At 73.9% G+C, this 55,690-nt stretch carries 52 protein-coding genes and 2 pseudogenes (1 of these 54 running past the window's edge); 23 read left to right on the top strand and 31 right to left on the bottom strand.

The genetic code is table 11. The features are described 5' to 3' along the window. On the top strand, positions 1-1,146 hold the 3' portion of the coding sequence (locus B042_RS0118045; RefSeq protein ID WP_028649495.1) for a sodium:proton antiporter. The gene continues 132 nt to the left of window position 1, outside the view; the window shows 1,146 of its 1,278 coding nt (coding positions 133-1,278); its start codon lies off the left edge, out of view; it ends in the stop codon at positions 1,144-1,146. Positions 1,147-1,165: 19 nt separating this feature from the next. Here B042_RS0118045 and B042_RS0118040 read toward each other — a convergent pair whose 3' ends face one another. Then, positions 1,166-1,912, bottom strand: a complete 747-nt coding sequence (locus tag B042_RS0118040; RefSeq protein WP_028649494.1) for a bifunctional 2-polyprenyl-6-hydroxyphenol methylase/3-demethylubiquinol 3-O-methyltransferase UbiG — start codon at positions 1,910-1,912, stop codon at positions 1,166-1,168. A gap of 162 nt (positions 1,913-2,074) precedes the next feature. Here B042_RS0118040 and B042_RS23810 point away from each other — a divergent pair, with 162 nt between their 5' ends. Continuing rightward, positions 2,075-2,509: a hypothetical protein gene (locus B042_RS23810; protein ID WP_197024357.1), complete on the top strand. Its 435-nt coding sequence runs from the start codon at positions 2,075-2,077 to the stop codon at positions 2,507-2,509. A gap of 22 nt (positions 2,510-2,531) precedes the next feature. Here B042_RS23810 and B042_RS0118030 read toward each other — a convergent pair whose 3' ends face one another. From B042_RS0118030 to menB, 10 genes are all read right to left on the bottom strand, one after another. Beyond that, positions 2,532-2,888, bottom strand: a complete 357-nt coding sequence (locus tag B042_RS0118030) for a VOC family protein (protein WP_155989198.1) — start codon at positions 2,886-2,888, stop codon at positions 2,532-2,534. A gap of 46 nt (positions 2,889-2,934) precedes the next feature. Continuing rightward, positions 2,935-3,219 (bottom strand): class I SAM-dependent methyltransferase, encoded by a 285-nt coding sequence (locus B042_RS24535; RefSeq protein WP_028649492.1) that lies wholly within the window; start codon positions 3,217-3,219, stop codon positions 2,935-2,937. A gap of 318 nt (positions 3,220-3,537) precedes the next feature. Next, complete coding sequence (locus B042_RS0118015; RefSeq protein WP_028649490.1) at positions 3,538-4,899, bottom strand: GntP family permease; 1,362 nt, start codon at positions 4,897-4,899, stop codon at positions 3,538-3,540. A 27-nt stretch (positions 4,900-4,926) separates the two neighbouring features. After that, positions 4,927-6,111 (bottom strand): glycerate kinase, encoded by a 1,185-nt coding sequence (locus B042_RS0118010; RefSeq protein WP_028649489.1) that lies wholly within the window; start codon positions 6,109-6,111, stop codon positions 4,927-4,929. An 82-nt stretch (positions 6,112-6,193) separates the two neighbouring features. After that, entirely contained in the window at positions 6,194-7,273 is a 1,080-nt protein-coding gene (locus tag B042_RS0118005; RefSeq protein WP_051415775.1) for a sugar diacid recognition domain-containing protein, read from the bottom strand. Then, positions 7,243-7,494, bottom strand: coding sequence for a DUF397 domain-containing protein (locus tag B042_RS23800; protein WP_036555543.1), 252 nt, complete (start codon positions 7,492-7,494; stop codon positions 7,243-7,245). Before B042_RS23800 ends, B042_RS0118005 begins: the two co-directional genes overlap by 31 nt. 457 nt (positions 7,495-7,951) lie before the next feature. Next, positions 7,952-8,869 (bottom strand): cupin domain-containing protein, encoded by a 918-nt coding sequence (locus tag B042_RS23795; protein ID WP_369797726.1) that lies wholly within the window; start codon positions 8,867-8,869, stop codon positions 7,952-7,954. Positions 8,870-8,935: 66 nt separating this feature from the next. Continuing rightward, a complete protein-coding gene (gene menD / locus B042_RS0117990) occupies positions 8,936-10,651 on the bottom strand; it encodes a 2-succinyl-5-enolpyruvyl-6-hydroxy-3-cyclohexene-1-carboxylic-acid synthase (RefSeq protein ID WP_028649487.1) in 1,716 nt (571 codons plus the stop codon). 162 nt (positions 10,652-10,813) lie between these two features. After that, a complete protein-coding gene (locus tag B042_RS0117985; RefSeq protein ID WP_028649486.1) occupies positions 10,814-11,794 on the bottom strand; it encodes an o-succinylbenzoate synthase in 981 nt (326 codons plus the stop codon). Next, entirely contained in the window at positions 11,791-12,630 is an 840-nt protein-coding gene (menB, locus tag B042_RS0117980) for a 1,4-dihydroxy-2-naphthoyl-CoA synthase (protein WP_028649485.1), read from the bottom strand. Before menB ends, B042_RS0117985 begins: the two co-directional genes overlap by 4 nt. 247 nt (positions 12,631-12,877) lie before the next feature. Between menB and B042_RS0117975 the strand changes: the two genes are divergently transcribed. Then, positions 12,878-14,068: an AMP-binding protein gene (locus B042_RS0117975; RefSeq protein WP_036555590.1), complete on the top strand. Its 1,191-nt coding sequence runs from the start codon at positions 12,878-12,880 to the stop codon at positions 14,066-14,068. Positions 14,069-14,158: 90 nt separating this feature from the next. Here B042_RS0117975 and B042_RS23790 read toward each other — a convergent pair whose 3' ends face one another. Beyond that, a complete protein-coding gene (locus B042_RS23790) occupies positions 14,159-14,788 on the bottom strand; it encodes a TetR/AcrR family transcriptional regulator (protein WP_197024356.1) in 630 nt (209 codons plus the stop codon). 121 nt (positions 14,789-14,909) lie between these two features. On the opposite strand from B042_RS23790, the gene B042_RS0117965 reads away from it, so the two are divergent. The 3 genes from B042_RS0117965 to B042_RS0117955 all read left to right on the top strand — a co-directional run bounded on the left by B042_RS0117965 (position 14,910) and on the right by B042_RS0117955 (position 17,918). After that, complete coding sequence (locus tag B042_RS0117965; RefSeq protein WP_028649483.1) at positions 14,910-15,524, top strand: DUF2867 domain-containing protein; 615 nt, start codon at positions 14,910-14,912, stop codon at positions 15,522-15,524. Between the two features lie 511 nt (positions 15,525-16,035). Further along, positions 16,036-17,442: a sigma-70 family RNA polymerase sigma factor gene (locus B042_RS0117960; RefSeq protein ID WP_028649482.1), complete on the top strand. Its 1,407-nt coding sequence runs from the start codon at positions 16,036-16,038 to the stop codon at positions 17,440-17,442. Positions 17,443-17,561: 119 nt separating this feature from the next. Next, positions 17,562-17,918 (top strand): hypothetical protein, encoded by a 357-nt coding sequence (locus tag B042_RS0117955; RefSeq protein ID WP_036555586.1) that lies wholly within the window; start codon positions 17,562-17,564, stop codon positions 17,916-17,918. 10 nt (positions 17,919-17,928) lie between these two features. On the opposite strand, the gene B042_RS25900 is transcribed toward B042_RS0117955, so the two are convergent. The 3 genes from B042_RS25900 to B042_RS0117940 form a co-directional block, all read right to left on the bottom strand. Continuing rightward, a complete protein-coding gene (locus B042_RS25900; RefSeq protein WP_028649480.1) occupies positions 17,929-18,345 on the bottom strand; it encodes a hypothetical protein in 417 nt (138 codons plus the stop codon). Between the two features lie 111 nt (positions 18,346-18,456). Then, complete coding sequence (locus B042_RS0117945) at positions 18,457-18,819, bottom strand: GntR family transcriptional regulator (protein WP_028649479.1); 363 nt, start codon at positions 18,817-18,819, stop codon at positions 18,457-18,459. A gap of 109 nt (positions 18,820-18,928) precedes the next feature. Next, on the bottom strand, positions 18,929-19,324 hold the full coding sequence (locus B042_RS0117940; protein ID WP_028649478.1) for a hypothetical protein: 396 nt from the start codon (positions 19,322-19,324) through the stop codon (positions 18,929-18,931). Between the two features lie 147 nt (positions 19,325-19,471). Between B042_RS0117940 and B042_RS0117935 the strand changes: the two genes are divergently transcribed. From B042_RS0117935 to B042_RS0117925, 3 genes are all read left to right on the top strand, one after another. Continuing rightward, complete coding sequence (locus tag B042_RS0117935) at positions 19,472-20,077, top strand: TetR/AcrR family transcriptional regulator (RefSeq protein WP_028649477.1); 606 nt, start codon at positions 19,472-19,474, stop codon at positions 20,075-20,077. A 120-nt stretch (positions 20,078-20,197) separates the two neighbouring features. After that, positions 20,198-20,983 carry a sporulation protein gene (locus B042_RS0117930; RefSeq protein ID WP_028649476.1) on the top strand — a complete coding sequence of 262 codons (786 nt, stop codon included), beginning with the start codon at positions 20,198-20,200 and terminating at the stop codon, positions 20,981-20,983. A gap of 155 nt (positions 20,984-21,138) precedes the next feature. Continuing rightward, complete coding sequence (locus B042_RS0117925; protein WP_081748854.1) at positions 21,139-23,157, top strand: WD40 repeat domain-containing serine/threonine protein kinase; 2,019 nt, start codon at positions 21,139-21,141, stop codon at positions 23,155-23,157. 72 nt (positions 23,158-23,229) lie between these two features. Here B042_RS0117925 and B042_RS0117920 read toward each other — a convergent pair whose 3' ends face one another. Both B042_RS0117920 and pgi read right to left on the bottom strand, forming a co-directional pair. Further along, on the bottom strand, positions 23,230-24,891 hold the full coding sequence (locus B042_RS0117920; RefSeq protein ID WP_028649474.1) for an ABC-F family ATP-binding cassette domain-containing protein: 1,662 nt from the start codon (positions 24,889-24,891) through the stop codon (positions 23,230-23,232). 700 nt (positions 24,892-25,591) lie between these two features. Further along, positions 25,592-27,265, bottom strand: a complete 1,674-nt coding sequence (gene pgi, locus B042_RS0117915) for a glucose-6-phosphate isomerase (protein ID WP_028649473.1) — start codon at positions 27,263-27,265, stop codon at positions 25,592-25,594. A gap of 261 nt (positions 27,266-27,526) precedes the next feature. On the opposite strand from pgi, the gene B042_RS0117910 reads away from it, so the two are divergent. After that, a complete protein-coding gene (locus B042_RS0117910) occupies positions 27,527-27,844 on the top strand; it encodes a hypothetical protein (RefSeq protein ID WP_028649472.1) in 318 nt (105 codons plus the stop codon). 8 nt (positions 27,845-27,852) lie between these two features. Here the strand turns inward: B042_RS0117910 and B042_RS0117905 are convergent, their stop codons facing one another. Continuing rightward, positions 27,853-28,623, bottom strand: coding sequence for a FadR/GntR family transcriptional regulator (locus B042_RS0117905; RefSeq protein ID WP_255342359.1), 771 nt, complete (start codon positions 28,621-28,623; stop codon positions 27,853-27,855). A gap of 125 nt (positions 28,624-28,748) precedes the next feature. Here B042_RS0117905 and B042_RS0117900 point away from each other — a divergent pair, with 125 nt between their 5' ends. The 3 genes from B042_RS0117900 to B042_RS0117890 are packed head-to-tail and all read left to right on the top strand — an operon-like array spanning position 28,749 to position 31,557. Beyond that, entirely contained in the window at positions 28,749-29,489 is a 741-nt protein-coding gene (locus B042_RS0117900) for a (Fe-S)-binding protein (RefSeq protein ID WP_028649470.1), read from the top strand. Continuing rightward, entirely contained in the window at positions 29,486-30,913 is a 1,428-nt protein-coding gene (locus B042_RS0117895; protein WP_028649469.1) for a lactate utilization protein B, read from the top strand. The genes B042_RS0117900 and B042_RS0117895 overlap by 4 nt, the downstream gene beginning before the upstream one ends. Then, positions 30,910-31,557, top strand: coding sequence for a lactate utilization protein C (locus B042_RS0117890; protein WP_028649468.1), 648 nt, complete (start codon positions 30,910-30,912; stop codon positions 31,555-31,557). Before B042_RS0117895 ends, B042_RS0117890 begins: the two co-directional genes overlap by 4 nt. A gap of 8 nt (positions 31,558-31,565) precedes the next feature. On the opposite strand, the gene B042_RS0117885 is transcribed toward B042_RS0117890, so the two are convergent. Then, positions 31,566-33,053, bottom strand: coding sequence for a cytochrome P450 (locus tag B042_RS0117885; protein WP_028649467.1), 1,488 nt, complete (start codon positions 33,051-33,053; stop codon positions 31,566-31,568). Between the two features lie 276 nt (positions 33,054-33,329). On the opposite strand from B042_RS0117885, the gene B042_RS0117880 reads away from it, so the two are divergent. From B042_RS0117880 to B042_RS0117870, 3 genes are all read left to right on the top strand, one after another. Further along, positions 33,330-34,622, top strand: coding sequence for a DUF2786 domain-containing protein (locus B042_RS0117880; RefSeq protein WP_028649466.1), 1,293 nt, complete (start codon positions 33,330-33,332; stop codon positions 34,620-34,622). Between the two features lie 432 nt (positions 34,623-35,054). Then, the gene (locus B042_RS0117875) at positions 35,055-35,840 is read left to right on the top strand and encodes an SDR family NAD(P)-dependent oxidoreductase (RefSeq protein ID WP_028649465.1); all 786 of its coding nucleotides are present in this window, start codon (positions 35,055-35,057) and stop codon (positions 35,838-35,840) included. A gap of 127 nt (positions 35,841-35,967) precedes the next feature. After that, positions 35,968-36,789, top strand: coding sequence for a metallophosphoesterase (locus B042_RS0117870; protein WP_028649464.1), 822 nt, complete (start codon positions 35,968-35,970; stop codon positions 36,787-36,789). 10 nt (positions 36,790-36,799) lie between these two features. Here B042_RS0117870 and B042_RS23785 read toward each other — a convergent pair whose 3' ends face one another. Together B042_RS23785 and B042_RS24525 are read right to left on the bottom strand one after the other, a co-directional pair. Beyond that, a complete protein-coding gene (locus B042_RS23785; protein ID WP_036555539.1) occupies positions 36,800-37,003 on the bottom strand; it encodes a hypothetical protein in 204 nt (67 codons plus the stop codon). 383 nt (positions 37,004-37,386) lie between these two features. Continuing rightward, on the bottom strand, positions 37,387-38,661 hold the full coding sequence (locus B042_RS24525) for a pentapeptide repeat-containing protein (protein ID WP_051415773.1): 1,275 nt from the start codon (positions 38,659-38,661) through the stop codon (positions 37,387-37,389). A 280-nt stretch (positions 38,662-38,941) separates the two neighbouring features. On the opposite strand from B042_RS24525, the gene B042_RS26955 reads away from it, so the two are divergent. Together B042_RS26955 and B042_RS0117850 are read left to right on the top strand one after the other, a co-directional pair. Then, complete coding sequence (locus B042_RS26955; RefSeq protein ID WP_028649463.1) at positions 38,942-40,867, top strand: ABC transporter ATP-binding protein; 1,926 nt, start codon at positions 38,942-38,944, stop codon at positions 40,865-40,867. Positions 40,868-41,255: 388 nt separating this feature from the next. Next, positions 41,256-41,741, top strand: coding sequence for a DoxX family protein (locus B042_RS0117850; RefSeq protein ID WP_028649462.1), 486 nt, complete (start codon positions 41,256-41,258; stop codon positions 41,739-41,741). On the opposite strand, the gene B042_RS0117845 is transcribed toward B042_RS0117850, so the two are convergent. Then, positions 41,710-42,309 carry a histidine phosphatase family protein gene (locus B042_RS0117845; protein WP_028649461.1) on the bottom strand — a complete coding sequence of 200 codons (600 nt, stop codon included), beginning with the start codon at positions 42,307-42,309 and terminating at the stop codon, positions 41,710-41,712. The two genes, B042_RS0117850 and B042_RS0117845, sit on opposite strands and share 32 nt — an antisense overlap. 144 nt (positions 42,310-42,453) lie before the next feature. Here B042_RS0117845 and B042_RS0117840 point away from each other — a divergent pair, with 144 nt between their 5' ends. After that, positions 42,454-43,635, top strand: a complete 1,182-nt coding sequence (locus B042_RS0117840) for a hypothetical protein (RefSeq protein ID WP_028649460.1) — start codon at positions 42,454-42,456, stop codon at positions 43,633-43,635. A gap of 57 nt (positions 43,636-43,692) precedes the next feature. On the opposite strand, the gene B042_RS0117835 is transcribed toward B042_RS0117840, so the two are convergent. From B042_RS0117835 to B042_RS0117825, 3 genes and pseudogenes are all read right to left on the bottom strand, one after another. Further along, positions 43,693-44,079 carry a hypothetical protein gene (locus B042_RS0117835; RefSeq protein ID WP_028649459.1) on the bottom strand — a complete coding sequence of 129 codons (387 nt, stop codon included), beginning with the start codon at positions 44,077-44,079 and terminating at the stop codon, positions 43,693-43,695. Between the two features lie 202 nt (positions 44,080-44,281). Further along, positions 44,282-44,639 (bottom strand): annotated as a pseudogene (locus B042_RS26715) (DUF1330 domain-containing protein); the annotation flags it as partial. Between the two features lie 180 nt (positions 44,640-44,819). Then, entirely contained in the window at positions 44,820-45,698 is an 879-nt protein-coding gene (locus B042_RS0117825) for a formate/nitrite transporter family protein (RefSeq protein WP_028649457.1), read from the bottom strand. Between the two features lie 334 nt (positions 45,699-46,032). Here B042_RS0117825 and B042_RS0117815 point away from each other — a divergent pair, with 334 nt between their 5' ends. Further along, the gene (locus tag B042_RS0117815; RefSeq protein ID WP_155989194.1) at positions 46,033-47,394 is read left to right on the top strand and encodes a DUF2786 domain-containing protein; all 1,362 of its coding nucleotides are present in this window, start codon (positions 46,033-46,035) and stop codon (positions 47,392-47,394) included. 61 nt (positions 47,395-47,455) lie between these two features. On the opposite strand, the gene B042_RS0117810 is transcribed toward B042_RS0117815, so the two are convergent. After that, positions 47,456-47,797 carry a hypothetical protein gene (locus B042_RS0117810; protein ID WP_155989193.1) on the bottom strand — a complete coding sequence of 114 codons (342 nt, stop codon included), beginning with the start codon at positions 47,795-47,797 and terminating at the stop codon, positions 47,456-47,458. A 211-nt stretch (positions 47,798-48,008) separates the two neighbouring features. Between B042_RS0117810 and B042_RS0117805 the strand changes: the two genes are divergently transcribed. Then, a complete protein-coding gene (locus B042_RS0117805; RefSeq protein ID WP_028649455.1) occupies positions 48,009-49,391 on the top strand; it encodes an AMP-binding protein in 1,383 nt (460 codons plus the stop codon). A gap of 2 nt (positions 49,392-49,393) precedes the next feature. Here B042_RS0117805 and B042_RS24520 read toward each other — a convergent pair whose 3' ends face one another. The 3 genes from B042_RS24520 to B042_RS0117790 form a co-directional block, all read right to left on the bottom strand. After that, on the bottom strand, positions 49,394-50,113 hold the full coding sequence (locus B042_RS24520; protein WP_155989191.1) for a hypothetical protein: 720 nt from the start codon (positions 50,111-50,113) through the stop codon (positions 49,394-49,396). Between the two features lie 85 nt (positions 50,114-50,198). Next, the gene (locus B042_RS0117795; RefSeq protein ID WP_028649454.1) at positions 50,199-50,621 is read right to left on the bottom strand and encodes a YchJ family protein; all 423 of its coding nucleotides are present in this window, start codon (positions 50,619-50,621) and stop codon (positions 50,199-50,201) included. A gap of 52 nt (positions 50,622-50,673) precedes the next feature. Beyond that, on the bottom strand, positions 50,674-50,991 hold the full coding sequence (locus B042_RS0117790) for a nucleotide pyrophosphohydrolase (RefSeq protein WP_036555536.1): 318 nt from the start codon (positions 50,989-50,991) through the stop codon (positions 50,674-50,676). A gap of 83 nt (positions 50,992-51,074) precedes the next feature. Between B042_RS0117790 and B042_RS0117785 the strand changes: the two genes are divergently transcribed. Further along, positions 51,075-51,365 carry a SelT/SelW/SelH family protein gene (locus B042_RS0117785; protein WP_028649452.1) on the top strand — a complete coding sequence of 97 codons (291 nt, stop codon included), beginning with the start codon at positions 51,075-51,077 and terminating at the stop codon, positions 51,363-51,365. Between the two features lie 208 nt (positions 51,366-51,573). Beyond that, positions 51,574-54,948, top strand: a complete 3,375-nt coding sequence (locus tag B042_RS0117780; RefSeq protein ID WP_028649451.1) for a pyruvate carboxylase — start codon at positions 51,574-51,576, stop codon at positions 54,946-54,948. Between the two features lie 51 nt (positions 54,949-54,999). Here the strand turns inward: B042_RS0117780 and B042_RS0117775 are convergent, their stop codons facing one another. Together B042_RS0117775 and B042_RS26245 are read right to left on the bottom strand one after the other, a co-directional pair. Beyond that, a complete protein-coding gene (locus B042_RS0117775) occupies positions 55,000-55,359 on the bottom strand; it encodes an MmcQ/YjbR family DNA-binding protein (RefSeq protein ID WP_028649450.1) in 360 nt (119 codons plus the stop codon). 80 nt (positions 55,360-55,439) lie between these two features. Then, positions 55,440-55,690, bottom strand: a pseudogene (locus B042_RS26245) (hypothetical protein); the annotation flags it as partial.

Genomic DNA, 55,690 nt, shown 5'->3' with positions numbered 1-55,690 from the left:
GGAGACCTGGAGGGCGGTGTCGCGGGAGCGGCGGTGCGCGCCCTGGCCGAGGCGTCGCTGGCCCTGGTGCTGTTCACCGACGCCGTACGCATCGACCTGAGGGTACTGCGCCGCGAGTACCACCTGCCACTTCGGCTGCTGGCGATCGGCATGCCGGCGGGGATCGTCCTGGGCACGGCGACCGGGTACGGCCTCCTGTCCGGTCTCGCCCTGGCGGAGGCTGCGCTGCTGGCGGCGGTCCTGGCCCCCACCGACGCGGCGCTGGGCGCGTCGGTGGTCTCCGACCGGCGCGTTCCCGTCCGGATCCGCCAGAGCCTCAACGTGGAGAGCGGCCTCAACGACGGCATCGCCGTGCCCGCCGTGATGGTGTTGGTCGCCCTGGCCGCCGCCGATGAGGGTCTGGCCGGGTCGACGTGGTCGTGGGTGGGCTTCACCGCGAGGCAGATCGGGATCGGTGTGGCGGCCGGGGCCGTGCTGGGCTGGTCCTGCGGATGGGCGCTCGCCCGGGCCGACGCCAGGGGGTGGGTCAACGCCACCTACCGGCGCCTGTTCACCGTGGGGGTCGCCGTGCTGGCCTACCTGGGGTCGGAGGCGCTGACGGGCAACGGCTTCCTGTCGGTGTTCGTCGCGGGCCTGGCCTTCGGTGCGGCGGCGCGGGGGCAGCGCCGCCTGGTGCACCAGTTCGCCGAACGCGAGGGGGAGATGCTCACCCTGCTCACCTTCACCGTGTTCGGGGCCGCGATCATCGGCCCCAGGCTCGGGGATGCCGACGGGTGGACGGTGCTGTACGCCGCGCTGTCCCTGGCCGTGGTGCGGCCCGTGGCCGTGGCCGTGGCCACCGTCGGGGCGCGGCTGCGTCTGGAGACGGTGTGCTTCCTAGGCTGGTTCGGGCCGCGCGGGCTGGCCTCGATCGTGTTCGCGCTGCTCGTGGTGGAGGAGAGCGGCATCGCCGCCGCCGACCGGATCATGCTGGTCGGCGGTGTGACGGTGCTGCTCAGCGTGTTCGCCCACGGTGCCACCGCCGCGCCGTGGTCACGCGGGTTCGGGCGCCGCGCGGCCCGCTACGATCGGGCGGCGCCCGAACACCAGGACGTGACGGTGCACCACTACCGGTGGCACGGACCCAGGGGGCAGGACGGCGCGTGAGGCTGGGCGGGCGCGGGGGTCAGTGGCCGAGGGAGAGGACGGCGACGTGGTCGCGCCCCTCCCGTTCGATCTCCCGTACCCGCCAGGGGGTGTCGGCCGCCAGCGCGCGCAGTCCGTCCGGGTCCACCAGGAGGTAGTCGAACCACGGCCCCGCCAGTGCGCCGTCGCGGACACGGATGCGCAGCTGGCCGGGCAGTCGGCCACGCCGCCGGTTCCACGCGTGGTAGTCGCGGTGCTCGGGTTCGTCGGTGGCCGGGTCCATACCGGTGCCGACCAGCCGTGCGCCGGGGCGGGCGAGCGAGGCGAGCCCCCAGAGGACCTCTCCGGCTCGGTCGGCGCCGCCCAGCAGCCCCAGGTTGTTGCCCAGGAGCAGGAGGGTGTCGAACCGGCCCAGCCCCGGGGGAGGTTCGGCGATCGATCCGAGTTCCACCCGCAGGCCCCGGTCGGCCGCGACGCCGACGGCGCCCGGTGACGGGTCCAGCCCGGTCACGTCGGAACCCGTGCGTGCCAGGGCCAGCGCGTGGCGCCCCGCGCCGCACCCGATGTCGAGGATCCGGCCGCGCGCACGCCCCAGCGCCCACCGGTCCAGAGCGGAGAGGTCGTCGGGAGGGGTGAAGTAGCGGGCGGCGTCGCCGACGCCGATGTGGCCGTCGTCGCGTTCGACGACCTCGAAGGCGGACCCGGGGCGGGCGCCCGCCTCCCAGCAGCGCCGCAGGACGCGGCCGAAGGCGTCACCGGTTCGGGGAGGGCGTGCCTGCTCGTCCATACCGGCAGATCCTGCCAGAGGCGGGGGCGCGCCGCCGGCCTGCGCCGCGCGGTACTGCTCAGCTCGTCGGCGATCCCCTCCGGCGGCCCGGCGGCAGGACGGGTCCACCAGGCCCTGCCCGACCTGGTCGAGGAATGGGCGGTCCTGCGGCCCTCCTGGTTCATGCAGAACTTTACCGGCGACCACCCGCACGCACAGAGCATCCGGCCGTCGGGCGTCGTTCTCACGGCCACCGGCAAGGGACGCGTCGGGTTCGTGGACGCCGACGGCATCGCCGCGGTCGCCGTGCGCGCGCTGACCGACGCCCAGGCCCCCGACACCGACCTGGTCATCACCGGGCCGGAGGCACTGGGCTACGGCGACGTGGCCGCCACACTCACCCGCGTCACGGGGCACAGCGCCACCCGCGCGGAGATACGCGACCGGTTGGCCGTCGGCCTGCCTCGGGAGCATGCCGCGATGCTCGCGGACATGGACCACGCGATCTCCCAGGGCGCCGAGGACCGCACCACCGACACCGTCCAGCGGATCACCGGCCGTCCGGCGGGCACCTTCCGTGCTTTCGCCGAGCGTGAACTGGGCCGGAAGGGTGACTGATCGGGAGCGCCCCGCGTCCGCGTCAGCGCGACGACCACACGCCCAGTTCGTTGCCGGCGGGGTCGGTGAAGTGGAACCGCCGCCCGCCGGGGAACTCGTAGGGGCCCCGCACCACCGCGCCGCCCGCCTCGCGGACCGCCTCGGCGGAGGCGTCCAGGTCCTCGGAGTAGAGCAGGACGAACGGGCCGCCCGGCCGGGGGCGCTCCCCCAGGGCAAGGCCGCCGATCTCGGTGCCCTCTCCTCCGGGGCCGCGCAGCCCCGAGTAGCCGGGGCCGTAGCGGGTGACGTGCCAGCCGAAGGCCTCGGTGTAGAAGCGTTCGGCCGCGTGGAGGTCGGTGACGGTCAGTTCGACGTAGTCGATGCCGTGGTGGTGTGTCATGGCCCCCATCCTCTCTCCCGGAGACGACGGTTTCGGGTGCGCGGGTTCAGGTGTGCAGGGTCTGCCCGCTGACGTGGAAGGACTGGAGCAGGCGGGTCTCGGGGAAGAGGAACCGTTCGGGCCCACGACGGTGAACCCGGCCGCGGCGATCTCCGGGAGGGTGTCCCGGCCGCAGTGGCAGCCAGAGCCGCCCGCCCGGCCGCAGGACCCGGTGGATCTCGCGCAGCTGCGCGCGCTGGTCGTCCACCGGGCACAGCACGAGTGCGGCGACGGAGAAGGGCAGTCGCTCGGCCGCGCCGCCGACCACCTCCACGGGTGCGGGCGCCCGCACGGCCGGGCGGCGGCGCGCAGGCGCGGTTCGGGTTCGACCGCGCTGCCCCGCCCCCGGAGACCGGTCGGCAGTTTGGCGCGGCTCTCACCGATGCCGCCGCGTTCCATGGCCCGGGCGGCACGGAGGTAGTACCGGGCGAAGACCGGGTGGCGCACGTGTGGCTCGTCCGCACTCTTCAGCCTGGCACGGACGCGGTGCGGGCGGAGCGGTGATCGCGGTGGTTCCGGGCGTGTACGGCGGTTACGGGCACCCCGGTGCACACCGCCGCGCGCCCCACGGCCTCGCCGGGGAGGCCGTGGGGCGCGCGGCGGGACGGGGTCAGAGCAGGAACAGGCCCAGCGCCTGGATGGCGGCGAACGCCGCCACACCCTCCACCGCCGTGGCCACGGTGAGCGTGCGGTAGGCGGTCGGCACGGGGATACGGCTGATCTGGGAGACCACCCAGAAGTAGGAGTCGTTGGCGTGCGAGACCACCATCGCGCCCGCGCCGATGGCCAGGACGGTCAGGACCATGCCCTCCGGCGAGGACAGGCCCAGCGAGGACAGCAGCGGCGCGACCAGCGCCGAGGTACTCACGATCGACACCGTCGAGGAGCCCTGTGCGCTCTTGAGCGCGGCGGCGATCAGGAACGGCGCGGCCAGTCCGATGCCCAGCCCGGTCAGGTGCTCGGAGAGGAACCCGGTCAGCGGCGAGGCCGCCAGCACCGCGCCGAAGGAGGCGCCCGCACCGGTGATGAGCAGGATCGGCGCCGCGACGCGGATCGATTCGTGGACCCGCTCGTGGAACAGGGCCAGCTTGTCGTCGCCGCGCAGCAGCGTCACCGCCACCAGCAGGCCGAGGATGAGCGCGATGAGCGGGGTGCCCAGGAAGGTGAGGACGTCGAAGGCCAGCCCCTCGCCGATCGGGCGGGCCGGGAGCTTGACGACCGAGGAGACGCAGATGAGCACCAGCGGCAGCAGGATCGGCGAGAACGCGTGGAAGGCGTTCGGCAGGCGGCCGTAGCTCTCGCGCAGCTCCTCGTAGGTCTGCGTGGACAGTTCCGCGTCGCTCTCGGCGGGCAGCGGGGTGAACTCCTTGCGGGCGAACAGGCGCGCGTAGGCCACTCCGGCCAGCGCGGCCACCAGGGAGACCGGCACACCCAGGGCGATGATCATGCCCAGGTTGTCGGAGATTCCGATGTTGTCGGCCGCGGCCAGTGGTCCGGGCGTCGGCGGGACCAGGGTGTGCGTGGCGTACAGGCCGGTCATCAGCGCAATCGAGGTCGCCAGCGCCGACACCCCGGTGCGCAGTGTCACGGCCTTGCGCAGCGAGTTGAGGATGACGTACCCGGAGTCGCAGAACACCGGGATGGAGACGATCCAGCCGATGAGCGACATCGTCAGGTTCGGGAATCGGGTGCCGAGCACCTTGATCAGGGCCTCGGCCATCGCGATCGCGGCACCGGAGCGCTCCAGGATCATGCCGATCATGGTGCCGAAGAGGATGACCAGGCCGATGCTGCCCAGTGTGCCGCCGAAGGCGGTCGTCACGGTGGTGACGACCTCCTCCAACGGCAGCCGGAAGGCGAAGGCGCCGACGAGGGCGGCGCCCATCAGGGCGAGGAAGGGGCTGATCTTCCAGCGCGCGGTGACGAACACGATGCCCGCCACCAGGGCGAGGAGAATGAGAAGCGAGGACACGATCGGATTCCTTCGGTGCGTACGGGGTCAGGCGTAGCGGTGGGCGAAGAGGCGGCAGCAGTGGAGCGCCGTCTCGGTGATGGCGGGCAGGACCTCCTCCCTCATGCGTTCCAGGGACGCGGGGCCCCGGGCGATGGAGAACGCCGCGGTGATCCCCGCGTCCCGGAGCCGTTCGGGCGGTACGGAGACGCTCCCGGCGATGACCACCACCGGGGTGTTCCCGGGGGTGAGGCGGCGGACGGAGTCGACGACCTTGCCCGACAGGGACTGGCCGTCGAAGGAGCCCTCGCCGGTGAGGACCAGGTCGGCGCGGGCGAGCAGCCGTTCGGCGCCCAGGACCTCGGCGACCAGCCGGGACCCGGGGACGGTCTCGGCGTCCAGGAGGGCGACCAGGGGTGCCGGGAGCCCCCCGGCGGCGCCCATGCCCGCTCTCTCGCGCACGTCGGTGCCGGTGTCCCGGGCCAGGACGTCGGCCAGGCGGTTCAGCCCGGTGTCCAGGGTGCGGACGTCGGCGGCGGTCGCGCCCTTCTGCGGTCCGAAGACCATCGCCGCACCCGCCGGGCCGACCAGGGGGTTGGTGACGTCGCAGGCGATACGCCAGCGCACGGTGCGGGCACGCGGGTCGAGCCCGGACAGGTCCAGGCGTTCGAGCGCGGTGAGGGCGCCGCCGCCGTCGGGCAGCTGTGCGCCGTCGGCGTCCAGCGGCTGCGCGCCCAGCGCCGTGAGCAGGCCGACGCCGCCGTCGGTGGTGGCCGAGCCTCCGATGCACAGCAGGATCTCCTCGACCCCGGCGTCCAGCAGTGCGGCCGCCAGGGGGCCGATGCCGCGGGTGGTGGCCTCCAGCGGCCGCAGGGGGATGTCGGCGAGCAGGGGGAGCCCGTTGGCCTCCGCGGCCTCGATCACCCCGGTCCGGCCGTCGGGTGAGAGGCCGTAGCGGGCGCGGACGGGGCGGCCGAGCGCGTCGGTGGTGTCCGCGGTGCGGGCGGTGGTGCCCCACGCGCCGAGCAGGGCGTCGAGGGTGCCCTCGCCGCCGTCGGCGAAGGGCAGGGTGTCCACCTCCACCGGGGTGTCCGAGCCGACGAAGGCCTCACGCACCCCCCGGGCCATGGCCCCGGCGACGTCCACGGCCCGGGCACTGCCCTTGAACGAGTCCGGGACGACGGCGACACGGACGGGCGCGCCTGTGTGAGGGGTGTGACATACGTGGGACATGAACGAGAGCTTAGACACACAGCCGGTGCGTTTCGACGGTCGTTTGCCCATTCTTCCCGGGCCTCGGTCCAGGATATATGTGCTATCCGCCTAGAGCCGTGTGGGCGTACAGCGCCATGCGCAGGGTGGCCAGGTGGTCGGCGCGGCGCAGGTCCAGGCCGGTCGCCGAGCGGATGCGCCCCATCCGCTGGAGGAGGGTGTTGCGGTGGACGTAGAGCGCGTCGGCCGCCGCCTGCACGGAGGCGGTGGTGGCCACCGCGTCCGCGCTCTCCCTCTGCGCGGCGGTGAGAGGCGCGGCGGTCCGGGCCAGGCGGGCGAGGGTGCGCGGCGGCAGGTGGGCGACGGCCACCGCGAGTTCGCGCGACCACGGCCGCCCGCCGGGGACGGGGATCAGTCCGGCGTAGCGGCACAGCGCCCGGGACTCCTCGGCGTGGGCGAGCAGGACAGCAGCGTCGTGGGTGGTTTCGGTGGCGGTGCGGCGCGTCCCCGGCGGCAGGCCCTGCTGCTCCTCCGCAGCCGCTCCGGAGCCGACCAGCCAGAGCGCGCCGTACAGGACGGCGGCCCGACCGCCGTCGAGGGCGTTGACGCGGGCGGCGACCGCCTCGGACAGGTATGGGGGCGCGGCGGAGGCGTCCGGCCGGGGCTCGGGGTCGGCCCACAGCGTCAGTGACCAGGGCGGGGCGAGCCCCGCCGCGCGCAGCCGGGCCTCGGCTTCGGCGGGTTCGGTGGTGCCCGCGGCGAGGGCGGCGACGAGGTCGCGGGCCTCGGTGTGGCGGCGGGTGGCGGTGTCCTGTTCGTGTTCCTGGGCGATGAGGAGCTGCACGGTGAGCGCGACGATCCGGGCCAGCGGCGCGACCTCCTTCGGGTCGCCGGTGACGCCGACGACACCGCGCAGGCTGCCGTCGACCATGAGGGGCTCGTTGGCGCCGGGACGGTCGGCGGTGCCCGGCCGGGGTTGGGTCACGAGTACGCCACGGCCCTCGGCGATCACGCGCTGGGCGCCCCGGTGGAGGGTGCCGAGGCGGTCGGGGTCCAGGCAGGCGATGATGGTGCCGTGCTCGTCCATCACGTTGATGTTGTGGCTGATCGTCGGCGCGATCAGGTCGACCACGCGCTGGGCGAGTTCACCGCTCAGCGGGGCCCGGCGCGGGTGTGGGGCCATGGCCCCAGCTTAGGCAAGCGGGCGGCGGGGCCGGGGGCTTTGAGGGTGCCTGTCAGGCGGCCCCAGGCGTCGGCGGCGAAGGGGAGGTAGCCGAGCCCGCGCCGGGTGGAGTCGCGCACGGCGGCGGCCCGTCGGTCCCACCCCGCCTCGACGCAGTCAGCGTCGGTCCCGCCGTACGAACTCGTGCGCCGGCCTTCGAAGCCATGGTCCGGCGCACTCATCGCGGCTGACTCACTCCTGCTCAAGCTCCTTTGCGAGGGCCGCAACGCATTCCGGCGACTCGTCCGCGCTGTTCGCGGCGCGGACGAGCGGCTGCTCGGGGAGGAGGACACGGCCGGCCTTCCCGGCCGGACCGCTCGGCCGCCGTGCGGTGCGGAGGGCACCCACTTCGACGGTTTGACCGGACTTTCGCTCAGGTGGGACGAGCTCGAATCATCAGGGGCTCCCGTGCGGCCGTGGGGGGAGGCTGTCGCTGCGGGGCGGGAGACATGACGCACGGGGGTCGGGGGCGGCGCGTCGCCGTTCTCACGGAGGGTTCCGGTGTGCGCGCACGTCACAGGGTTCGGGGAGGGATACCGCGGAGACGGACCGCGTCCGGCCACGGTCGGCGGTGTGAGGAGCCCCGCTGGTGCCGAGGGTCGTCTCAGGGCGAGACTCAGCCCGAGCCCGGCCCCGGCCTCACCGGCGCCGCAGGGTCTCCGCCCGCTGGCGGGGAACGCCGGGGGCGTCCGCGACACCCGGCCTGTGCCTCTCCTGGACGACCTCCAGGTCCTCGAACGCGAAGGCGGGCGAGGCCACGGCGGTGGCCAGGGTCTCCTCGGCGGTCATCGGGCGCAGCGTCTGCCACACGCCCGGTGGGACGGGCACCTGGAGGGACTGCCCCGCTTCGACGTGCGGTCCCAGGACGTGCCTGCGCTCCGCCTCCGGCCGGGGCCCGTCCCCGCCGAGTTCGATGATGGCGGGGCCGCCCCGGGCGAAGGACCAGAGCACCCCTGAGCGCAGCCGGTGCCAGCGGCACCGGTCGCCGGCGCACAGCAGGTACTGCATGGCCGACGCCGTCTCGCGTTCGGCGCCGTAGCCGCGCGGCCGTGCGGCTACGCCGCTGGACCAGGTGTGCCGGAACCAGCCGCCCTCGGGGTGCGGGAACAGGTCGAGGGCCTCGGCGGTGGGTCCGCGCTGGTCCACGGAGGTGAACACCCCCGGGGGCTCGCGGCGCAGGTAGCGCACGCCCACCACCGACTCGCGGGGGATGGGGCCGTAGATGTGGGGGAAGGGCGTGTCGTCGTCGGGCACCGTGCCGCCGGGCGGGTCCACCAGGGTGATGCGGCGGGCGGGCACCTGCCAGTGCACCTCGCACGAGAGCCGCAGGGTGTCGATCACCAAGACGCAGAAGGGCTCCCGCGCATGGCGGTGGAGGGTGTTGGCCACGGCCAGCATGGTGTGCTCGTTGGGTGAGGCGTAGACGAACCCGTCGGTGCGCAGGGTCTCCGGTTCCAGGTCCCCCGTGCCCTCCCGCCAGCGGGACAGCTCGGTCATGTGCAGCACGTAGTTCATCGCCATCAGCCCCGCCACGCCCCAGGAGGAAACAGGCGCCACACCCGCCCCTTTTGTGCCCTCTTTCCCGAATTTACCGAGGTGCAACCCTGCCGGAGCGGCGGCGGTTCACCCCAGGCGCTCCACCGCTCCGTCCACGGCCAGTTGCAGCCGACGGCGCAGCGCGGCACCGCCCTGCCGGTCGGTGCGCACCTCCACGATCCGCAGCCCCTCCCCCATCAGCGCCTTGGGAAGGTCCGCCGCCCACTCCACGCGCGCGTAGGGCACACCGGACACGGCCGCCACCTGCTCCATCGACACCCCGTGCGGGGTGCCGAAGACCCGCTCGAAATCAGGGTGCCCGGCCTGCTCCAGACCGGAGAAGATCCCGCCGCCGTCGTTGTTGACGACCACCACCGCCAGTTTCGGCCTCGGCTCGCCCGGCCCGATGATCAGACCGTTCTGGTCGTGCAGCATCGCCAGGTCTCCCAGCAATGCGAAGGCCTGGCCGCCCCCGTCCCGTTGGTGGGCCAGCGCCGCACCGACCGCGGTGGAGACCGTCCCGTCGATCCCGCTCACCCCGCGGTTGCCCACCAGGCGCACGCCGCACCGGGACCGCATGGTGGCGTCCAGGTCGCGGATGGGCATGCTCGACCCCGCGAAGAGCAGCGAACCCGCGGGGGCCTGCGAGGCCAGGTCGCGTGCCAGCCGCGGCTCGCTCACCCACTCCTCGCCGTCCAGCACCCCGTCCAGGGCGCCCCGGGCCGCCTCCTCGGCCCGCCGCCAGGAGCGGGACCAGTCGGTACGCCGCGGTGCGTCCCACGAGACCCCCTCCGGGGGCGCCACCGCCGCCACCACGTCGGTGGCGGTGCGCACCGGGTCGGCGAAGGCGTTGCCCAGGGCGGCCCGCGGGTCGCCCGCCGCTCCGGCCGTCACCACCACGTGCCGCTCCGCGCGGCGCAGGAACGCCGACACCTGTCTGGACAGGTTGGGACGGCCCACGCTCACCACGAATTCGGGGACATGGCCGGCGGCGAAGGCGGGACAGGCCAGCAGTTGGCGGTAGGTGGAGACCGAGCCGTCGCGGCGCGCGTTGGAGGTGGGCTCGGCCAGCAGCGGCCATCCCGTCAGCTCGGCCAGCGCCAGGAACGGCACCGGATCGTAGTCGCCGTCACCGCACACGATCACGCCCCGCTCGCACCAGGGCAAAGCGAAGGGGACCGGCTCGGAGCGCGGGCCGGGACGGGCGATCCACGGACGGCCGCCCTCCCGCCCCTCCAGGGGCTCCGTCCAGTCCACCGGCCCCGGCTCGTCGGGGGTGAGCGGGTCGCGGAAGGCCACGTTGACGTGGACCGGGCCGGGGCGGCCCCCGGAGGCGGCCCCCCACACGCGGCAGGCGAGCGAACGCCAGTAGGCCACCATCCCCGGCACCGCGTCGGCCGTGCCGACCTCGGTGAACATGCGCACCGCGCCGCCGTACAGGCCGATCTGGTCCACTGTCTGGTTCGCACCGGTCCCCCGCAACTCGGGCGGGCGGTCAGCGGTCAGCACGAGCAGGGGCACACCGCTCTCGTCCGCCTCCAGGACCGCCGGGTGGAAGTTGGCCGCCGCCGTCCCCGACGTGCACACCACCGCCACCGGGCACCGCGAGGCCCGAGCCAGGCCGAGCGCCAGGAAGGAGGCCGAGCGCTCGTCGATCCGTACGTGCACGCGCACGTCAGGGTGGGCGACCAGTGCCAGCGCGAGCGGGGTCGAGCGCGACCCCGGTGCGATCACGGCCTCGGCCAGCCCGCAGCGGACCAGTTCGTCGACGAGGACCCGGGCCAGGGCGGTAGAGGGATTCATCAGCTGTGCGGGACCTCCCCCGGGCCTTCGGTCCGGGGGCACGGGCGCCCCTGCCTCCTTGCGGGTCGTGTACTCGTAACTGCTTCGTGGGACACGGGGTCCGGCCTCCAGTGAACCGCCTCCACATCGGCCCCGTGACCGGACGTCCCACCTTGGGCCCTGTCAGGACGGTACGGGACCACCCGCCGCTCGGGCGGCCTCCGCCCTCCTGCGCCAGGCGGACGCGTCGGTCTCCACCGCGCGCAGCCGCCGCTCGTCCACCGACACCGCGCGCACCGGGAGGAACCCGCCCTCGGGCAGCAGCGGATCGGCGGTGACGTCGGCTGTGAGCATCTGCGCAGTGGCCAGGCCACAGGCGTAGGGCAGTTCGGGAAGCGCCGCCGCCAGCGCCACGCCGGCGGCCAGCCCCACGGACGTCTCCACCGCGCTGGAGACCACGACCGGCAGACCGCACGCCTGCGCCACCCGCAGGGCCGCACGCACCCCGCCCAGCGGCTGCACCTTGAGCACCACGAGGTCGGCCGCCCCCGCGGCGCGCACCCGCAGCGGGTCCTCGGCCCGGCGCACCGACTCGTCGGCGGCCACCGGGACGCCGATCCGCCGCCGTACCCGGGCCAGTTCCTCCAGCGTGGCACACGGCTGCTCGACGTACTCCAGACCGAACCGTTCCAGCCTCCCGACCATGCGCACGGCCGTGTCCACGTCCCAGGCGCCGTTGGCGTCCACCCGGATCCGCCCGGCGGGCCCCAGGGCGTCGCGCACGGCCGCCACCCGCTCCAGGTCCTCGCGGGGCTCCTGGCCGCGCTCGGCGACCTTGACCTTGGCGGTGGCGCAGCCCCCGGCCCGGACGATCTCCGCCGCCCGCTCCGGTCCCACCGCGGGCACGGTCACGTTCACCGGCACCCGGTCGCGCACCGGCGCGGGAAAGCCCCGGTGGGCGGCCTCGTAGCAGGCCGCCCACCAGCGCGAGCACTCGCGCGGGCCGTACTCGGCGAAGGGCGAGAACTCCCCCCACCCCGCCGGGCCGCGCACGAGCAGGCCCTCGCGCACGGTGATGCCGCGGAACCGGTTGCGCAGACCGATCGCGAAGGAGCGCCCCGCGGCGGGCTCCCCCTCCGTCCCGGTTCCGGGGCCGGCCGTCACGGGCGGCGCGGGAACTTGTCGAAGTTCGGGCGGCGCTTCTCCTTGAACGCGTCGCGGCCCTCCTGGGCCTCCTCGCTCATGTAGTAGAGCATCGTGGCGTCACCGGCGAACTGCTGCATGCCCGCCGCGCCGTCGCTGACGGCGTTGATGGCGCCCTTGACCATGCGCAGCGCCAGCGGGGACTTCTCCAGCATCTCGCGCGCCCAACGAACGGTCTCGGCCTCCAGTTCGGCCAGCGGGACGACGGTGTTGACCATGCCCATCTCCAGCGCCTCCTGGGCGCTGTACTGGCGGCACAGGTACCAGATCTCGCGGGCCTTCTTCAGGCCCACGGTCTGCGCCAGCAGCCAGGAGCCGTAGCCGCCGTCGAAGGAGCCGACCTGGGGGCCGGTCTGCCCGAACTTGGCGTTGTCCGCGGCGATGGTCAGGTCGCAGCACACCTGGAGGACGTTGCCGCCGCCGATCGACCAGCCCGCCACCATGCAGATCACCGGCTTGGGCAGGCGGCGGATCTGCACCTGGAGATCGAGCACGTTCAGGCGGCCGATCCCCTGTTGGGCGACAGCGTCGTCACCCATGTAGCCGTCCTCGCCGCGGATCTTCTGGTCACCGCCGGAGCAGAACGCCCGGTCGCCGGCACCGGTGAAGATGATCACGCCGACCCTGGAGTCGTCGCGGGCGGCGTTGAAGGCGTCCTGCAGCTCGAAGAGGGTCTGGGGCCGGAAGGCGTTGTGCACCTCCGGCCGGTTGATCGTGATCTTGGCGATACCCTCCGCGGTCTCGTAGATGATGTCGGAATACTCGCCCGACCGCTGCCACTCGATCACGCTGCTCACGACTGCTGTTCTCCTCAACCAGGCACTGTGGACGGCCGCGGACGCGGCGGGCCCACCGCGGGTGGGGCCGCGTCCACGCGCCAACCCTACGCATTGTGCCAGGCGGCCCCGCTCACGTGGGCGCGCCCCCTTGTCAGGGTGCCTTACGCCCCGAGGCGGGCATACGCTGGCCGGCGTGGCAGATTCGAACACCGTCGGCGCCCCCGCACCCGGCACCGGCTCCCCAGGGGGGCGTCCCCTGCGCGCCGTGCGCGGACTGGCGCCCGCACAGATCAACGGCCTGCTCGCGCGTGCGCTCAACGCCGACGGGCCCGCCCTCCTCCCCGTGCCCGACGGCACCCCCGACGCACGGGTCGCGGACCTGCTCGCCTCGATGCGCCCGTCCTCGCTGCTGACGCCCGCCGGGCTGAGCGACCTCTCCGGCGGCGCGCCCGTGCGCGAGGACACCGCGCTGGTCATCGCCACCTCCGGTTCCACCGGGGCACCCAAGGGCGTGGAACTGTCCTCCTCGGCGCTGCGGTCCTCAGCCCGAGCCTCGGTGGCCCGTATCGGGGCCGGGCCGGGCGACACGTGGCTGTGCGTGCTGCCCGCGGCGCACGTCTCCGGCCTCCAGGTCATGGTGCGCGCCCTGGCCACCGGCGGCGAGACCGTGCACACGCCCTTCGACCCCGTCGCCGTGGCCGCCCTGGCCCACCGCCTGCGCCCGCACGTGTCCCTGGTCCCCACCCAGTTGCGCCGCCTGCTGGCCGCGGGCGCCGACCTGTCGGCGTTCGGCACGATCCTGCTGGGCGGGGCCGCCGCCGAACCCGCACTGCTGGCGGCGGCACGCGAGGCGGGAGGACGGGTGGTCACCACCTACGGCATGACCGAGACCAGCGGCGGCTGCGTCTACGACGGCCTGCCGCTGGACGGCGCACGGGTCCGTGTGGAGTCCGACCGCCCCGGCTCGCCCGGCCCCATCCTGCTGTCGGGACCGATGCTGTTGAGCGGCTACCGCCTGCCGCCCGGCGCGTCCGCCGACCCAGACCCCCTGTCCTCCGACCCCAGCGGCCTGCGGTGGCTGCGCACCAGCGATCTGGGGCGCCTGGACCCCGGGGGCCGTCTGCACGTCCTGGGCCGCGCGGACGGGGTGATCAACACCGGCGGCCACAAGGTCGTACCGGAGCAGGTGAACTCCCTGCTGCTGGAGCACCCGGAGGTGGCCGACGCGGCCGTGGTGGGCAGGCCCGACCCCGAGTGGGGGCAGAGCGTCACCGCAGTCGTCGTGCCCGCGGACCCGGCCGCCCCGCCCACCCTGGACCGTCTCCGCGCGTGGGTGCGCGAGCGCCTGCCGGCCTACGCGGCGCCGCAGGTCCTGGAAGTGCGCGAGGCGCTGCCGCTGCTGGCCTCGGGCAAGCCCGACCTGGCGGCCCTGCGCGCTCCCGCACCCGGCGGCTGAGGACGGGGCCGCGCGCTCCGGCCGCTGCCCGTGTCGGATCGCTCCCGGGCCGGTGCGGGCCCGCGCCCGGACGGGGGTCGAGCGCAGACGTCAGTCGGTTCGGCTCCCCTCTCCCTTCCCCGCACCGCCGCGCCGTCGGGGGCGGTCCAGGACCAGGTCGCCGGCGCGGGACAGGACCTGGAGCCGGGTCCGGTCACCGTGGTCGGCGGCGAGGAAGTGCGCGCCGATCGCCAGGCAGAAGGCGAGCAGGCCGCGTGCCTCGACCTCGTCGGGGTCGGGGCAGAAGGTGCCGATCGTCTCGCGCAGCAGCGCCATCCGCTGGTTGTCCACCCGCCGCAGCCGTTCGGCGACGGCCTCGTCACGCCGGGACCAGTCACGGATCGCCAGGTCGATGGGGAGCAGGCGGTCGTCGGAGAAGGTGAGCATGCCCGCGAGCTGGGCCCTGTCCCTGGGGTCGCCGCCCTCGCGCTCGACCCGGTCGAGCACCTCGTCGACGCTTTCCCGCTCCCAAGCGTCCAACATCGCCTCCAACAGTGCGTCGCGGTCCGCGAAGTGCCCGTAGAAACCGCCCTTGGTGACACCGATCCGCTTCGCCAGCGCCTCGACTCGGACCGCGTCCGGGCCGCCGCCGGCCAGCGCCCGCAGACCTTCCTCGATCCACCTCTCCCGCGGTGTGCGAACAGTACCCACGATGTGCTCCACTCCACCGACCCAGCTCATATACGCGTCCGTATAAAAGGTATACCCTCGCCCTATACGCAAGCGTATACACGGGCGGGGGCGGACCCGGACCCCCACCAGGCTCCCGCCCTTCCCTGAGACAGGAAAGGCGGCAGCAGCCATGAGACTCCCCCACACCGCCCACACCGCCCGGCCGTGGCGGATCCACGAACTCACCCGCGACTTCCGGCTGGAGGACGTGTGGGCGTTTCGCACCCCGGGCGCCGGGCCGGACGACTTCCCGGCGATGCTCGCCGCGCTGCGGGAAGCGGGCGGACCCGAGCGGCAGTCCGCACCGGTCCGGTTCCTGTTCGCCCTGCGATGGAAGCTCGGAGCCCTGTTCGGCTGGGACCGGCCCACGAACGGGGTGGGGACCCGCGTCCGTTCGCTACGCGAGCGCCTGCCCGCCGACCTCCGGAGAGCCCCGGACGCTCCGGGCTCCGGCAGCGATCCGTTCACGCCGGTCTACGAACTCGACAACGAGCGCGCCAGCGAACTGGCGAACACGACCGTCCACACCGTCATGCACCTGGGATGGGTGCCGACCGACCGGGGCGAGTACGAACTGCGCATGGCCGCCCTCGTCAAGCCCAACGGCCTGCTCGGCAGAGCGTACATGGCTGCCATCGCCCCGTTCCGCCACTTCGTCGTCTACCCGGCGCTGACACGGCAGTGGGAGGCCGCCTGGCGCGACCGCCCGCGGCCGGCGGACGGGCGGCGCCCCGGCGACTGCTGACGGCGGCGCGGGCCAGAGCGCGACCACGCCCCACGGGTCGGCCCCCGGCCCGCCCCTACGCCGAACCGGAGTTACCGGGCCACCGCGAACACATGGGACCCTGACCCCAGCGGGTGCCCGACCGACGGCACCCGCACCGGGTGGCGCCGGGGCCTGATCCGGCGCGGACCAGGGGAACTTCCCCCCCTCCTCCGGCGTCTACCTGAGTATCCGGCCCCTCGTCCCCCGAGAAGGAGGTCCGCGGTTGGCTCCAGCCATCGACCCGCTCGATCCCGCCCCTGCGCCCTCCCCGGGTCGGCCGGATCATCCTCCCCGAGCGCGAACAGGCTCCTTTACCTGTTCACCGTGGCCTTTGGCCACCGATCGGAGCGTGATCCATGTCACTTCGAACGATATCCAATCGAGACGGGGAACATTTGACTCCCCGACACGTTGGACATATTGGCGCGTCCAGTCGGTGGGACTCCTTCCGCCGCGTGCCACACGTCATGGAAGGGAGGGAGGTGCCCCGATGACGAGCACTGCCCCCGCCGTTCCGGCCACGGCCGGAGCCGCCGCAGGCACCGCTCCGATCGAGGACCCGGCCGCCCACGCGGCCCTGTCCGAACTGCTCACCCACGGGCGCACGCAGGGGAACCTGTCCCTCTCCGAACTGCGTACCGCTTTCTCCGCGGCCGGAGTCACCGCTCCCGAAGGCCGCTCCATCCTGCGTGAACTCACCAAGAACGGGGTCCGGCTCGCCAAGGGGGGCGACGACTCCGCGCTGGTGGCCGATCCTGACGCCGAGGACGACGTGCTGGAAGACACTCTGATCGCGACGGTGCCCGACTCCGACGAGGCGCCCAAGGCCGCATCCGGCAAGGGCGCAGCCCGCAAGGGCCCCTCCCCCCGGAGGAAGGCCCGCTCCACGCGGCGCGCCAAGAAGACCCAGAACACCAAGGCCTCCGAGCCCGAGACCAACGGCGAGGCCGACCTCGACGACCAGTCACCCGCCATGGGCGACTCGGTCCACACCTACCTCAAGGCCATCGGACGGCGCCAGCTCCTCACCGCGGAGCAGGAGGTCGACCTGGCCAAGCGGGTGGAGGCCGGCCTCTACGCCGAGTACCGCCTGGGCCGGCACGGCGAGATCGACGGCTCCGTCGAGATGGCCCGGGCCGAGATCGAGGAACTGGAGTGGGTGGCCGAGGACGGCCGCACGGCCAAGTCCCACATGCTGGAGGCCAACCTGCGCCTAGTGGTGTCGGTGGCCAAAAAGTACAGCGACCGGGGCATGTCCCTGCTGGACGTGGTCCAGGAGGGCAACCTGGGCCTGATCCGCGCGGTGGAGAAGTTCGACTACACCAAGGGCTTCAAGTTCTCCACCTACGCCATGTGGTGGATCCGCCAGGCCATCCAGCGCGGCTTCGCCGACTCCGCGCGCACCATCCGCCTGCCCGTGCACGTCCTGGAACTGCTGAGCAAGGTCAGCCGCTTGGAGCGCGACATGCACCAGGCGCTGGGACGCGAGCCCACCCCGGAGGAGCTCGCCCTGGAGCTGGACAAGACCCCGGCCCAGATCGAGGAGCTGCTGCGCGTCACCCGCCAGCCGATCAGCCTGGACTCCACGATCGGCGAGGACGGCGAGACACGGATCGGCGACCTCATCGAGGACGTGGACGCCTCGGAGGCCTCCGAGGTAGTCGACCGCCAGCTCATGGCCGACCAACTGCGCAACGCGCTGTCGGACCTGGAGCCCCGCGAGGCGACGATCATGTCCCTGCGCTTTGGCCTCATGGACGGCCGCCCGCGCACCCTGGACGAGATCGGCAAGCACCTGGGCCTGACCCGCGAGCGCATCCGCCAACTGGAGAAGCAGTCGCTGTCCAAGCTGCGCCATCCGAGCCGGGCACGGCAACTGCTGGACTTCGCCAGCTAGGGGGAGGCCGGGGCCGCGCACGGACGTCCGTGCGCGGCCCCGGCCGTGTCAGGGACATCCCCGAGATCCCCCTGGCTTTTGCGGACGCGCCGGGCGGTACGGCGGCAGGCGGTGCCATGATGGAGGGCATGACCGACACCCCCCAGCGAACCCAGGACGAGGTCGCCGCCGCGCTGCGGGCCGGCCGCGATCTCGGCCCCGAGTACGACGACGCCGTCGCGGCGTCCCTGGTCGAACGCATCGACGGGACGATCGATGAGCGTGTACGCCACCACGTCGCCCAGCACACCAAGGACACCGACCGCTCCGGTATCCCCGCCAACACCGCGCGCTTCGTCCTGACCTTGGTGTTCATGGGGCTGAGCATCCCGCTCACCGCCATCGCCGGGGGTACCGCGGGAACCGTCGGCGTGGTGGCCCTGTGGCTGGGGCTGGTCGTCTTCTACCTCGTCTCCGTGCTGGGCCTGCGCCGCTGAGCCGCACCTCCTAGAGCAGGAGCCAGGCCACCAGCGCCGCCGGTACCAGCACGACCACGACCAGGACCGCCACCACGAACCAGGTGTGCGTGCGGCGCGGACGGAAGCCGTAGCCCCCGTCGTAGTAGTGGTCCCCGTGGTAGTGCTCGTCGTCGGGGCGCCCCGGGCCCCGCTTCCTGCGCCCGCGGCGCGGACGGCGGCCGGGCGGCGCCGGCTGCACCCGGTCGGCCCTCGACCAGCCCGCCCCGGCCCGCCGCTCACGCGGCGCACCGGCCGCCCGGTCCGAGGCCTTGCCGGACCTCCCCGGTTTCCCGCCCGGCACGCTCGTCCCCCCGCCCGGCGCGGCCGGGTTGCCCTCCGCACCCGGCCGCTTGCCCGGCCCGCCACCCGAACGGTGCACCGGCCGCCGGTCCATGCCCTTGCCCATCGAAGCCCCTTCGCCCGCCTGACGCCGTGCACGACGCTAGCGGACCGGGCCCCGCCGCGGGAGGCGGCGGCCGGTAACGGCCACCTGTAAGGGACAGGACGACGGCCGGGGTCACCCCTCCAGGACCGCGCGCAGGATCTCCACCGCCTCGTCGTGGCCGATCCCCACCCGGGAGATCACCTCGGCGTAGGCGCGGGCGGCCGCCAGGGCCTCCGCCCGCTGGTCGTCCCCGCCGGCCGCGACGAAGGTCCCCGAACGTCCGCGCGTCTCGACCACACCGGCCTGTTCCAGTTCCCGGTAGGCCCGCGCGACGGTGTTCACCGCCACCGACAGCTCACCGGCCAGCGACCGCACCGTGGGCAGGCGGTAGCCGACGGGCAGCTCGCCGTTGGCCGCGGCGATCGCGACGATCGTCCGTATCTGCTCGTAGGGCGGTACCTTCGACGTCGGGTCGATGCGGATGAAATCCGCCATCATGCACTGCGCTCCCCACCAGAGTCCGTCCCCGCGCCGCGGGGAACCGTGTCCGTCCGGCCGGACACCAAACTCACCGGCCCGGCTTCGCGTCCCCACCCGGCGGGGCTCACACCGCACCGGCCACCCGGCGCGGAACCCGCTGGACACCGTGGAGGCGGTGCTCCTCCCGCGCGGTCAGCAGTCGCTCGGCCACCCGTGTCGCCTCGCGCACCTCGGGCCGGGCCAGGCGCTTGCGGCGGTAGATGGCGTCACGGTAGCCGCGCGCCCCGACCAGGACCCGCTCGCGCGCGTAGGCGGCGCGCATCGCCTCGGTCAGCGCCCTGTCCAGTGCCAGGCCGCAGGCGCGCAGCTCCGCGGCCGACGCCTCCCGCTCCCGTGCCCCGGCCAGCGCCTCCTCGGCCCCGGCGACCGCCCGCAGAAGTTCGGGCAGGCGCCGGGCGCTCTCCTCATCCTGCGCGAGGCTCTCACGCGCCTGTGTCCTGGTCTGCTGGGTCAGTGCCATGTCACCGTCTCCGTAACGCGAACCGTCGGTCGGGACCAACTCTAGAGGTGACGTAGATCATCGCACACCACGGTCAGGGACACCGGTGGTGGCGAACGTCGGCCCCTGCCGCCACACTGATCCTGGACACCGGGAAAGGAACATCAGTTGAGCAGGAACAACGCCGGCCTGAGTCGGGAGCGCATCATCCTCGAAGCGCTGCACATCATCAGCGGACGCGGGCTGGGCGGGCTCTCCATGCGCCGCCTGGGCGACGCCCTGGAGGTCGAGGCGATGGCGGTCTACCACCACTTCCCCCTGGGCAAGGACCAGTTGTTCAGCGCGATCGCCGCCTACGTCACCTCGCCGCTCCCTCCCCGTCCTCCCGAAGAGGACGGGGAGGGGGCTGAGGGGGCCGAGCCGGAGGAGGCCGGGAGCGGCCCGTGGGACGTGCGCCTCACCGACTGGGCCCACGCCTACCGCTCCCGGCTGCTGGAGTTCTCCGGCGCGCTCTCCCTGCTGGTCCACCGGGCCCCGCACACACCCGCGGACACGGCGTCGCGCGCCCTCATCCAGGGAGCGTTCCTCGACGCGGGCCTGTCCGGCGCCGACACCGTTCGGGCTGCCGAGGCCCTGCACTCCCACGTGCTCGGCTCGGTGATCCACCAGGTCCGGCACTCCGGTGCGGAGGACGCCCCCGACGAGGCGGAGTGCGAGGCGCGGTTCCGGTTCGGTCTGCGCGCGCTCCTGCGCGGGCTCGTTCCGGACATGTGAATTCCCTCCCCACGCGGAACCGGAACCGGTCCCCTGGCGTCTACTCACGTCAAGGGGCGCACCGTCACCGAAGACCCTCCCCGGCCCCGCGCCCCGGCCGAGGAGATCGGAAGGCCTGACATGGTTCTCAAACGCCTGCTCGCGGGCATCGGTGTCGGCGGGGCCACCGTCGAGACCGTCCTGGACACCGACCGGGCACAGCCCGGGGGAGCCCTCCGCGGCACCGTGCACGTCCAGGCCGGGGACGTGGAGCAGAAGATCGACCGCCTCACCGTGGGCCTCCAGGCACGTGTGGAGGTGGAGTCCGGCGACTACGAGAGCGTCCAGGACGTGGAGTTCCACCGGGTCCAGCTCGGCGGGGAGGCGGCCATCGCCCCCGGGCAGACCTTCTCGGTGCCCTTCCAGCTCTCCGTGCCCTGGGAGACCCCGATCAGCAGCTACGGAGGGCGTCCCCTCCACCACATGAACCTGGGGGTGAACACGCGTCTGGAGGTGGCCAAGGCCGTCGACCCGGGCGACCTCGACCCCGTGGCGATCGAGCCCCTGCCCTCCCAGGCGGCGCTCCTGGACGCCCTGGTCTCCCTGGGGTTCGGTTTCCAGCACGCCGACGTGGAGAAGGGCCGAGTCCTGCGGACGCGCCAGACTCTGCCCTTCTACCAGGAGTTCGAGTACCGTTCCCCCGGCCACTACCAGGGGCTGAACTCGCTGGAGCTGACGATGGTCTCCGACCACGCCGGAATGGATGTCGTCCTGGAACTGGACAAGAAGCCCGGGCTGCTCTTCTCCGAGAGCCGGGACACCTTCCACAGCCTCAGCGTCGGCCACCAGGAGGCGGTGGGCTACGACTGGCGGGGCTACCTGCACCACTGGATCGGCTCCCTGGCTGGGCGCAGACGCCTGCTCTGACCGGCTGCGGGCCCCGCCGGGCCCGCATGCACCGGTCCGCCGGAGCGCGGAAGCCCCTGCCGCGCCGTCGTCTCCGAGGCCGGATCAGCGGTACGGTTTGTCATATACCGCGCCCTTGTTCCCATTCCGACCCTCGGGTGAGAAGGCTGTCCCTCTTGGAACCCCTCCACTCCTCCGATCCCGCCCGTATCGGTGACTACCGGCTCTCCAAGCGCCTGGGAGCGGGCGGTATGGGCCAGGTCTACCTCGCCCATACCGCCTCCGGACGCGGGATCGTCATCAAGACCATCCGCTCCGAACTGGCCCGGGACCAGGGGTACCGCGACCGCTTCGCCCGCGAGGCCGAGGCCGCGCGGCGTGTCGGCGGCTTCCACACCGCCCAGGTCGTGGACGCCGACCCCCATGCCGAGCGTCCCTGGATCGCCACCGCCCACGTCCCCGGCCCCACCCTCGCCCGGGCCGTGATCGACCACGGCCCCCTGGTACCGCCGCCGCTGCACGTCCTGGCCATGGGGCTCGCCGAGGGGCTCAAGGCCGTCCACTCCTGCGACCTGGTCCACCGAGACCTCAAACCGAGCAACATCATCCTCAGCGGCGACGGGCCGCGCATCATCGACTTCGGTGTCGCCCGCCCCCTCGACGACACCCGCGACATGACCGGGGAGGGCGAGGTCTTCGGCTCCCTGCCCTACATGTCCCCCGAGCAGGTCGACAGCGCCCGCGTCGGCCCCGCCTCGGACGTGTTCTCCCTGGGCACCGTCCTGGCCTACGCGGCCACCGGGACCAACCCCTTCGCCGGTGCCTCCACGATCGAGACCCTCAAGCGCATCGTCGGGCCCCCGCCCGTCCCGGCCGGGATCGACCCGCGTGTGCGGAACCTGATCGCCGACTGCTGGAACCACGACCCCGGGCTGCGCCCGACCCCCGACCAGGTCCTGACCCGTTTCGACGCACCCGACCCGGAGGACTCCTGGCCCCCGCCCCACCTGTCCGGCGCGGCCACGCGCCCTCCGGTGGAGACGGCTCCGGCCGTCCGACCCCCGCGCACCGATCCGCCGTCGCCGGGACCGTCCGCCCCCGCTCCGGGGATCGTGGCCCGGTGGGAGCCGTCGGCGCCGCACTACCGCCTCCCCGTTCCCATGCCCGCGGCCTACCCGGTGTCCAGGCGCCGCGGGCCCTGGCTGTGGGTGGGTCTCGCCGCCGCCTTGGTACTGGTCGTGGCCGGCGCCGCGGTCCCCCTCCTGCTGGGCCCGGAGACCGCCCCCGGCCGGCACGGCGAGCCCGGGGGAAGGTCGGCCATGGTGCTCACCGAGCACGACGGCCGGGTGCGCTCGGTGGCCTTCAGCCCCGACGGCACCCTCCTGGCCAGCGGCGGCGACGACACCACCGCACGCCTGTGGAGCACCAAGACCGGCGAACACCTCGCCGTCCTGTCCGGGCACCGCGACTGGGTGCGCTCGGTGGCCTTCAGCCCCGACGGCACCCTGCTCGCCACCGGCGGCGACGACGCGACCGTCCACCTCTGGGACACCGGTACCGGTGAGAGCACCGCGGCCCTGAGCTGGCCGGGCGGCTCCAGCGCCTACGTCCTCTCGGTGGCCTTCCACCCCGGGGGCGACACGATCGCCGTCGCCGGCGACGACGGCGCCGTGGAGCTGTGGGACACCGGAAGCGGCGCGCGGACCGCCTCGTTCACCGGCCACAGCGGTTCCGTGAACGCCGTCGCCTTCGATCCCGGGGGCGGCCTCCTGGCCACAGCGAGCGACGACGGCACCGCGCGGCTGTGGGACGTGGAGGCAGCGCAACAGGTCGCCTCGTTCACCGGGCACGGCAACGGTGTGAACGCGGTGGCCTTCGGCCCCGGGGGCGACCTGCTCGCCACGGCGGGCAACGACGGCACCGCGCGGCTGTGGGACACCGGCGGCGCCCCCGTCGCCGTCTTCTCCGGCCACGACGACTGGGTGCGCTCGGTGGCCTTCGGCCCCGACGGCACCCTGCTCGCCACCGGCGGCGACGACGACACGGCGATCCTGTGGGACGTGGACTCGGCGACGCCGAACGCCGTCCTCGAAGACCACGAGGACTGGGTGCGCTCGGTGGCGATCAGCCCGAGCGGCAGCGCCCTGGCGACCGCGGGCTACGACGACACGGTCCGTCTGCGGGGGACCGGGTGAGCTCGGCGGTTCCACCGGGAGGGCGGCGGTCGGTCCGTTCCGCTCTCGTTCCGGCGGAACGGACCGAGGCCTTTACGACGTAGATTCAATGCTTTCGACGGGGCGTCCCTCCTCCAGGCGCAGGCGCGCCCCCTCCCAGCGGCGGCGCAGCCACCGGTCGTGCGAGGCCGCCACGACCGCGCCGGGCGCGCGCCCCAGCGCCTCCTCCAGCTCCTCCGCCAGAGACAGGGACAGGTGGTTGGTGGGCTCATCCAGCAGCAGCACGTCCGGAGCCGCCCCCACCAGCATCGCCAGGGCCAGCCTGCGCCGCTGGCCCACGCTCAGCTCCCCCACCGGCCGGTCCTGGTCGCGGGCGGCCACCAGCCCCAGTTCGCTCAGGCGCGGCCGGTCCGAGCCAGCCTTCAGCCCCCCGTACAGCGAGCGGGGCGTCCGCCGCGGGTCGGGGAAGACCACGTCCTGCTCCAGCAGCGCCACCGTCGCGCCCCGCCGCCACCACACCTGTCCCGACTCCGGGCGCAGCAGGTGCCCCATGGCACGCAGCAGCGTGGACTTGCCCGCCCCGTTGGGACCGGTGACCAGCAGCCGCGCGTCCGAGGGCACGTCCAGCCGGGCCACCTCCAGCCTCCCGGGCACCACCAGGTCCCGGACCTCCAGGGCCGTGCCGTCCGTGCCAGGGTCCCGGGTCAGTGATCCGGCGAAGCTCAGCGGCCGGGGCGGCTCACGCACCTGGCCGCGCTCCAGTTCCTCCAGCCGACCCCGCGTTTCGCGGACCCGCCGGGAGACCTGCGCGGCGACCCGACCGCCCTTGTAGTCGTAGGCCATCTTCGCGTTGTCCCTGGGGCCGCGGCCGTGCGCGACCTGGCGCGCGGTGGTGCGCACCGCCTCGCGCAGCGCCTTCATGTCCCTCTGCTCGCGCTGGTGGCGCTGCTCCCAGCGCTGCCGCTGCAGGCGCTTCTCCCGCAGGTAGGCGGAATAGGCGCCGCCGTAGTGGACCGGCCCGTCCACCGCCGGGTCCAGGTCCACCAGCCCCGTGCACACCGCGTCGAGGAACACGCGGTCGTGACTGGCCAACACCACCGCGCCCGGCAGGGAGCGCAGGTAGCCCTCCAGGAACTCCATGGCCCGGTCGTCGAGGTGGTTGGTGGGCTCGTCCAGCAGCAGCGCCCCGGGGCGGCGGACCAACAGGGCGGCCAGGCCCAGACGGCCCCGCTCGCCCCCCGACATCCGTCCGACCCGCCGCCGTGGCGGGATCCCCGCCAGGCCCAGTCCGGCCAGCACGGTCTCGGCACGGTGGCCGGCGTCCCACACCTCCAGCCGTTCCGCCTCGGACAGGGTCCGACCGTAGGCGCGCAGCGCGTGTGCGTCGGCCGGGTCGGCTTCCAGAGCGGTGGTGGCCCCGGCCAGGCGGCGCTCGACCTCCCGTGCGGGGGCAAGCGCCTCGGCAACCACCTCGGCCAGGGTCGTGTCGGGCGGATACGGCAGTTCCTGGTGGAGGACGCCGGTGTCGTCGGGGCCGGCCACGGTTCCGGCGTCGGGCTCCTCCAGCCCGCCGAGCAGCCGCAGCAGCGTGGACTTACCCGCACCGTTCTCCCCCACCAGGCCGATCCTGTGGCCGGGCGCGGCGTCCAGGTCGAGGCCGTCGAACACCACCCGGGCACCGTAGGCCTTGGCGAGGTCGCGTGCGCGCAGCACGGGTCCGCCCGATGTGGTCGGCAACGTGTCGTATGCGGTCATGGGCCGCCCTTCGTCTCAGGGCGGGTCTCGATGCGGAGCGCGGTCCGGGGCTGGGACAGCCGACACCGAGACCGCACCCGCGTGGGAACGGGAAGGCACCGAGCGGGGCGAGGGCTCGGAGCCCGCAGGTGCGGGCGAGCGCCGCGCGCTCGGCGCGTGTGGTCTCGTGGTGTCAGCTCAGCATCGTGCGATCAGGCTATCCGCGTGTCCCGAGGCGGGGCCAACGTTTTTCGGTGTCCTCTTCGGCACCGCGCCGTCCGGTTCGAGGGAACGTACCGGTGGCCGGGCCCCACGCGAACAGGGGACGCGGTTCCCAGGCCCGTACCCTGCGTGCCGACCGCCCCCTCCGGGGTCCTCCGCGCGCCGAAAGGAGCCGCGAGGCCCGTTCCGCTGTCCGCGGTGGTCTCCGCCCGCGTCGGCACCGACCGGCCGCGTACCCGCCTGCTGCGCCTGGACCGCGACGGCGAACCGGGCGTGTTCGTGCACGGCCCACTCCCCTCCTGGGCGTTCGGGCAGCGCACCACGCCGGCGCTGCCCGAGCGCCGCCGACCGGTGGCGCTGGATCTGCGCGGGTTCGGCGACACCGGACGGGCCCCGACCGGTGTCGCCCGGTGCCTGGACGGCTCCTGCCCGGAAAGAAACCCGTGCCGCGGGCGACGGTTGGGGGCGGGCCCTGCCCCCCGCACGGCCCGCCCCCTTCTCACCGGCCCCGCATGTTCCGGTAGCGCCGGACCAGCGCGGCGGTGGAGGCGTCCAGCCCCGGGGCTTCGGCCCCGCTGGTCAGTGCGGGCTCGACCCGCTTGGCCAGGGCCTTGCCCAGTTCCACCCCCCACTGGTCGAAGGAGTTGATGTTCCACACCGCGCCCTGGACGAACACCTTGTGCTCGTAGAGGGCGACGAGCTGGCCGAGCACGGAGGGGCTCAGCCGCTCGGCGAGGATGGTGGTGGTGGGGCGGTTGCCCGCGAAGGTGCGGTGCGGAACCAGGTCGGCGGGCACGCCCTCGGCGGCCACCTCCTCGGCGGTCCTGCCGAAGGCCAGTGCCTGCCCCTGGGCGAACAGGTTGGCCATGAGCAGGTCGTGCTGACGGGCGAGGTCCGCGGGCAGGCCGGGGGCGGGGACGGCGAACCCGATGAGGTCGGCGGGCACCAGGCGGGTGCCCTGGTGCAGGAGCTGGAAGTAGGCGTGCTGGCCGTTGGTTCCGGGGGTGCCCCACACGATCGGGCCGGTCTGCCAGGTGACGGGGGAGCCGTCGCGCTGGACGGACTTGCCGTTGGACTCCATGTCGAGCTGTTGCAGGTAGGCGGTGAACTTCGACATGTGGTGGCTGTAGGGCAGGACCGCGTGGCTGTGGGCGTCGAAGAAGGCGCCGTACCACACGCCCAGCAGGCCCAGCAGGAAGGGCAGGTTGCGCTGGGGCGGCGCGGTGGCGAAGTGCTCGTCCATCAGGTGGAACCCGGCGAGCATCTCCCGGAAGCGCTCGGGGCCCAGCGCCACCATGAGGGACAGGCCGATCGCCGAGTCGTAGGAGTAGCGTCCGCCCACCCAGTCCCAGAACTCGAACATGTTGGCGGTGTCGATGCCGAACCGGGCGACCGCTTCGGCGTTGGTGGAGACCGCCACGAAGTGCCTGGCGACCGCGTCGCTGTCGGTGCCCGTCCCCAGGCCCTGGGCCAGCCAGGCGCGCGCCGCCGTGGCGTTGGTGATGGTCTCCACGGTGGTGAAGGTCTTGGAGGCGACCACGAACAGGGTGCGGGCCGGGTCGGCGTCGATGAGGGCCTCGTGCAGGTCGGTGCCGTCCACGTTGGAGACGAACCGGAACTCCAGGCGGCGGTCGGTGTAGGGGCGCAGCGCCTCGTAGGCCATGGCGGGGCCCAGGTCGGAGCCGCCGATGCCGATGTTGACCACGCGCCGGACGGGCTCGCCTGTGTGGCCGAGCCAGGAGCCCGAGCGCACGCGCTCGGCGAAGGCCGCCATCTCGTCCAGGACGCGGTGGACGCCGGGGACGACGTCGTGGCCGTCGGACTCGACGACGGCTCCGCGGGGGGCGCGCAGCGCGGTGTGCAGAACGGAGCGGTCCTCGGTGGTGTTGATGTGCTCCCCGGCCAGCATGGCGTCGCGCAGGTCCGCCACCCCGGCGGCCCCGGCCAGGTCGGCCAGCAGGTCCAGGGTCCGGCCGGTCACCAGGTTGCGGGAGTAGTCGACGTGCAGGTCGCCGACGTCGAGCGTGAACCGCTCGGCACGTGCGGGGTCGTCGGCGAACAGGCTCCGAAGGCGGACGCTGCCGAGGTCGGTGCGGTGCTTGTCCAGTGCCGCCCACTCCCCGCTCCGGTCCAGCGGGGTGGCCGGTCCGTGGGGGCTCGTGCTGCCAGGCATCCGGTGGCTCCTCGTGATCGAAGGGATCGGTGTGCCGCGCGGTCGGGGTGTCCCCCGGCCGCCGTGCCGGTCCCGCTCGCGCGGCGGCTCCCAGCCTTTCACGGACACGGCACGGTCCTTACCGGTCTAGACCATGTGGTGCGCCGGTGGGGGCGGACGGACGGGGCCCCGAACGAGGGGACCGCGCGGTCCCGTCACTGGAAACACCCGCCGCGACCAGGCATGATCGAAAGAGGAGGGATCGAGGCGAGGGGGACGCCCGTGACGGATCGACCCGAGGACTTCACGATGGACGGCACCGGTGGTGCCGGGATCGACGACGTGGACGCCGAGATGGACGTGGGCGCCGCCGACCAGGACTCGGCCGTGGCCGAGTACCTGCTCGACCACCCCTACGGGCACCGGATCGAGGAGTTGGAGGACCGCGGTGCCCTCGGCATCGGGGAGGAGCTCCGCAGGGAGCTGCCCGACCCGCGCCCGGACCCGGGGGGCCCGCCGCCCGTGGCGCGGCGGGAGGAGCTGGCCCGGCTGCTGAAGGCGGAGGAGTTCGCCGAACGGGCGCGCCGGAAGCGGGCGTGAGGCCGACGTCAGCCGGCGCGGCCTTCCGCGGTCAGCCACCGTTCGACACGCATGACGTGCACGGTCGCCGCGGCGCGCGCGGCATCGGGGTCGCGCGCCGTGAGCGCCTCGTGGATGCGCTCGTGGTCCTCGCGGAGTTTGGCCGCCAGCCCCGCCTCCTTGTGCCCGGCCCACACGCGGGCGTTGAAGGTGCGCGAGGACAGGCCCTCGTTGACGGCGGCCAGGGTGGCGTTGCCGGTGCTGGCGACGATGGCCTGGTGGAAGCCGAGGTCGGCGCTGACGGTGTCGGTGCCGAGTGTGTCCTGTCCGCCGTCGATACGGCCGAGCAGGTCGCCCACGCGCTCGAGGTCGGCCGGGGTGGCGCGGGCCGCGGCCAGCGCGGTGGCGGCGGGTTCGAGCATACGGCGCACCTGGAGCACCTCCAGGAGGGTCTCCCCCTGGGAGACCTCGGCCAGGACGGAGAAGGTCTCCAGCAGGTCGGAGGGGCGCAGCGCCGTGACGTAGACGCCGGCACCGTGCCGGGATTCGAGTACCCCCAGGGTGGTCAGGGCCCGGATGGCCTCGCGCATGGAGCTGCGGGAGACACCGAGCCTGACGGCGAGGTCGCGCTCGGTGGGCAGGCGCTGGCCGGGGCCGACCTCGCCCTGGGCGATCATCGCCTTGACCTGTTCGACCGCCCGGTGGGTGACGGGGGTGCGCTCCTGGCCCACGGTGCCTCCACGGGTTCGGGGGCGGGCCGCCGGTGTCGTTCCCGCGACCTCCATGACGCTAGAGATCATACCAATTTTCCCTGACACAGGCTGATACACCCCCCAAACTGGAATTTTACTGGCGAAATCCGCAAAGTCATGCGAAAGTGATCGGACCAATATGAACCCGCGGCGTCGGGTGAGAAGGAGGCCCCATGCGGATCGCGCTCTTCGTCACGTGCGTCAACGACACGCTCTTTCCCGGCACCGGGCGGGCAGTGGTCGGTCTCCTCGAACGGCTGGGCCACGAGGTCGTCTTCCCGGCCGGTCAGACCTGCTGCGGCCAGATGCACTACAACACCGGCTACCGCAGGGCCGCCGAGAAGCTGGCCGTGCGCTTCGTGGAGACCTTCGCCGACGCCGACGCCGTCGTCGCCCCCTCGGGGTCGTGCGCGGCGATGGTCCGCGACAACTACCCCCGTCTGGGCGAGGGGGGCAGCCGCCTGTCCCGCGAGGTCGCCGAACTCGCCCCGCGCGTGTACGACCTCACCGAACTGCTGGTGGACGTGCTGGGGGTGACCGACGTGGGGGCCTACTACCCGCACAAGGTCGCCTACCATCCCACCTGCCACGGGCTGCGGATGCTCGGCCTGGGCGACCGGCCCTACCGATTGCTGCGCAACGTGCGCGGACTGGAGCTGATGGAGCTGCCCGGCGCCACCGAGTGCTGCGGGTTCGGGGGGACCTTCGCCGTCAAGAACGGCGACGTCTCCTCCGCGATGGGCGCGGACAAGGCCCGCAACGCCGTGGCGACCGGCGCCGAGGTCCTGTGCGCTGTCGACAACTCCTGCCTCATGCACATCGGCGGCACCCTCTCCCGGCAGCGGTCCGGGATGCGGGTGGCGCACATCGCCGAGATCCTCGCCAGCACCGAGAAGGAGGCCGCCCACCGATGAGCGGAACGTTCCTGGGCATCCCGCCCTTCCCCGACGCGGCGCGCTCCGCCGTGGAGGACTCCCAACTGCGACACAACCTGCGCAAGGCCACCCGCACCATCCGCGGCAAGCGCACCGAGGCCGTCGACGAGCTCGGCGCCGACTGGATGCGGCTGCGCGCCCGCGGCAAGGAGGTCAAGGACCACACCCTGCGCCACCTCGACCACTACCTGGAGGAGCTGGAGCGCTCCGTCCAGCGCGCGGGCGGCACGGTGCACTGGGCCGCTGACGCCGAGGAGGCCAACACGATCGTCACCCGGCTGGTCCAGGAGACCGGCGAGAGCGACGTGGTCAAGGTCAAGTCGATGGCCACCCAGGAGATCGAGCTCAACCAGGCACTGGAGCGGGCGGGCATCACCGCCTACGAGACCGACCTGGCCGAGCTGATCGTGCAACTGGGTGAGGACCTGCCCTCGCACATCCTCGTACCCGCCATCCACCTCGGGCGCTCCCAGATCCGGGAGATCTTCCTGGAGCAGATGGCCGAGTGGGGCACGCCCGCCCCCGCCGACCTCACCGACGATCCCCGGGCGCTGGCCGAGGCCGCCCGGGTGCACCTGCGCGAGCGCTTCCTGCGTACCCGCACGGCGGTGTCGGGGGCCAACTTCGCGGTGGCCGACTCCGGCACGCTCGTGGTGCTGGAGTCGGAGGGCAACGGACGCATGTGCCTGACCCTGCCGCGGACACTCATCTCCGTGGTCGGTATCGAGAAGATCGTGCCGACCTGGTCGGACCTGGAGGTGTTCATGCAACTGCTGCCGCGCTCCTCCACCGGAGAGCGGATGAACCCCTACACCTCGACCTGGACGGGGGTGGCCCCCGGCGACGGCCCCCAGGAATTCCACCTGGTACTGCTGGACAACGGCCGCACCGACGTGCTGGCCGACACCGTCGGGCGGCAGGCTCTGCGGTGCATCCGCTGCTCGGCGTGCCTGAACACCTGCCCGGTCTACGAGCGCACCGGCGGACACGCCTACGGCTCGGTCTATCCCGGGCCGATCGGCGCGATCCTCACCCCGCAACTGCGCGGCATGTCCTCGGCTGCCGACGAGGCGCTGCCCTACGCCTCGTCGCTGTGCGGGGCCTGCTACGAGGTCTGCCCGGTGGCCATCGACATCCCCGAGGTCCTGGTCCACCTGCGCGAGGAGGTCGCCGAGGGGAGCGGACACCTCGGGGAGAAGGCGCTCATGGCGGGCGCGGGCGCGGTGTTCGGCTCACCGACCGCCCTGGAGGCGGCGCAGAGGGCGGCGGGGCTGGCGGGCGGCGCCGTGCCCAGGCACCTGCCCGGCCTGGCGGGCCAGTGGACCGATACACGCGACCTCCCCGGCCTCCCCAAGGAGTCGTTCCGCCGCTGGTGGAAGAGGGACGGAAGGAGTGAGGGTTGAGCAGCGCACGCGACCGCGTCCTGGGCAGGGTCCGCGCGGCCCTGGCCGATGTTCCGGCCGGGGAGGACCGGCGGTGGCCGAGGGAGGGGCCCGAGGAGCGCCCCTACGCCGACAGCCACGGCGAGGGGCCGTCCCTGGACGTGCTCGTCGACCGGCTCGTCGACTACAAGGCCACCGTGCACCGGGTGGACGCCGAACGGCTGCCCGCCGAGGTCGCGGCCTGCCTGGAGCGCGCCGGAGCCACACGGGTGGTGGTACCCGAGGGGGCGCCGCGCGCGTGGTTCGAGGGCTGCCCGGCGACCCTGCTCACCGACTCGCCGGAGCGCCCTCGCACGCTGGCCGACCTCAACGGTGCCGACGCCGTGGTCACCGGGTGTGCCGTGGCGATCGCCGAGACGGGCACGATCGTCCTGGACGCGGGGCCGGACCAGGGACGGCGCGCGATCACGCTGGTGCCGGACCACCACGTGTGCGTGGTCCGCGCCGACCAGGTCGTGGACGGGGTGCCGCAGGCCGTGCGCCTGCTGGACCCGGCCCGGCCGCTCACCTGGATCAGCGGCCCCTCGGCGACGAGCGACATCGAACTGAACCGGGTCGAGGGGGTGCACGGACCGCGCCTGCTGGAGGTGCTGGTCGTCGGCTGACCGCTCCCCTACCGGGGCCGCCAGTCCTCCAGGAGCCGTTCCAGGAGGTCGCTCTCCTCTTCGGGCGCTGCGAACGGCGCCTGGTAGCGGGCACCGACACCCGCCGGGGCCGCCGCCCGGGTTTTGCCCCGCCGGACGGCAGCGGCCTGCGCCGTCTCCTGTGCGGGCTCCTTCCGCGCCAGGGGCGCCTGGTAGCGGGCGCCTTGGGGCGCGGGGCGGCGCTTGCGGCGGAACCGGCGCCGGGGAGCGGGCGGCTCGTCCCGTTCCGGCTCCACGCGCTCACCCGTGGGGGCGAACCGGACCGGGAGCGCCTCCAGGCCGTGCACGGTCGGCGAGTCGCGCCAGGCCGGTTCTTCGGTGTCCAGCACCATGCCGCGCAGGCGGTCCACCACCGCGTCGACGGCGGTACGGACCAGTTCTCGGGTGAACCCGGTCGCGGGGCAGCGGTGCGCCCCCGCCCCCCAGGCCAGGTGGGAGCGGTTGCCCGCCATGGCGAACCCGTCGCGTGGGGCCACCGACGGGTCGGTGTGGGCGGAGTCGAAGGAGAGCAGCAGCGGGGCGCCCCGCCGGATGCGGGTACCGGCGAAGCTGACGTCGGTCGCGGTGTAGCGCCCGGCGATCGTCCGCACCGGGCAGTCGGTCCACATGACGACGTCGATGAAGTCCTCGGGGGTGAGGGTGCCGCCCACGTAGGCGGTCCACACCGGCGGATCGATGAGTAGTTTGAGCAGGGCGTTACCGATGAGGTGCGTGGTGAGTTCGTGGCCGCTCTCCCACATCCGGGACAGCGCCTCGGCCGCCTCCTCGTCGGTGAGGCCGTGGGGGTGCGCCAGCAGCCGACTGGTGAGGTCCTCCCCCGGACGGGCGCGTTTGCGGGCGACCAGGCCGGTGAAGTAGGAGCGCACGGCCGACTCCGCGGCCTCCACCGCCTCGGGGCCGCCGTTCCACAGGCGGTGGGCGAGGTCGGCCAGCAGGCGCCCGTAGTCGTCGGGCAGACCGAAGACCTCGTTGAGCACCAGGGCGGGCAGCGGGGCCGCGAACTGGCCGATGAGGTCGATTCTGCCCTCTGCGGCGGCACGGCCGAGCAGGTGCGAGGCGACGCGCTCCACGATCGGCACGAGCCGGGGCGTGCCCACCCCCGCGAGGGCGTCGACGACCGGGGTGCGCAGGCGCCGGTGTTCCTCACCGTCGCGGGGCAGGGCACCGGTGTGCGCGGGTGGGCGGCCCGACGGATTCCAGGGGCGGGGGTCGGCGGAGAAGTGGTCCTGGTCGCGCAGCGCCTGGAGGTTCTCCTTGTATCCGAGCAGCAGCCAGCCGTGGACTCCCGGGGCGACCTCGGTGGGGACCGGTGCACCGTAGCGGGGCCGCGGTCCCTCCAAGGGTGCCTCGTGGCGGCCGCGCGGTCCCGGGAGGCGGTCCCCGCCCACGGGGCAGCGGGCCGCGCCCGTACCGTCCTGGCCGGAGCCCTCACCGCTGGCGCCGGTTCTCTGGTGCATGGAGACTCCTTGGCTGTCGGTGCTGACGCGACGGTACGCAGGCCATGTTTCCGATGTGCTTCCGGCAGGAAAGCCGTGGTTTTCCGCCCCTCGCAGAGGGCCCCACAAGGCAGGGAAGCCATGAAAGCCGTATCAGCGGCGTTTCCCCGGAAACCACTACTGGGCGGACGGACCGGACCGGACCGGTACGACGATCCGGTAGGTTGATCGGTCGACACCCGGACGGCGCCCCGGAACGTCCCGTCCGCACAGCGCACGCCACCAGGGAGGACCGCCGTGGGCAGCAGGAACCGCAAGCGGCGCGCTCCCCGCGCCGACGCCTGGTCCGGCCCCTCGGCCGACGACGCCCCCGCCCAGATCGTCACCGGCGCCGTCGATGCCCTGGTCCTGGGCCGCGGCGGCACCGGTGTGGACCTGGCCGCGGCGCGGCTGGCCGACAGCGAGGACGCCGCGTGGGCGCGGGCCGCCGAGGCCGCGGTGGCGGCCTCGCTGACCGAGGGCCTGGCCTCGGCGTGGGCGCGGGGCTGGCGGCCGTCCGAGACCGTGCGCCACGTCGGCCGAGAGCTGGGCGAGGCAGGCGCGGCGCTGTGCGCCGACGCGGTGGCCGCACAGATGCGACGGCACTCCCCCGGCTCGGTGGACCCCCGCTGGACCGCCGAGGTGCGGGCTCTGGGGGCCTCCGGCACGGAGGGAACGCCGCTCTCCCAAACCGCGGCCGGCCACGGGCTCCTCCGGTTCGAGGCCGCCGAACTGGCCCTGCGCCTGCTGTCAGTGCTCCGGGTCCTGCCTCCCCTGGGGACGCTGGGCCCGGTACCCGGCGCTTTCCGGCCCGGTCCGGCCGCTGCGGTGCGGCCGGTCTCCGCAGTGGACCGGGGGAAGCTGGAACGGGTCCGGGCGCTACTGGCCAAGGCGGAGTCGACGGAGTTCCCCCGCGAGGCCGAGGCGCTGAGCGCCCGCGCCCAGGAGCTGATGGCCCGGCACAGCATCGACCGCGCCCTGCTGGACGGGGAGCACCCGCCGAGGCGGCCCTCGCCCACCGGGGCCCGGCGGCTGCCCGTGGACGCCCCCTACGACGAGCACAAGGCGGTGCTGCTGCACGAGGTGGCCGAGGCGAACCGCTGCCGCGCGGTCTGGCACCAGGACCTGGGACTGTGCACGGTGGTGGGCTTCGATGGCGACCTGGACGCGGTCGAACTCATGTACACGTCGCTGCTCGTGCAGGCCGAGAGCGCGATGCGGGTCAGCGGCGCGGTCCGCGACCAGTCCGGGCGCGGGGCGCGGCGGGACTTCCGGGCCTCGTTCGTCTCGGCGTTCGCGGTGCGCGTGGGCGAGCGGCTCGCGGAGGCGGCCCGCGCGGCGGAGGAGGGTGCCGCAGCGGAGGCCGGAGCCGACCTGGTGCCGGTGCTGGCCGACCGCGAGCGCCGGGTCGGCGAGGCCGTGGAGGAGGCGTTCGGGGAGTTGACGCACACCCGGGTGCGCGGCCCCCGCAGTGCGGAGGGCTGGCGTGAGGGGCGCGCCGCGGCGGACGCCGCCTCCCTGGGGCCGCGCCGTCCGGTCGCAGACGGCTGACGGCGGGGCGGCACCGACGACCGGACGGCGAAAGCCGGTGGCCGTCTCCGGCGGCGGTGCGCGCCACGGGCGCCGGCCCGGAGCGCGTCCCGGCCGGTCCTTCCGGTGGACGCCGCCCACCGTTCCCAGGTCTCCCGGATGGGTTCGCACTCCCCTGTGCCGGGCTCACGCTCCTCGTCCAGTTCGCGGGGGTCCCTGGCGGGGCCCTGCGGCTTGCCCCCTGCGGCCACTCGTCGGGCTAGACGGCCTCCAAGAGGTCCTCGGCGGCGGGGCGGGCCTCCCGGCCCCCTGCTCGGAGCGGGGGCCGACCGCCTGTGCCTGGGCGCAGTCCCCGGCCTCGGCACCGCCGAAGGGGCCGTCGTGGCCCACGTGGTCGTCGTAGTACCCCCCGCGCACCCCTCACCAGCGGTATCGACCGCTAGTCTCTTGGTCATGCCATCATCGGACCACCCTGCACCGGCCCCGTACGACGGCTCCGCCCCCGGACGCGGAGTCCTGGTTACCGGAGCGGCCCGCGGCATCGGCCGGGCCGTCGCCCGCGCCTTCGCCGAACGGGGCGACCGCGTGGTCGTGCACTACGGCAGCCGCCGCGCCGAGGCCGAGGCGACCCTGGCGGACCTGCCCGGCGGCGGGCACGCCCTCGTCCGAGCCGACCTCGCCGACCCCGACGACACCGCCGCGCTCGTGGAGCGGGCGGTGGAGCGTACGGGAGGGCTGGACGTGGTGGTCAACAACGCGGCGCTCAACCCGGCGCACCCCCTCGCCTCCGTCTCCTACGACGCCTGGCGCGACGCCTGGCGATCGGTGATGGAGGTGAACGTGTTCGGCGCGGCCAACGTCTGCTACCTGGCGGCCCGGCACATGATCGACCGGGGCACACGGGGGCGCATCGTCAACGTCGGCTCCCGCGGTGCCTACCGGGGCGAGCCCGACCACCCCGCCTACGGGGCGAGCAAGGCCGCCCTGCACGCGATGGGCCAGTCCCTGGCGGTGGCACTGGCCCCGCACGGGATCGGCGTGGCCTCCGTCGCTCCCGGGTTCGTGGAGACCGAGCGGGTGGCCGACCGGCTCACCGACGCGGTCCGCGCCGACAGCCCGTTCGGCCGGGTCGCGCGTCCCGAGGAGGTCGCCGCCGCGGTGTGCTATCTGGCCTCCCCCGGTGCGGTGTGGAGCTCGGGCGCCGTCCTGGACGTGAACGGAGCCTCCCACCTGCGCTGACACCGCATCCTGACCATGGGGCAAAGGCCGATATATCCCCTTTCAGGGGTGCGTGTGTAGGGTGGCGGCCGATGGCGCGCCGACAGTGGTCGGCCGCCCCACTGCGCGGAGAGGGGCCGAAGAGCGTATGAGTCTGGTCGCCATCAGCGATCTCCACATCCGGCACAAGGACAACCGCGCCTTCACTGAGAAGCTGTGGCCGGAGTCGGCCGACGACTGGCTCCTGGTGGCCGGCGACGTCGCCGAGACCACCGACGACATCCTGTGGGCGATGGGGCTGCTCGCGGAGCGCTTCCCGACCGTGGTGTGGGTGCCCGGCAACCACGACCTGTGGACCGTGCCCTCCGACCCCGTGCGACTGCGCGGGAAAGCCCGCTACGACCACCTCGTCGCGGCCCTGCGCGGCCTGGGCGTACACACCCCCGAGGACCCCTACCCCGTGTGGGAGGGGCCCGGCGGTCCGGTGACCGTCGTGCCGCTGTTCCTCCTGTACGACCACACCTTCCGCCCGGAGGGGGCGGCCACCAAGGAGGAGGCACTGGAGATCGCCTACTCCCGGGGCGTGGTCTGCACGGACGAGCACCTGCTGCACCCGGACCCGCTGCCGACCCGCGACGCCTGGTGCCGGGCCCGCCTGGACTACACCCGGGCCCGCCTGGACTCACTCGCCCCGGGCACGGACACGGTCCTGGTCAACCACTTCCCGCTGGTGCGCGAGCCGACGCGGATCCTGCGCTACCCGGAGTTCGCCCAGTGGTGCGGTACCGAGGAGACCGCCGACTGGCACACCCGCTACCGGGCGCGGGCCGTGGTCTACGGGCACCTGCACATCCCCCGCACCATCACCGTGGACGGCGTGCCCCACATCGAGGTGTCCCTGGGCTACCCCCGCGAGTGGGGACGGCGGCCCCACCCCCCGGAGGGCCCCAGGACGGTCCTGCCCGGGTGAGGCGGCCGGACTACTCAGCGGGGGCGGACTCCCGTGACGGGGACCGCTTCCGGCGGGCCAGGAGCGCCTGGCCGACGTCGAACAGCCCCACGGCGATGATCACCAGTCCCAGGGGGCCGCACTGAAACCAGAAGAACCCCAGGTCCCAGAAGAACAGCGCGAGCGCGGCACCGACCGCGACCAGCACCGCCCCGAACCCGATCCTGAAACCCACGTTTCCTCCCTCCGGCCCCGTCCGCACCGGTAGAGGACCGGGCCTGCCTCCACGGTACGAGAGGGACGCGGGTGGGCAGGCCCCGGCGCGTGCCCGCGGCTGGGCGGCGGCCGGGACCGGCACCACCAGGACGTCGTCGGTGGCGATCCGGGAGATCCGGCCGTGCCCGTCCCTCGCACAGCCCGCACGTGTGCGGCACCCACCGCTCGGCCAGCCCGCCGGGCACTGGGTGCCGACGCGGACGCAGGATTTCGCACACCCGACGCTCTCCTTGCTCTGGTGCCACGGTTGCGGCCGTGCCGGCGCCGGTCGGACACCGGCCTGGGAGCGGGGAGCCCGTCGGGTTGCGGCTCCCGGAGGACCGGGCTCCCGCGGCGCAGCGGTCAACGGGCCGGGCGCCAGGCCTCGGGGACGCTCACCCGTCGCGGGTCCAGCGGCTCGATCGCCGACAGCAGGCCCGCGGGGCACGGCCCGGAGGCGCCGGTGAAGGCCACCGCGCAGCCCGCGAAGGAGGCCTCGTGGAAGGAGACCCGGTCGGAGAAGGCCGCCTCGCCGAAGTGCGCGCGGTCGGAGAACACGGCTCCGTCGAAGGAGACCCGTCCGGTGAAGGCGGCCCCGTCGAAGAACGCCCCGCCGCTGAAGAGGGCCCCGTCGAAGGAGGCTCCGCCGAGGAACGACGCACCGGCGAAGGAGACGCCCTCGGTGTCGCAGAACCGTGCTCCGCGGAAGTCCACGTCGCCGGAGAACGAGGCGAGCGGGAAGTCGCTGTCGGGCGCGAAGACGACGCCGGTGAAGTCGAAGTCGCACTCGCGCCAGGGGGTGCGTGCGCGCAGGCGGTCGGCGATGACGCGGACGATCGTCACGCGCACCTCGCTCAGGGCCGCGTGCGGCCGCTCCTCGGTGTCGGGGGCTCGCAGGTAGGAGCACAGGAGGTCGACGCACGCCTGCCTGCTGCCCTGGTCGGGGGCCTCGTCTGCCAGGTGTGCCAGGACGTGCACGCCGCCCAGCCGTGCCGCGGGGCGGTCGGCGCCCAACCGGTCGACGGCGGCTGTGAAGCGTTCGGTGAACAGGCGTCGGCATGCCCGGTCCGCGGCGGCCGCGGTTCCCGCGGCCTCCGCGGCTCGCTGGCGCCGGTAGGCAATGACCGGGAACGTGACGGCGGCCGGGGCTGCGACGGAGGCCAGGGAGAGGAGCGTGAGGGTGCGCACCGCGTCGGGGTCCAGGGCGCGGGGCGAGGTCGGCGGCGGTGCCCCCATGATCCACCACGCGGCCAGTCCCAGGGCCAGGGCCGCGGCTGCGGTCACCGCCCAGGCGGCCAGGAGGGCCTGGGGCAGGGAGGCGCGGCCGATCCGTCGGCCCAGGCGTGCCAGCTGCGGCCGGGAGGCGGCGGCGACCGTCGCGGTGCCCGCGGCGAGGCCGCTCACCGGTCCGGCGCCGGGCAGGGACCAGTAGGCGCTCCACAGCGGGATGAGGAGGGGGAGGGCGCTTCCGGCTGCCAGGGCGGCGCCCAGGAGGAGGGCGGTGGAGCGGAGCGGCTGGTCCCGCACGCGCCGGGGCAGGCGTTCGGAGAGGGGGAGGAGGGTGCGGCGGACCGTCATCCGGGCCCGGTGCAGGCGGGCCGACCACGGGGAGGAGGCGGGCTGGGGTGTGCGGGCCATGAGGGAACGGTAGTGGAACCACCGGCACCCGAGAAGAGCCGGTCGCCTGATCCGTCCGTGTATGAACCGCACTGGCAGGAAGTGCGGTGCCCGGCGTCCGAGGAGACCACCGCGAGCGCGGTACTGCGGTCCGCCGGATCCGGCTGGGGAAGCGCGCCGATACCACCGGGGATCCGGCCCCGCCACAACCCCGTCCGTGTGCGCGAAACGCCCGCGCCCGGCGGACCGGGCGGGGATGATCACGGACACGCACACGACGTCCCCCGGTGAGGAGCGGCCCATGGCCCGACCACGCACAACCCGGACCGCGCCCTCGGAGGGCCCCCGGATCAGGGCGAGCAAGTACAACCCGTGGCTGTCCGACATGGCGCGCCTGTCCGCGTGGACGGTCCTCACCCGGCTGCCGCGGATGGTCCTGGGCATCCTGCGCGTGTCCTGGCGGGCGAACCGCCTCGACACCGCCACCGCGCTCGCCCTGCACACGGCTGCGGGGATCGTCGGCGCGGTCGTCCTGGTCGCCGTCGTCGGGGTGCTGGACGCGCTCTTCACCGCCGGGCCCACCCCCGAGCGGCTCCGGGACGCCCTGCCCTCGCTGCTGCTCCTGGTGGGGGTGGCCGCTCTGCGCGGGATCCTCAGCACGGGGGCGGGCTGGGCCCAGGAACGGCTGGGACCGCAGGTCGAGCGGGAGATGGAGCTCGAACTCCTCTCCCTCACCTCCCGGGCCGACCTGGCCGCCTTCGACGACTCCGACTACTACGACGCCCTGGCACGTGGCCGCGACCGGGGCATGCACGAGTCACGCGCCCTCATCGCCAACACCATCGACGTGCTCACCGGCATCGTCGGGCTGGTCGCCGTCACGGGGGTGCTGGCCGTCCTGCACCCGGCGCTGGCCCCCCTGCTGGTCCTGGCGGTGCTTCCCACGGGGTGGGCGGCGATGCGGGCCGCCCGCATCCGCTACGCCCAGCTCCGGGAGCTGACCACCACCCGCCGCCGCCAGCACCTGGTGGGCGACCTGCTCGCCGACCGCGCCTCGGCCGCCGAACTGCGCGCCTACAACATGCGCGACGGCCTGCTGCGCGAGTACGCCGTCATCGCCGACCACGTCCGCTCGGTCATGCTGGGGGTGGCTCGGCGCCAGACCGCGGTGCGGGCCGCGGGCAGCGCGGTCGGCGGACTGGCGACGGTCGCCGTCTACACCGCACTGGCGGGGCTGCTGGTCGTCGGGGCGATGCCGCTGGCGGTGGCGGGCGCGGCCTACGTGGCGATCGGCCAGGGCAGGGCGGCGCTGGACCGGCTGACGTTCGCGGTGACCCGCGCCTACGAGGCCGGGCTGTACGTCGACGACGTCCACCAGGTGTGCGCGCAGACCCGGCGGCGCCTGCCGGTGCCCGGCGAAGCCGACCTGCCCGGCCCGCTCACCCGTCTGAGCGCGCACGGTGTGCGCTTCTCCTATCCGGGCCAGGACCGGCCCGCGCTGCGGGGCGCCGACATCGAGGTGCGCAAGGGCGAGGTCGTGGCGCTGGTCGGCGAGAACGGTTCGGGCAAGTCCACCCTGGCCAAGCTCATCGCCGGGCTGTACACGCCCTCGGAGGGACAGATCCGGTGGAACGGGGTGGACCTGCACGGAATCGACGTCGAACAGGTGCGGGACCGGATCGGCCTGATGAGCCAGGACTACACGCAGTGGCCGCTCTCGGCGCTGCGCAACGTCACCATGGCGGGGGCCGACGACCCCGTCGACGGGGAGCGTCTGGAACGTGCGCTGCGGCTGAGCGGCGCCGACGAGGTGGTCGCCCAGCTCGACCACGGCCTGGACACCATGCTCGACAAGCGCTTCGTGGACGGCGCAGACCTGTCCGGCGGGCAGAAGCAGCGTGTGGCGGCGGCGCGCGGGCTCTACCGCCGTGGTGACCTGGTGATCGCCGACGAGCCGACCGCCGCGCTGGACGCGCGCGCCGAGAAGCGCCTGTTCGACACGCTCCAGGCGGCGGCCGAGGACGCCTCCGTCCTGCTCATCACCCACCGGCTGGCGTCGGTGCGCCGGGCCGACCGGATCTACGTGCTGCGCGAGGGCGCCGTGGCCGAGCACGGCACCCACGACGAGCTGATGGAACTGGGCGGACTGTACGCCGAACTGTTCACGCTCCAGGCCGACGCCTACCGGGGCCTGGTCCCGCCGACCGCGCCGCCGCGCCCGGTCTGAGAGGTGCCCTCCCCGCCTGTGGGCGGGTACCACCGCGGTGATGGGTGGTACCCGCCCCGCGATCACGCTCGGCGCTGCGTCCGTTGCACCGCTTCCTGCCCGTGCGGGCGTTCACGCCCACGATTTGGCAGGCTTCGGTGTTGCTGTAGCCCTGCTGCATGAGCTGCAAGTATGCCGCTCGTTCGGCGTAGAGCTTCGTGGCGCCCCGCTGTGTTCGGTTCTCGCGGGCCTGGACGTGCATCGCACCCCTTGGATCAGGGTGTTGCGACCATCCCTGGAACCCAAGCGCCCGCGCCCCGACCCCGGGGCGCGGACCGCCCCTGACTTTCCACTGGCAAGTTCCCTGGAGTACACTGGTCTTGCCAGTGGAAAGTTCGAAAGGGGCGCCGTGGAACCGCTCATCACCCTCGCCACCGTCACCCTCCTGCTGCGCGCGGCGGGAGCCCTGGGCGTGCGCGCGCTGCGCGCGTGGCCCGTCGCGCTGCGCGGCGGGCTCGCGGCGATGTTCGCCGTCACCGGAACGGTGCACTTCGTCGGCATGCGCGAGGAACTCGTCGCGATGGTCCCGCCCGCGCTCCCCGCACCGGGCCTGCTGGTCACCGCCACCGGGGTCCTGGAACTGGCCGGGGCCGCCGGCCTGCTGTGGCCGCGCACCGCCCGCTGGGCCGCTGCGGGGCTGGCCGCTCTACTCGTGGCGATGCTGCCCGCCAACGTGCACCTGGCCCTGACCGGTACGGACCTGGCCCCGCACCAGGAACTGCTGCCCCGCACCGCGATGCAGGTGCTCTTCCTGGCGGCGGCGGCCACGGTCGCCCTGACGGCCCCGCGCCGACGGCGGAGCGCTACACCCGGCCCCGCTGGTTCCAGGAGGTGACGACCGGGCGCCCGTGTTCGTGACCGAGCGTGCCCACCCCGCCGGTGTCCAGGCGCAGCAGCGCACCGTCGGCCGGCTCCAGGCCGAGCCAGCGGGCCGCGAGCACACGCAGGACGTGGCCGTGCGCCACCAGCACGACGTCGGGGGCGTCGCCGCCCAGGAAGAGCGAGACGGTAGCCAGGACCCGGTCGACGCGCTCACCGACCTGCTGCGCGTCCTCACCCGGGTGCCCGGCGTCCCCCTCAGGCACGCCGTCGGTCCACAGGTCCCAGTCCGGCCGCTCCCCGTGCACGTCGGCGGTGGTGACCCCCTCGTAGGCACCGTAGTCCCACTCCATGAGGTCGGGGTCGGTGACGGCACCCGCCAGCCCCGCCAGTTCGGCCGTACGCACGGCGCGGCGCAGCGGGCTGGTCACCACCAGGTCGATGTCGCGCCCGACGAGGAGGGGGCGCAGCGCCTCGGCCTGGCGCTCCCCCTCCGCGGTCAGTGGCAGGTCGGTACGTCCGGTGTGCCTGCGCTCACGGCTCCACTCGGTCTGCCCGTGCCTGATCAGCACCAGTTCGCTCATGGCACCGATCCTGCCCCACCCTCGGTGCGGACGCACTGTCACCCCACGAGTACGGCCCTGCCGGGAACGGCCCCGTGCGCCGAAACGGGACGGATTCCGTGAAAGCGGGACGGACGACGGGGGATCGTCGCTAGTCTCCTGCACATGACGCAACGCACCGTAGCCACTGACGCGCGGGGCTCGGCGCCCGAACAGGCCTCGCAGCCCCGGTTCCACAAGCCCAACGAGGATCTGGCCGCGGCAATGGAGTGTGAGCGCTGCGCCGAAATGGGCATCAGCACCCCTCCCGGATGGGCCGACCGCAGAAAGCTCGCCAACAGCCGCGAGCGCAAGCGCAAGGACCGGGAGTACCTGCGTCGGCGCCGGGAGGGACCCAAACTCAAGCCCAACCGCCCCCCGTCCCACCTCAACGGGCACCAGGCCTCGCTCCTGCACCGGGTGTGGGCGTACCTGGCCGAGCGGCCCGTGGGCAGGGACCCCGACAGCCGCCTGCTCGCGCTCACCTGCGCCCTGCGCGGCGCGGTCAAGGGGCACGCCAACCTCACCGGACAGGACCTGCGGTCCCTGCGGCTGGAGGACCCCCGATCCGCGCTGACCGCCCTCACCTCCTCGGGCTGGCTGGACACCACACCCGAGGCGGTGATCGACTCGGACTCCCAGAACGTGGCCCGGTGCGGCCTGCCCGACCTGGAGGGCAACCCGTGGGACACCAGCAACGGGATCCGTTCGCGGGCCTCGGGCTGGGTCTCGCGCGGACTGTCGCACAAGAAGTTCCGCAAGAAGCCCAACCGGCTCCGGTTGACGGGAGTGTACCTGGCGGCGCGGGCGGACACCCGGGGGGAGATCTCCGTCCCGGTCGAGGGGGTCGTGTCGGCGTGCGCGCTGACCGGCGGCGCCGACGAGGTGGCCGAACTGGTGGCGTGGCTGGTCCGGCTCGACTGGATCGAGGAGCCCGCCGCAGGCGCCGCCGAGGTACGCACGCGTCTGACGGAGCTGACCGGGCCGATGTCCCTGGCCCCGTTCCCGCCCCGGACGCCGCCCAGGGACGCCCCTGCCACCACCGACCCGGACCTGCCCGTGGGCGAGCGCGCCGACGCCCTGCTCTCGGGCCGGGAGGCGGAGGTCGCCCGGTGGGTGGCGGACTACCGATGCGAGCACGGCCACGGTCCGAGCTGGTCGGCCCTGTCGGCGCACTTCGGCTGGCCCGCCCGGCAGGCACCGGACCACGAGGTCTCCCAGGAGGTCTTCGCGCGGCTCCGGGAAGGCGGGTGGCTGGTGGGGATGGGCGTGCCGTTCGGGCTGCGCCCCGGGCCGACCGCGTCCTGACCCGGGGTCCGGCGACGGGGCCGCTCCCCGTCGCCTGCGTCCCGGCGGGGGCCGCCGTCAGAGGGGGCCGGTCCGCCCTCCGGCCGGGGCCTGGTCCGCCGCGTTCGCCTTGGCCGTGCCGACGGCCAGGCACACGGCCAGGGCGATGTACCCGGCGGTGGCCAGGGCCCAGGCCAGACCGGAGAAGACGTCGGTGAGCAGGGCTGCGGCGGTGAGGGCTCCAGCGCTGTATCCGGCCCGCACGGCGGTCGCCAGCCAGGAGGCCGCGGCCAGGTGCCCGGCGCGCCAGGCCGGGGCGGTCCGGGCCGCGGTGCGCGTCCCCGGGCCGGCCAGGGCACCGCGTTCGAGTCCGCCTCCGACGGTGGAGACCCTGAGGCGGTGCACCGCCACCGAGGCGATGACCAGCCCGACGGCCGAAGCGAGGAGTCCGATCGTTTCCAGCATGTGCGCCTCCTTGCGCAGAGGTCCGCATGAGGGACACCTCTGGGACGCGAGTCGGGCACCGCCGGATCCGCCCTACCCGGTTGCGGACGGATACGTGCCCCAGTGCTCAGTGTCCGCAAAGCCGGAGGCCGTCCCGACCGGCACACGTGGCTGACCGGGACGGCCTCGAAGCCGGAAACGCGGTGGTCAGCAGTCGCGGCGCGCCCCCAGGGATCGTCGGCTGGAGCACCGCTTCGGCGAGGGACTGGGAGCGCAGGTGCGTGACCTTCTGGTACTCGGGGTCGGCGGCCATCTGTCTGAACGCCTCCCGGTTGGGGTACTGGACCACGAGCACCGCGTCCCAGGCCTGCCCCCTCGGCGACCAAGGCGGTCTGGCCGTCACCGGCGCAGAGGAGCTCGCCGCCGTACTTCTTGGGGAAGGGGGCGGTGCGGCGGGAGTACGCCTCATAGGAGGGGCGGCCGCCGGGTGCGAAGCGCAGCAGGTTGAGCATGGCGAAGGGGCCGCCGGGGTCGTCGGCCAGCAGTCGGGCGAGCGCGGATCCTTCGGGGTCGACCGCCATGGCTGATCTCCTTGCCGTGGTCCGGGTGCGGCGCACCCCCAGGCGACCAACTAGTCGGTATGCATTCCGCGCCACTATCGCCTGCACCCGCCCCGGTCTGCGACCCCGCCCGTGTCCTGCGGGGCGGGCCGAGAGCAGGGGCCCCGGGGACACGGGCGGACGTCGGAGCGGAGTCGGCCCTCACTTGGCGGCGGGGACCGCACTCCTACCCTCGGTCCTCGGCTCTCCGGTCGGCGCGGTCGCGTCGGCCGGGGCGACGGGGGCGGCCTTGGTACGTGCGTGCGTCACGTACAGCATCAGGCCGACGAACAGCAGTCCGCCGACGAGGTTGCCGGCCACGGTGGGCAGTTCGTTCCACAGCAGGTAGTCGGCGACCGAGAAGTCGCCGCCGAGCAGCAGACCGGCCGGGAACAGGAACATGTTCACGATGGAGTGCTCAAAGCCCATGTAGAAGAAGAGCATCACCGGCATCCACATGGCGATCACCTTGCCGCCCACCGACGTGGAGACCATCGCGCCCACGACGCCGGTGGAGACCATCCAGTTGCACAGCACGCCGCGGATGAACAGGGTGAGCATGCCCGAGGCACCGAACTCCGCGTAGCCCACGGTCCGCGCCTCGCCGATCGTGCCGAGCCGCTGGCCGACCTCGTCGGGGTCGGTGGCGAAGCCCGTGGTGACGATGATCGCCATGAAGACGGCGACCGTGAACGCCCCGGCGAAGTTTCCGACGAACACCAGCCCCCAGTTGCGCAGCAGTCCGGCGAGACGGACGCCGGGCCTGCGGTCGATGAGGGCCAGCGGGGCCAGGGTGAAGACACCGGTGAGCAGGTCGTAGCCGAGCAGGGAGAGCATGCAGAAGCCGACCGGGAACAGGAGGGCACCCAGCAGGGCGCTGCCGGTCTGCACGGTGACCGTGACGGCGAACGCGGCGCCCATGGCGAGGATGGCGCCCGCCATGAAGGAGCGGATCAGGGTGTCGCGGGTGGACAGCTTGATCTTCGCTTCGCCTGCGTCGACCATCTTCCTGGTGAACTCGGGCGGGGTCAGGTAGGACATGCCTTCCCTTCGGTCTGCGGGTGTCCTCCGGGCGCTGTTGCCGAGGAGCAGGGGTTCCCGGTGAGTGTGTTGTGAACGGATTGCACCATCATGCCCGGCCCGTGGCGGACGCGTTACCCTATGCTCGCAGAAACAACGAATTCACGGTGAGCCTGGCGGTGTTCGCTGAGCACCCGGCTTTTCGGATGGCACCCCGCGTTTTGGGTGGGTCATACAGGGGTTTCGGGTGGCCCCCGCGCCGCGGACGCGGCGGCGCACGGACGCAGGTTTTCCACCGGCCTGTCACGGTTCCCGGATTTTCCTGCCATTCTTGGTCATCAACGGAACGGCCGGGGTGAATGGGAATCGCGCGCTCATGGGCAAGGACGACGGCGGACGGCGAGGCGCCGAGGAGAGGCGGAACAGGCGGCGGCTCAGGCGCTGGGCCCGGCATCCCGGGGACGGGGCCTCCGTGCCCGCACCGCCCGGCCTCACGGAGCACGCCCGCCGTCTGGTCTCCCACGCCGTGGACGCCCTGCGACGCGGTGACGGCGTCCGTGTGGAGGCCACCCTGGCCGAGCTGTGCGAACCCGGTGCGCCCGGGTGGGGGCGTGCGGTCGGCCTCACCCTGTTCGGTGCGTTGGAGCGGCGGGTCCGCACCGCCTGGGAGCGCGGATGGCAGCCCGCCGAGTGCGTGCGCATGGTGGTCCGTGAACTGGACCGCACCGCCGGGGCACTGGCGGCGGACATGGTCGCGGCGGAGCAGCGGCGCTATCCACGGGCCCGGATCGCCCCCGAGTGGTCGCGCCAACTGCGTGAGCTGGGCACCCGGCCGTGGTGGGGAGACGACGCCGACCACCCGCACCTGTTCGCTGATCGGCACGGGCTCGACCGCGGAGCGGTGGTCCTCCTGGCCCTGCGGGTGGCGGTGGTCCTGGAGGGCCTGCCGGAGCTTCGGCGGCTGTGTCCCCTGCCGGGCGAGGGTGCCCCGGTGCGGATCGACGACCGTTCGGACCCGGTCAAGCTGGCGCGGATCCGCGGTCTGCTGGCCAAGGCCGAAGCCACCGAGTTCCCCGAGGAGGCCGAGGCGCTGACGGGCCGCGCCCAGGAGATGATGGCCCGGCACCGGATCGACTACGCGGCGCTGTCAGCCGCACCGGTCGGAGACGGGGAGGAGGTCGTGGGCCGCCGGATCCCGGTGGAGGAGCCCTACGAGGCCCACCGGGCCGCCCTGCTCAACGTGGTCGCCCGGGCCAACCGCTGCAAGGTGCTCTGGCACCAGGACCTGGGGATGTGCACCGTCATGGGGCAGGCCCACGACGTCCACGCGACCGGGGCGCTGTTCGCGTCGCTGCTGGTCCAGGCGACCACCGCGATGCGCCTGGCCGGCCCCGTCCGGGACGGGCAGGGGCGTTCGGCCACCCGGGCCTTCCGGTCGGCCTTCCTGGCGGCTTTCGCCGACCGCGTCGGGGAACGGCTGGCCGAGGCCGCGCGCGTCGGCGAGGAGGAAGCCGTGCGCGCCCGTGCCGGGGAGGGCCGGGACCTGGCCGCGGTGGTGGAGCGGCATGCACGGCGGGTGGCGGAGGCCTTCCGCTCGGCCTTCCCCGGGGCGGAGCGGGCGGCCGCGGCGCAGCCGTCGCACCCCCTGGGCCTGAACGCCGGACGGGACGCCGCGGACGCGGCCTCCCTGGAGGTGCGAGAGGCACTCTCCCCGTGAGGGGAGGTCGTTCCCGGGCGACGGTGGGCCCGTCCCCCGCCCGGGAACGCTCCCCGTCCGGTCAGCGCGCAAGGCTGACCAGAGGTTCCTCTGGCCGGTGTCCCGGTCCGGGTCGGCGCACAGTCCGCAGTCGCCGCCGACGAACTGCCACCCGGTCGCCCCTGAGCGGCCAGTGCGGCCAGGCGGGACCCGCCTGGCCGCACTGGCCGCCGTCGGCCTCCTCGAAGGTGCCGTGGTGGCCGGTGTCGAGGCGGCCCGTGGTGAAGACGGGCAGAGCGGAGGGCAGGTCGTCCCGGTCGTTCGGGGCGTTCCCGTGGGCGATGTCGCTGGGACCACCGGTGAAGGGGGCGATCGGGGCGTGCAGGCGGTCCGCGCGGACGCGGAGGACCCGCAAGATTCGCATCTATTGGTACGCGGTAAACGCGCTCTGGAGTCGCCGCTCCCCTGAACGGAAGACGGCATCGGGGCCGGAACCCGGGTGAGGTGGTCGTGCCCGGGCCCCCACCGCTCCGGGAGGCCCGGGCACGCCTCAGCGCTCGGAGCCGCCACACGGATCGACCGCTGCCCTGTGGTGTACTGGCTCGCGATCGGTCGGAGCGACGGACGGGGGCTGCATGCTCTGGGACACCGGTGCGGGCGAGGGACGCACAGTACGCATCGGGAACGAGGGGATCGGCCACGGGGAGCTGCGCGCGGCCGCGGCCGCCGTCGCCGCGCGGATCGCCGGGGCCGACGCCGTCGCCGTACACGGGGAGGCCTCGCTGTCGACGGTGGTCGCGGTCGCCGGCGGTCTGCTGGCCGGTGTCCCGGTGGTGCCGGTCCCCTCCGACTCCGGTGCGGCCGAGCGCCGCCACATCGTGCGCGACTCCGGCGCCCGCCTGTGGCTGGGGCCGCCGCGCCCGGGCACCGATCTGCCCGCCGTCCCGGTCGACCCCGCCGAACGCTCCCCGCGGGGCCTGCCCGAACCTCCGAGCGGGGCCGCGGCGCTGATCATGTACACGTCGGGGACGACCGGTCCCCCCAAAGGGGTGGTCGTGTCGCGCGCGGCTGTGGCCGCCGACCTGGACGCGCTCGCGGACGCCTGGGGGTGGACCGCCGCCGACACCCTGGTGCACGGCCTACCGCTGTTCCACGTCCACGGACTGGTCCTGGGCGTGCTGGGCGCGCTGCGCACCGGCTGCTCCCTGGTACACACGGTCCGCCCCACCCCGGCGGCCTACGCCGCGGCTGCGGAGGCCGGCGGCACCCTGTTCTTCGGCGTACCGACCGTGTGGTCGCGCGTCGTCCGGGACAGGGGCGCCGCGCGGGCCCTGGCCGGGGCGCGGCTGCTGGTGTCGGGCAGCGCACCCCTGCCCGCCCCCGTGGCGGAGGGCCTGGCGGCCCTGAGCGGCCAGAGCCCGGTGGAACGCTACGGGATGACCGAGACGCTGATCACCACGGCGGCGCGCGCCGACGCACCGCGCCTGACCGGCTGGGTGGGCCCCGCGCTGCCGGGCGTGCGCACACGGCTGCGCGGCGAGGACGGCGCCCCCGTGGACGAGGACGGGGAGAGCATCGGCGAGCTGCAGGTGCGCGGCACCACGCTGTTCGACGGGTACCTGGGACTGCCCGAGGCCACGGCCGCGGCGTGGACCGGCGACGGCTGGTTCCGTACGGGCGACGCCGCCGTCGTGGACGCGCGGGGGCGGCACCGGATCGTGGGGCGGATGTCGGTCGACATGATCAAGACCGGCGGATACCGGGTGGGTGCGGGCGAGGTCGAGGCGGCGCTGCTGGGCCACCCGGCGGTACGGGAGGCCGCGGTGGTGGGTGAGGCCGACGACGACCTGGGCCAGCGCATTGTCGCCTACCTGGTGGGCGAGGGCATCGAGGCGGCCGACGTCGCCGACTTCGTGGCCGGGAGCCTGTCGGTGCACAAGCGGCCGCGCGAGGTGCGGGTGGTGGAGTCCCTGCCGCGCAACGCCATGGGCAAGGTCCAGAAGAAGCTGCTGGGGTGAGTTCACCGCCACACGGCGTGGACGAACTCGGCGGCGTGGCGGGCGCCCTGTTCGGGCGAGGCCCCGGTCAGGGCGGCGCGGAACCGGCTGACGTCGGTGGGGACGCCGCTCCCCCCGGGTCTGGGGACGAGCAGGGTGTCGGGCCCCTGGAAGGAGACGTCGGCCCCGCGGACGGCGAAGGCGAACACGAGCATGCGCACCGCCTCGTCGGGGGTCAGGGGCGCGGGGCCGTCCCCGGGGCCACCGGGGTCCCCCGGTGCCCCGTTCACGGCGGAGGGCCCGGCCGTCCCCGCCCGGCCGAGGCGGGTGCGGAGCCAGGCCGGTACGCACTGGTCCGCTCTGGGGAAGCGCTCCAGTTCGCGCGCGTAGTCGGCCGGGGCGGGGAGGGCGGCGTGCTCGGGTTCGACGCTGTGGTCGTAGTCCACGTCGTACCTGCCGGTGCGCTGCACCGTGAAGTCCATCGACATCCAGGTGCCTCGGCCCGGGCGGTAGCACACCCGCTTCAGGCCGGCGGCGGCCGTCTCGACGCCGCCGGGGACGGGGAAGCGGTGAACCCTCCCGTCCGGGCCCTGAACGTCCAGGGTGTGCTCGGAGAAGGCTCCGACGATCCTGGCCGTGTACACGAGGTGGCTCCAGCTCCGCGGGGCCGCCCCTACCAGGATCCGGCCCAGCATCTGGAGGAGGTCGTCTTTTTCCTGCGGACCGTGGGGTCGGGGGGTCATGTGTGCTCCGCCTGACGTTGGTAGGGTCACCTTTTGTTACCCCCTCACCGCACGGAACGGAAGGGGGAAAACCACCTGATACGGGTCAGTAGTGCGATCCGTCCAGATAGACCCACGCGCCGCCGCGGCGCACGAAGCGGCTCTCCTCCCGCAGCTCCCCCTCGGCCGCACCCTCCCGGTAGCGGGCGCGGAAGGCCACGGTGCCCCCGTTGTGGAAAGGGGTTCCTTCCGTGGTGGAGACGATCTCCAGGCCGGTCCACACGGTGCGGGGGTCGGCGGCGACCCGCGGCGGCCGGGTGTCGGGGTGCCAGGTGCGCGCCAGGTAGGCGGCGTCCCCGACGGCGAACGCACTGTAGCGCGAGCGCATCAGCTCCTCGGCGGTGGCGGCGTTGGCGGCCCCCGTGTGCAGGCGCCCGCAGCAGTCGGCGTAGGTCGCCTCCCGTCCGCAGGGGCAGGGCGCGGAGGCGTCGGGGCGCGCCGGGCGGGTGCGTGGTCTGCTCTTGGCCATGGGACCATGGTCCCAAGCCGGGGCTCCTGCCGCGACCCCGCGGCGGCCGCGGTCAGCGCGGCGCGGGGAAGCGGTGCTCGTTGATCGCCGTCTTCTCCCGGACCGCAGCGTCCAGGTCCACGCCCAGTACGCCGGCTAGGCGCAGCAGGTAGCAGAACACGTCCGCCATCTCCAGACGGACCGCCTCGGCCCGCTCCGGGTCGTCCATGACACGGCCGGACTCCTCCTCGGTGAGCCACTGGAACTCGGCCACGAGTTCCCCGGCCTCCCCCGCCAGCGCCATCGCCAGGTTCTTGGGCGTGTGCGCGGGGCCCCAGTCCCGGGCCTCGGCGAAGTCCTCCAGCAGCTTCTGCAGCGATGCGATGCTCATGGGACCAGGTGTACCACCGTGGTGAGGCAGGACACGCACCGCGCCCGCGACCACCGCGGGACCGGCGTGCCATCCTGGAACGCATGGTGGACGACAAGCCCCGGCTGGAGATCGAGTACTGCGTCCGGTGCAGGTGGCTGCCCCGGGCGACCTGGATGGCGCAGGAACTGCTGACCACGTTCGAACAGGACCTGGGCGAGGTCGCGCTGGTGCCCGGCACCGGTGGGGTGTTCGAGGTGCGCCTGGACGGTGAGAGCGTGTGGTCGCGCGAGAGCGACGCCGCCTTCACCGACGCCGCCGAGCTCAAACGCCTGGTGCGGGACCGGATCGCCCCGGACCGGCCCCTGGGCCACTCCGAGCGGAAGAAGCCCTGACCACGGCCGGACCGAAGGCCCGGTACGGGCCGCCGACACACCGGCGCGGCGCGATCGGGTCCGACAGGGGTCCCGCACCACCCCGGTACCCACCGTGCCGCACCCGTGCGGTTATCGTTCCCGGGACCGTGTGCGCAGGGCACCAGGAGACCGGCGACGGCGCCGCTGGACCCACGCACAGCGGACGACGCATCAGGAGGCGACCGGCATGTTCCAGAAGATCCTCGTGGCCAACCGCGGGGAGATCGCGATCCGCGCGCTGCGCGCGGGCCACGAGCTGCGCGCTCGTACCGTCGCGGTGTTCCCGCACGAGGACCGCAACTCCCTGCACCGGCTCAAGGCCGACGAGGCCTACCAGATCGGCGAACCGGGCCACCCGGTGCGCGCCTACCTGTCGGTGGACGAGATCGTGCGCACCGCCCGAGAGGCCGGCGCGGACGCCGTCTACCCCGGGTACGGCTTCCTGTCGGAGAACCCGGACCTGGCCAAGGCCTGCCGCGAGGCCGGGCTCACCTTCGTCGGCCCGCCCGCCGAGGTGCTGGAGCTGACCGGCAACAAGGCCCGCGCGGTGGCCGCGGCCCGCGAGGCCGGGGTGCCCGTGCTGGAGTCGAGCGCCCCCTCCACCGACCTCGGCGAGCTCGTCGCCGCCTCCGAGCGGGTGGGCTTCCCTCTGTTCGTCAAGGCGGTGGCGGGCGGCGGCGGGCGCGGTATGCGCCGGGTGGACACCCGCGAGGACCTGCGCGAGGCGGTGGAGGCCGCCATGCGCGAGGCCGGGGCCGCCTTCGACGACCCCACGGTGTTCCTGGAGAAGGCCGTGGTGGAGCCGCGCCACATCGAGGTGCAGGTACTCGCCGACGGCGGGGGCGGGGTCGTCCACCTCTACGAGCGCGACTGCTCGGTGCAGCGCCGCCACCAGAAGGTGGTGGAGCTGGCACCCGCCCCGAACCTGGACCCGGCACTGCGCGAACGGATGTGCGCCGACGCGGTGCGCCTGGCCGAGCACATCGGCTACCGCAACGCCGGGACGGTGGAGTTCCTGGTGGACCGGGACGGAAACCACGTCTTCATCGAGATGAACCCCCGCATCCAGGTGGAGCACACGGTGACCGAGGAGGTCACCAACGTCGACCTGGTACAGGCGCAGATGCGCATCGCCTCCGGTGAGACCCTCGCCGACCTGGGCCTGTCCCAGGAGACCATCAGCGTGCGCGGCGCGGCGCTCCAGTGCCGGATCACCACCGAGGACCCCGCCAACGGCTTCCGACCCGACACGGGCACGATCAGCGCCTACCGCTCCCCCGGCGGTTCGGGCATCCGCCTGGACGGCGGGACGGCCGCCGCCGGGACCGAGGTGAGCGCCTACTTCGACTCGCTGCTGGTGAAGCTGACCTGCCGGGGACGCGACCTGGAGACGGCCATCGGCCGGGCCCGGCGCGCGGTGGCCGAGTTCCGTATCCGCGGCATCGCCACCAACATCCCCTTCCTCCAGGCGGTGCTGGAGGACACCGACTTCCAGCAGGGCCGGGTGACGACGTCCTTCATCGAGGAGCGCCCCGAACTGCTGACGGCGCGCCCCTCGGCCGACCGCGGCACGCGCCTGCTCACCTACCTGGCCGACGTGACGGTGAACAAGCCGCACGGGCAGCGCCCGCACCTGATCGACCCGGTCGCCAAGCTGCCCGCGGTCCCCGACGGCGTGCCCCCGGCCGGTTCCAAGCAGCGTCTGGACGAGCTGGGCCCGGAGGGGTTCGCGCGGTGGCTGCGCTCCTCCGACCGCCTCGCGGTCACCGACACGACCTTCCGCGACGCCCACCAGTCACTGCTGGCCACACGGGTGCGCACCAGGGACCTGCTGGCGGTCGCCCCGGCGGTGGCGCACACGCTGCCCGACCTGCTGTCGCTGGAGTGCTGGGGCGGCGCCACCTACGACGTGGCGCTGCGGTTCCTGGCCGAGGACCCGTGGGAGCGGCTGGCGGCGCTGCGCGCGGCGGCGCCCAACATCTGCCTCCAGATGCTGCTGCGCGGGCGCAACACGGTGGGCTACACGCCCTACCCGAAGGAGGTGACGTCGGCGTTCGTGGAGGAGGCCGCCGCCACCGGCGTGGACGTGTTCCGCATCTTCGACGCGCTCAACGACGTGGAGCAGATGCGCCCGGCGATCGACGCGGTGCGCGAGACCGGCACGGGCGTGGCCGAGGTGGCGCTGTGCTACACCTCCGACCTGTCCGACCCGGCGGAGAAGCTGTACACGCTGGACTACTACCTGAAGCTGGCCGAGCGCATCGTCGAGGCGGGCGCGCACGTGCTGGCGGTCAAGGACATGGCGGGGCTGCTGCGCGCCCCGGCCGCCGCGACGCTGGTGAGCGCGCTGCGCCGCGAGTTCGACCTGCCGGTGCACATCCACACCCACGACACGGCCGGCGGCCAGTTGGCCACCTACCTGGCGTCGGTGAACGCCGGCGCCGACGCCGTGGACGGGGCGGTGGCCTCGATGGCGGGCACCACCTCGCAGCCGTCGCTGTCGGCGATCGTGGCAGCCTTCGACCACTCCGAGCACTCCACGGGGCTGGACCTGGACGCGGTCAACGCCCTGGAGCCGTACTGGGAGGCGGTCCGGCGGGTGTACGCGCCCTTCGAGGCGGGGCTGTCGTCGCCGACCGGGCGCGTGTACCACCACGAGATCCCCGGCGGCCAGCTGTCGAACCTGCGCACGCAGGCGACCGCCCTGGGGCTGGGCGACCGGTTCGAGGACATCGAGGCGATGTACGCCGCGGCCGACCGGATGCTGGGCCGCCTGGTGAAGGTCACCCCGTCGTCGAAGGTGGTGGGCGACCTGGCCCTGCACCTGGTGGGGGCCGGGGTCTCCCCCGCCGACTTCGAGGCCGACCCGGGCCGCTTCGACGTGCCCGACTCGGTGATCGGGTTCCTGCGCGGTGAGCTGGGCGTGCCCCCGGGCGCGTGGCCCGAGCCGTTCCGCACCCGGGCCCTGGAGGGCCGCGGCGAGGCCAAGCCGGTGCAGGAGCTGAGCGAGGAGGACCACACGGGGCTGGCCAAGGAGCGGCGCGCCACGCTGAACCGGCTGCTGTTCCCCGCTCCGACCAAGGAGTTCCTGGAGCACCGGGCGGACTTCAGCGACACCAGCGTGCTCTCCAGCGCGGACTTCTTCTACGGTCTGCGCGAGGGCGAGGAGCACGTGGTGGACCTGGAGCCGGGCGTGCGGCTGCTCATCGGCCTGGAGGCGGTCAGCGAGGCCGACGAGCGGGGCATGCGCACGGTGATGACCACGCTCAACGACCAGCTGCGCCCGCTCCAGATCCGGGACCGGTCCCTGGCCTCGGAGGTGCGCGAGGCGGAGAAGGCCGACCGCGACAACCCGCGCCACGTGGCCGCGCCGTTCGCCGGCGTGGTGACGCTGGTGGTGGGCGAGGGCGAGAAGGTGGAGGCCGGTGCGACGGTCGCCACGATCGAGGCGATGAAGATGGAGGCCTCGATCACCGCGTCCGTGTCCGGGACTGTCTCCCGGCTGGCGGTCGGCGCCGTCCAGCGCGTGGAGGGCGGAGACCTGCTGCTCTGCCTGTCCTGACCTGGGAGAGAGCGGCCCCGCACCCGGACCGGGTGCGGGGCCGCCGCGTGTTCAGGCCCCGGCCAGTGCGACGGGGGTGGGCGCGGCGGCGCGCAGTTCCTCGGGCGCGGTCAGGTACCAGGCCTCCAGGGTGAGCTCACTGAGCTCGTCCAGGCCGATCCCGTCGAGGTGGACGACCACCCAGCCGAACCCGCCCGCGGTGAACTGCACCTCGAACACCTCGGGGCGCTCGGCCACGAGCGCGGCCTGTTCCAGCAGGGTCTGCTTCAGCCCGACGGTGGCGGTGCGCGGCCACAGGTAGCCGAACGGCCGGTCGGCCACACGGAAGGTGGTGTAGCTGTCGGAGTCCCGGTGTGCGCACCCCGGCAGCGCCCGCGCCAGCCGGGAGAAACGCTCGATCTCAACGCCCATGGGAGCAGGTAACCACACGCCGCGGACCGGTGGGGCCGCGCCGGCCCCCGAGCGGGCGCGGCCGGTCTATGGGCGCTCGGCTACAGCACCGCCGTGGACAGGTGGTGGGCCAGCGCCCCCACACCCGAGGCCATGGCGTAGGCGGCCACCAGCCGCGCCAGCCCCGGCCCCCGCCGGGGCCTGCGGTGGCGAGCCAGACGGCGGCCGGACGTGCGGTGCCCGTCGCGCGGACGCCGCGAACGCCGACGCGGCAGCGGCGGCTTCGGCGGCAGGGGTGCCGGCCGGGCCGGGCCGTCGTCGGGTGCCTCACGCGGACGCGGGACCGGAAGCG

The sequence above is a fragment of the Nocardiopsis sp. CNT312 genome (genome assembly GCF_000515115.1).
Lineage (GTDB): Bacteria > Actinomycetota > Actinomycetes > Streptosporangiales > Streptosporangiaceae > Nocardiopsis.
Note: the sequence above shows the minus strand (reverse complement) of the source record. Positions and strands in the feature narration are given on the sequence as shown.

Excerpts from the sequence above, each read along its gene's own strand:
- B042_RS0118040 (WP_028649494.1), bottom strand. The coding sequence starts at position 1,912 with ATGGACGAGCAGGCACGCCCTCCCCGAACCGGTGACGCCTTCGGCCGC.
- B042_RS23810 (WP_197024357.1), top strand. The coding sequence starts at position 2,075 with ATGCAGAACTTTACCGGCGACCACCCGCACGCACAGAGCATCCGGCCG.
- B042_RS0118030 (WP_155989198.1), bottom strand. The coding sequence starts at position 2,888 with ATGACACACCACCACGGCATCGACTACGTCGAACTGACCGTCACCGAC.
- B042_RS0118010 (WP_028649489.1), bottom strand. The coding sequence starts at position 6,111 with ATGTCCCACGTATGTCACACCCCTCACACAGGCGCGCCCGTCCGTGTC.
- B042_RS0118005 (WP_051415775.1), bottom strand. The coding sequence starts at position 7,273 with ATGGCCCCACACCCGCGCCGGGCCCCGCTGAGCGGTGAACTCGCCCAG.
- B042_RS23800 (WP_036555543.1), bottom strand. The coding sequence starts at position 7,494 with ATGAGTGCGCCGGACCATGGCTTCGAAGGCCGGCGCACGAGTTCGTAC.
- menD (WP_028649487.1), bottom strand. The coding sequence starts at position 10,651 with ATGAATCCCTCTACCGCCCTGGCCCGGGTCCTCGTCGACGAACTGGTC.
- B042_RS23790 (WP_197024356.1), bottom strand. The coding sequence starts at position 14,788 with ATGAGCTGGGTCGGTGGAGTGGAGCACATCGTGGGTACTGTTCGCACA.
- B042_RS0117965 (WP_028649483.1), top strand. The coding sequence starts at position 14,910 with ATGAGACTCCCCCACACCGCCCACACCGCCCGGCCGTGGCGGATCCAC.
- B042_RS0117960 (WP_028649482.1), top strand. The coding sequence starts at position 16,036 with ATGACGAGCACTGCCCCCGCCGTTCCGGCCACGGCCGGAGCCGCCGCA.
- B042_RS0117955 (WP_036555586.1), top strand. The coding sequence starts at position 17,562 with ATGGAGGGCATGACCGACACCCCCCAGCGAACCCAGGACGAGGTCGCC.
- B042_RS25900 (WP_028649480.1), bottom strand. The coding sequence starts at position 18,345 with ATGGGCAAGGGCATGGACCGGCGGCCGGTGCACCGTTCGGGTGGCGGG.
- B042_RS0117945 (WP_028649479.1), bottom strand. The coding sequence starts at position 18,819 with ATGGCGGATTTCATCCGCATCGACCCGACGTCGAAGGTACCGCCCTAC.
- B042_RS0117940 (WP_028649478.1), bottom strand. The coding sequence starts at position 19,324 with ATGGCACTGACCCAGCAGACCAGGACACAGGCGCGTGAGAGCCTCGCG.
- B042_RS0117930 (WP_028649476.1), top strand. The coding sequence starts at position 20,198 with ATGGTTCTCAAACGCCTGCTCGCGGGCATCGGTGTCGGCGGGGCCACC.
- B042_RS0117920 (WP_028649474.1), bottom strand. The coding sequence starts at position 24,891 with ATGACCGCATACGACACGTTGCCGACCACATCGGGCGGACCCGTGCTG.
- pgi (WP_028649473.1), bottom strand. The coding sequence starts at position 27,265 with ATGCCTGGCAGCACGAGCCCCCACGGACCGGCCACCCCGCTGGACCGG.
- B042_RS0117905 (WP_255342359.1), bottom strand. The coding sequence starts at position 28,623 with ATGATCTCTAGCGTCATGGAGGTCGCGGGAACGACACCGGCGGCCCGC.
- B042_RS0117900 (WP_028649470.1), top strand. The coding sequence starts at position 28,749 with ATGCGGATCGCGCTCTTCGTCACGTGCGTCAACGACACGCTCTTTCCC.
- B042_RS0117895 (WP_028649469.1), top strand. The coding sequence starts at position 29,486 with ATGAGCGGAACGTTCCTGGGCATCCCGCCCTTCCCCGACGCGGCGCGC.
- B042_RS0117885 (WP_028649467.1), bottom strand. The coding sequence starts at position 33,053 with ATGCACCAGAGAACCGGCGCCAGCGGTGAGGGCTCCGGCCAGGACGGT.
- B042_RS0117875 (WP_028649465.1), top strand. The coding sequence starts at position 35,055 with ATGCCATCATCGGACCACCCTGCACCGGCCCCGTACGACGGCTCCGCC.
- B042_RS0117870 (WP_028649464.1), top strand. The coding sequence starts at position 35,968 with ATGAGTCTGGTCGCCATCAGCGATCTCCACATCCGGCACAAGGACAAC.
- B042_RS24525 (WP_051415773.1), bottom strand. The coding sequence starts at position 38,661 with ATGGCCCGCACACCCCAGCCCGCCTCCTCCCCGTGGTCGGCCCGCCTG.
- B042_RS26955 (WP_028649463.1), top strand. The coding sequence starts at position 38,942 with ATGGCCCGACCACGCACAACCCGGACCGCGCCCTCGGAGGGCCCCCGG.
- B042_RS0117845 (WP_028649461.1), bottom strand. The coding sequence starts at position 42,309 with ATGAGCGAACTGGTGCTGATCAGGCACGGGCAGACCGAGTGGAGCCGT.
- B042_RS0117840 (WP_028649460.1), top strand. The coding sequence starts at position 42,454 with ATGACGCAACGCACCGTAGCCACTGACGCGCGGGGCTCGGCGCCCGAA.
- B042_RS0117835 (WP_028649459.1), bottom strand. The coding sequence starts at position 44,079 with ATGCTGGAAACGATCGGACTCCTCGCTTCGGCCGTCGGGCTGGTCATC.
- B042_RS0117825 (WP_028649457.1), bottom strand. The coding sequence starts at position 45,698 with ATGTCCTACCTGACCCCGCCCGAGTTCACCAGGAAGATGGTCGACGCA.
- B042_RS0117810 (WP_155989193.1), bottom strand. The coding sequence starts at position 47,797 with ATGCGAATCTTGCGGGTCCTCCGCGTCCGCGCGGACCGCCTGCACGCC.
- B042_RS0117805 (WP_028649455.1), top strand. The coding sequence starts at position 48,009 with ATGCTCTGGGACACCGGTGCGGGCGAGGGACGCACAGTACGCATCGGG.
- B042_RS24520 (WP_155989191.1), bottom strand. The coding sequence starts at position 50,113 with ATGACCCCCCGACCCCACGGTCCGCAGGAAAAAGACGACCTCCTCCAG.
- B042_RS0117795 (WP_028649454.1), bottom strand. The coding sequence starts at position 50,621 with ATGGCCAAGAGCAGACCACGCACCCGCCCGGCGCGCCCCGACGCCTCC.
- B042_RS0117790 (WP_036555536.1), bottom strand. The coding sequence starts at position 50,991 with ATGAGCATCGCATCGCTGCAGAAGCTGCTGGAGGACTTCGCCGAGGCC.
- B042_RS0117785 (WP_028649452.1), top strand. The coding sequence starts at position 51,075 with ATGGTGGACGACAAGCCCCGGCTGGAGATCGAGTACTGCGTCCGGTGC.
- B042_RS0117780 (WP_028649451.1), top strand. The coding sequence starts at position 51,574 with ATGTTCCAGAAGATCCTCGTGGCCAACCGCGGGGAGATCGCGATCCGC.
- B042_RS0117775 (WP_028649450.1), bottom strand. The coding sequence starts at position 55,359 with ATGGGCGTTGAGATCGAGCGTTTCTCCCGGCTGGCGCGGGCGCTGCCG.